At 37.1% G+C, this 57,671-nt stretch carries 55 protein-coding genes and 1 pseudogene (1 of these 56 only partly in view); 21 read left to right on the forward strand and 35 right to left on the reverse strand.

All coding sequences use genetic code 11. The features are described 5' to 3' along the window. A protein-coding gene (locus ACVWNY_RS14125) for a DUF1694 domain-containing protein (RefSeq protein WP_218327208.1) crosses the window boundary here: on the reverse strand, window positions 1-13 show its 5' end (the start). The gene continues 350 nt to the left of window position 1, outside the view; 13 of the gene's 363 nt are visible here — the first part of the coding sequence; its start codon is at window positions 11-13; the stop codon falls past the left edge of the window. A gap of 125 nt (window positions 14-138) precedes the next feature. Here ACVWNY_RS14125 and ACVWNY_RS14130 point away from each other — a divergent pair, with 125 nt between their 5' ends. From ACVWNY_RS14130 to ACVWNY_RS14150, 5 genes are all read left to right on the forward strand, one after another. After that, a complete protein-coding gene (locus ACVWNY_RS14130; RefSeq protein ID WP_454072208.1) occupies window positions 139-930 on the forward strand; it encodes a MerR family transcriptional regulator in 792 nt (263 codons plus the stop codon). Window positions 931-1,233: 303 nt separating this feature from the next. After that, complete coding sequence (locus ACVWNY_RS14135; RefSeq protein ID WP_461211742.1) at window positions 1,234-1,422, forward strand: hypothetical protein; 189 nt, start codon at window positions 1,234-1,236, stop codon at window positions 1,420-1,422. A 278-nt stretch (window positions 1,423-1,700) separates the two neighbouring features. Continuing rightward, entirely contained in the window at window positions 1,701-2,411 is a 711-nt protein-coding gene (locus ACVWNY_RS14140; RefSeq protein WP_454072210.1) for a hypothetical protein, read from the forward strand. Between the two features lie 155 nt (window positions 2,412-2,566). Next, complete coding sequence (locus tag ACVWNY_RS14145) at window positions 2,567-3,502, forward strand: Rossmann-fold NAD(P)-binding domain-containing protein (RefSeq protein WP_454072211.1); 936 nt, start codon at window positions 2,567-2,569, stop codon at window positions 3,500-3,502. Window positions 3,503-3,570: 68 nt separating this feature from the next. Next, window positions 3,571-3,816, forward strand: a complete 246-nt coding sequence (locus tag ACVWNY_RS14150; RefSeq protein ID WP_454072212.1) for a DUF3781 domain-containing protein — start codon at window positions 3,571-3,573, stop codon at window positions 3,814-3,816. Between the two features lie 60 nt (window positions 3,817-3,876). Here ACVWNY_RS14150 and ACVWNY_RS14155 read toward each other — a convergent pair whose 3' ends face one another. From ACVWNY_RS14155 to ACVWNY_RS14165, 3 genes are read right to left on the reverse strand one after another with little or no spacing between them, the layout of a single operon-like run. Next, window positions 3,877-4,518, reverse strand: coding sequence for a lactate utilization protein (locus ACVWNY_RS14155; RefSeq protein WP_454072213.1), 642 nt, complete (start codon window positions 4,516-4,518; stop codon window positions 3,877-3,879). Between the two features lie 54 nt (window positions 4,519-4,572). Then, on the reverse strand, window positions 4,573-5,424 hold the full coding sequence (locus tag ACVWNY_RS14160) for a GRP family sugar transporter (RefSeq protein ID WP_454072214.1): 852 nt from the start codon (window positions 5,422-5,424) through the stop codon (window positions 4,573-4,575). A 12-nt stretch (window positions 5,425-5,436) separates the two neighbouring features. After that, the gene (locus ACVWNY_RS14165) at window positions 5,437-6,222 is read right to left on the reverse strand and encodes a glucose-1-dehydrogenase (RefSeq protein ID WP_454072215.1); all 786 of its coding nucleotides are present in this window, start codon (window positions 6,220-6,222) and stop codon (window positions 5,437-5,439) included. Window positions 6,223-6,490: 268 nt separating this feature from the next. On the opposite strand from ACVWNY_RS14165, the gene ACVWNY_RS14170 reads away from it, so the two are divergent. Both ACVWNY_RS14170 and ACVWNY_RS14175 read left to right on the forward strand, forming a co-directional pair. Further along, window positions 6,491-7,039, forward strand: a complete 549-nt coding sequence (locus ACVWNY_RS14170; RefSeq protein WP_218327217.1) for a VanZ family protein — start codon at window positions 6,491-6,493, stop codon at window positions 7,037-7,039. Window positions 7,040-7,102: 63 nt separating this feature from the next. Next, window positions 7,103-7,402, forward strand: a complete 300-nt coding sequence (locus tag ACVWNY_RS14175; protein WP_461211743.1) for a hypothetical protein — start codon at window positions 7,103-7,105, stop codon at window positions 7,400-7,402. A gap of 43 nt (window positions 7,403-7,445) precedes the next feature. On the opposite strand, the gene ACVWNY_RS14180 is transcribed toward ACVWNY_RS14175, so the two are convergent. Continuing rightward, window positions 7,446-8,282, reverse strand: coding sequence for an HAD family hydrolase (locus ACVWNY_RS14180; RefSeq protein WP_454072217.1), 837 nt, complete (start codon window positions 8,280-8,282; stop codon window positions 7,446-7,448). Window positions 8,283-8,426: 144 nt separating this feature from the next. Here ACVWNY_RS14180 and ACVWNY_RS14185 point away from each other — a divergent pair, with 144 nt between their 5' ends. Then, window positions 8,427-8,855, forward strand: coding sequence for a hypothetical protein (locus ACVWNY_RS14185; RefSeq protein WP_438721124.1), 429 nt, complete (start codon window positions 8,427-8,429; stop codon window positions 8,853-8,855). Between the two features lie 32 nt (window positions 8,856-8,887). Here ACVWNY_RS14185 and ACVWNY_RS14190 read toward each other — a convergent pair whose 3' ends face one another. Continuing rightward, window positions 8,888-9,517 carry a FadR/GntR family transcriptional regulator gene (locus ACVWNY_RS14190; protein ID WP_218327221.1) on the reverse strand — a complete coding sequence of 210 codons (630 nt, stop codon included), beginning with the start codon at window positions 9,515-9,517 and terminating at the stop codon, window positions 8,888-8,890. Window positions 9,518-9,681: 164 nt separating this feature from the next. Between ACVWNY_RS14190 and ACVWNY_RS14195 the strand changes: the two genes are divergently transcribed. From ACVWNY_RS14195 to ACVWNY_RS14205, 3 genes are read left to right on the forward strand one after another with little or no spacing between them, the layout of a single operon-like run. After that, window positions 9,682-10,344 carry a type 1 glutamine amidotransferase gene (locus ACVWNY_RS14195; RefSeq protein ID WP_454072218.1) on the forward strand — a complete coding sequence of 221 codons (663 nt, stop codon included), beginning with the start codon at window positions 9,682-9,684 and terminating at the stop codon, window positions 10,342-10,344. Window positions 10,345-10,354: 10 nt separating this feature from the next. Continuing rightward, window positions 10,355-11,506 (forward strand): MFS transporter, encoded by a 1,152-nt coding sequence (locus tag ACVWNY_RS14200; protein WP_218327223.1) that lies wholly within the window; start codon window positions 10,355-10,357, stop codon window positions 11,504-11,506. A 42-nt stretch (window positions 11,507-11,548) separates the two neighbouring features. Beyond that, window positions 11,549-11,692, forward strand: a complete 144-nt coding sequence (locus ACVWNY_RS14205) for a hypothetical protein (RefSeq protein ID WP_218327224.1) — start codon at window positions 11,549-11,551, stop codon at window positions 11,690-11,692. 41 nt (window positions 11,693-11,733) lie between these two features. On the opposite strand, the gene ACVWNY_RS14210 is transcribed toward ACVWNY_RS14205, so the two are convergent. Together ACVWNY_RS14210 and ACVWNY_RS14215 are read right to left on the reverse strand one after the other, a co-directional pair. After that, window positions 11,734-12,555: a DNA-formamidopyrimidine glycosylase family protein gene (locus ACVWNY_RS14210; protein ID WP_218327225.1), complete on the reverse strand. Its 822-nt coding sequence runs from the start codon at window positions 12,553-12,555 to the stop codon at window positions 11,734-11,736. Between the two features lie 119 nt (window positions 12,556-12,674). After that, a complete protein-coding gene (locus ACVWNY_RS14215) occupies window positions 12,675-15,281 on the reverse strand; it encodes a cation-translocating P-type ATPase (protein WP_218327226.1) in 2,607 nt (868 codons plus the stop codon). Between the two features lie 302 nt (window positions 15,282-15,583). Between ACVWNY_RS14215 and ACVWNY_RS14220 the strand changes: the two genes are divergently transcribed. Next, the gene (locus tag ACVWNY_RS14220; RefSeq protein ID WP_218327227.1) at window positions 15,584-16,762 is read left to right on the forward strand and encodes a L,D-transpeptidase family protein; all 1,179 of its coding nucleotides are present in this window, start codon (window positions 15,584-15,586) and stop codon (window positions 16,760-16,762) included. Window positions 16,763-16,875: 113 nt separating this feature from the next. Here ACVWNY_RS14220 and ACVWNY_RS14225 read toward each other — a convergent pair whose 3' ends face one another. From ACVWNY_RS14225 to ACVWNY_RS14275, 11 genes and pseudogenes are all read right to left on the reverse strand, one after another. Beyond that, complete coding sequence (locus tag ACVWNY_RS14225) at window positions 16,876-17,847, reverse strand: aldo/keto reductase (RefSeq protein ID WP_281419048.1); 972 nt, start codon at window positions 17,845-17,847, stop codon at window positions 16,876-16,878. A 31-nt stretch (window positions 17,848-17,878) separates the two neighbouring features. Next, entirely contained in the window at window positions 17,879-18,829 is a 951-nt protein-coding gene (locus ACVWNY_RS14230; RefSeq protein ID WP_218327229.1) for a carbohydrate kinase family protein, read from the reverse strand. Window positions 18,830-18,845: 16 nt separating this feature from the next. Continuing rightward, complete coding sequence (locus ACVWNY_RS14235; RefSeq protein WP_218327230.1) at window positions 18,846-19,895, reverse strand: NAD(P)-dependent alcohol dehydrogenase; 1,050 nt, start codon at window positions 19,893-19,895, stop codon at window positions 18,846-18,848. Window positions 19,896-19,922: 27 nt separating this feature from the next. Further along, the gene (locus ACVWNY_RS14240) at window positions 19,923-21,323 is read right to left on the reverse strand and encodes an MFS transporter (protein ID WP_218327231.1); all 1,401 of its coding nucleotides are present in this window, start codon (window positions 21,321-21,323) and stop codon (window positions 19,923-19,925) included. Window positions 21,324-21,488: 165 nt separating this feature from the next. Further along, window positions 21,489-22,247, reverse strand: coding sequence for a DeoR/GlpR family DNA-binding transcription regulator (locus ACVWNY_RS14245; RefSeq protein ID WP_218327232.1), 759 nt, complete (start codon window positions 22,245-22,247; stop codon window positions 21,489-21,491). Window positions 22,248-22,396: 149 nt separating this feature from the next. Beyond that, entirely contained in the window at window positions 22,397-23,113 is a 717-nt protein-coding gene (locus tag ACVWNY_RS14250) for a B3/B4 domain-containing protein (protein ID WP_454072219.1), read from the reverse strand. Window positions 23,114-23,548: 435 nt separating this feature from the next. Beyond that, the gene (locus tag ACVWNY_RS14255) at window positions 23,549-24,001 is read right to left on the reverse strand and encodes a MarR family winged helix-turn-helix transcriptional regulator (protein WP_218327234.1); all 453 of its coding nucleotides are present in this window, start codon (window positions 23,999-24,001) and stop codon (window positions 23,549-23,551) included. Window positions 24,002-24,112: 111 nt separating this feature from the next. Beyond that, entirely contained in the window at window positions 24,113-25,186 is a 1,074-nt protein-coding gene (locus ACVWNY_RS14260) for an NADH:flavin oxidoreductase/NADH oxidase (RefSeq protein ID WP_218327235.1), read from the reverse strand. 12 nt (window positions 25,187-25,198) lie between these two features. After that, window positions 25,199-26,057: pseudogene (locus ACVWNY_RS14265) on the reverse strand (alcohol dehydrogenase catalytic domain-containing protein). Between the two features lie 123 nt (window positions 26,058-26,180). Further along, entirely contained in the window at window positions 26,181-26,546 is a 366-nt protein-coding gene (locus ACVWNY_RS14270; RefSeq protein ID WP_218327237.1) for a hypothetical protein, read from the reverse strand. Window position 26,547: 1 nt separating this feature from the next. Further along, window positions 26,548-26,679, reverse strand: a complete 132-nt coding sequence (locus ACVWNY_RS14275) for a hypothetical protein (protein ID WP_281419047.1) — start codon at window positions 26,677-26,679, stop codon at window positions 26,548-26,550. A 454-nt stretch (window positions 26,680-27,133) separates the two neighbouring features. On the opposite strand from ACVWNY_RS14275, the gene emtA reads away from it, so the two are divergent. Genes emtA through emtC form a run of 3 tightly spaced genes read left to right on the forward strand, consistent with a single transcriptional unit; the run spans window position 27,134 to window position 29,351 of the window. Next, window positions 27,134-27,856, forward strand: a complete 723-nt coding sequence (emtA, locus tag ACVWNY_RS14280) for a metal ABC transporter ATP-binding protein EmtA (RefSeq protein ID WP_454072221.1) — start codon at window positions 27,134-27,136, stop codon at window positions 27,854-27,856. Further along, on the forward strand, window positions 27,853-28,524 hold the full coding sequence (emtB, locus tag ACVWNY_RS14285; protein ID WP_218327239.1) for a metal ABC transporter permease EmtB: 672 nt from the start codon (window positions 27,853-27,855) through the stop codon (window positions 28,522-28,524). Before emtA ends, emtB begins: the two co-directional genes overlap by 4 nt. A gap of 8 nt (window positions 28,525-28,532) precedes the next feature. Continuing rightward, window positions 28,533-29,351: a metal family ABC transporter substrate-binding protein EmtC gene (gene emtC / locus ACVWNY_RS14290; protein WP_218327240.1), complete on the forward strand. Its 819-nt coding sequence runs from the start codon at window positions 28,533-28,535 to the stop codon at window positions 29,349-29,351. 137 nt (window positions 29,352-29,488) lie between these two features. Here the strand turns inward: emtC and ACVWNY_RS14295 are convergent, their stop codons facing one another. Genes ACVWNY_RS14295 through ACVWNY_RS14305 form a run of 3 tightly spaced genes read right to left on the reverse strand, consistent with a single transcriptional unit; the run spans window position 29,489 to window position 32,854 of the window. Beyond that, window positions 29,489-30,328, reverse strand: coding sequence for a class II fructose-bisphosphate aldolase (locus ACVWNY_RS14295; RefSeq protein ID WP_218327241.1), 840 nt, complete (start codon window positions 30,326-30,328; stop codon window positions 29,489-29,491). Between the two features lie 18 nt (window positions 30,329-30,346). Then, complete coding sequence (locus tag ACVWNY_RS14300; RefSeq protein WP_218327242.1) at window positions 30,347-31,429, reverse strand: zinc-binding dehydrogenase; 1,083 nt, start codon at window positions 31,427-31,429, stop codon at window positions 30,347-30,349. Window positions 31,430-31,462: 33 nt separating this feature from the next. Next, complete coding sequence (locus ACVWNY_RS14305; protein WP_438721099.1) at window positions 31,463-32,854, reverse strand: MFS transporter; 1,392 nt, start codon at window positions 32,852-32,854, stop codon at window positions 31,463-31,465. Window positions 32,855-33,170: 316 nt separating this feature from the next. Here ACVWNY_RS14305 and ACVWNY_RS14310 point away from each other — a divergent pair, with 316 nt between their 5' ends. Then, complete coding sequence (locus tag ACVWNY_RS14310) at window positions 33,171-33,800, forward strand: hypothetical protein (protein ID WP_454072222.1); 630 nt, start codon at window positions 33,171-33,173, stop codon at window positions 33,798-33,800. Between the two features lie 74 nt (window positions 33,801-33,874). Here the strand turns inward: ACVWNY_RS14310 and ACVWNY_RS14315 are convergent, their stop codons facing one another. From ACVWNY_RS14315 to kdpA, 7 genes are all read right to left on the reverse strand, one after another. Beyond that, on the reverse strand, window positions 33,875-34,204 hold the full coding sequence (locus tag ACVWNY_RS14315) for a hypothetical protein (RefSeq protein ID WP_454072223.1): 330 nt from the start codon (window positions 34,202-34,204) through the stop codon (window positions 33,875-33,877). A gap of 137 nt (window positions 34,205-34,341) precedes the next feature. Further along, entirely contained in the window at window positions 34,342-35,064 is a 723-nt protein-coding gene (locus tag ACVWNY_RS14320; protein WP_454072224.1) for a DUF5131 family protein, read from the reverse strand. Between the two features lie 64 nt (window positions 35,065-35,128). Further along, window positions 35,129-35,818, reverse strand: a complete 690-nt coding sequence (locus ACVWNY_RS14325) for a response regulator transcription factor (protein WP_454072225.1) — start codon at window positions 35,816-35,818, stop codon at window positions 35,129-35,131. Window positions 35,819-35,830: 12 nt separating this feature from the next. Further along, entirely contained in the window at window positions 35,831-38,398 is a 2,568-nt protein-coding gene (locus ACVWNY_RS14330) for a DUF4118 domain-containing protein (RefSeq protein ID WP_454072347.1), read from the reverse strand. A 29-nt stretch (window positions 38,399-38,427) separates the two neighbouring features. Continuing rightward, a complete protein-coding gene (locus tag ACVWNY_RS14335) occupies window positions 38,428-38,952 on the reverse strand; it encodes a potassium-transporting ATPase subunit C (RefSeq protein ID WP_454072226.1) in 525 nt (174 codons plus the stop codon). 17 nt (window positions 38,953-38,969) lie between these two features. Next, window positions 38,970-41,000 carry a potassium-transporting ATPase subunit KdpB gene (kdpB, locus tag ACVWNY_RS14340; RefSeq protein WP_454072227.1) on the reverse strand — a complete coding sequence of 677 codons (2,031 nt, stop codon included), beginning with the start codon at window positions 40,998-41,000 and terminating at the stop codon, window positions 38,970-38,972. 14 nt (window positions 41,001-41,014) lie between these two features. Then, entirely contained in the window at window positions 41,015-42,688 is a 1,674-nt protein-coding gene (gene kdpA / locus ACVWNY_RS14345; RefSeq protein ID WP_454072228.1) for a potassium-transporting ATPase subunit KdpA, read from the reverse strand. 229 nt (window positions 42,689-42,917) lie between these two features. Here kdpA and ACVWNY_RS14350 point away from each other — a divergent pair, with 229 nt between their 5' ends. Next, window positions 42,918-43,790, forward strand: a complete 873-nt coding sequence (locus ACVWNY_RS14350) for a MurR/RpiR family transcriptional regulator (protein WP_454072229.1) — start codon at window positions 42,918-42,920, stop codon at window positions 43,788-43,790. 114 nt (window positions 43,791-43,904) lie between these two features. Here the strand turns inward: ACVWNY_RS14350 and deoC are convergent, their stop codons facing one another. Further along, on the reverse strand, window positions 43,905-44,621 hold the full coding sequence (gene deoC, locus ACVWNY_RS14355; protein WP_454072230.1) for a deoxyribose-phosphate aldolase: 717 nt from the start codon (window positions 44,619-44,621) through the stop codon (window positions 43,905-43,907). 169 nt (window positions 44,622-44,790) lie between these two features. On the opposite strand from deoC, the gene ACVWNY_RS14360 reads away from it, so the two are divergent. The 4 genes from ACVWNY_RS14360 to ACVWNY_RS14375 are packed head-to-tail and all read left to right on the forward strand — an operon-like array spanning window position 44,791 to window position 46,119. Next, a complete protein-coding gene (locus ACVWNY_RS14360) occupies window positions 44,791-45,432 on the forward strand; it encodes a TetR/AcrR family transcriptional regulator (RefSeq protein WP_454072231.1) in 642 nt (213 codons plus the stop codon). A gap of 3 nt (window positions 45,433-45,435) precedes the next feature. Beyond that, window positions 45,436-45,621 carry a hypothetical protein gene (locus ACVWNY_RS14365; protein ID WP_454072232.1) on the forward strand — a complete coding sequence of 62 codons (186 nt, stop codon included), beginning with the start codon at window positions 45,436-45,438 and terminating at the stop codon, window positions 45,619-45,621. 18 nt (window positions 45,622-45,639) lie between these two features. Continuing rightward, a complete protein-coding gene (locus tag ACVWNY_RS14370) occupies window positions 45,640-45,828 on the forward strand; it encodes a hypothetical protein (RefSeq protein ID WP_218327255.1) in 189 nt (62 codons plus the stop codon). Between the two features lie 30 nt (window positions 45,829-45,858). Continuing rightward, the gene (locus ACVWNY_RS14375) at window positions 45,859-46,119 is read left to right on the forward strand and encodes a hypothetical protein (protein ID WP_218327256.1); all 261 of its coding nucleotides are present in this window, start codon (window positions 45,859-45,861) and stop codon (window positions 46,117-46,119) included. A gap of 106 nt (window positions 46,120-46,225) precedes the next feature. On the opposite strand, the gene ACVWNY_RS14380 is transcribed toward ACVWNY_RS14375, so the two are convergent. The 5 genes from ACVWNY_RS14380 to ACVWNY_RS14400 form a co-directional block, all read right to left on the reverse strand. Next, entirely contained in the window at window positions 46,226-48,091 is a 1,866-nt protein-coding gene (locus ACVWNY_RS14380) for a PTS sucrose transporter subunit IIABC (protein ID WP_218327257.1), read from the reverse strand. Beyond that, window positions 48,084-49,796: an alpha-glucosidase gene (locus tag ACVWNY_RS14385; protein WP_454072233.1), complete on the reverse strand. Its 1,713-nt coding sequence runs from the start codon at window positions 49,794-49,796 to the stop codon at window positions 48,084-48,086. Before ACVWNY_RS14385 ends, ACVWNY_RS14380 begins: the two co-directional genes overlap by 8 nt. Before the next feature lie 51 nt (window positions 49,797-49,847). Further along, window positions 49,848-50,846, reverse strand: coding sequence for a LacI family DNA-binding transcriptional regulator (locus ACVWNY_RS14390; RefSeq protein WP_454072234.1), 999 nt, complete (start codon window positions 50,844-50,846; stop codon window positions 49,848-49,850). Window positions 50,847-51,067: 221 nt separating this feature from the next. Next, the gene (locus ACVWNY_RS14395; RefSeq protein WP_454072235.1) at window positions 51,068-52,606 is read right to left on the reverse strand and encodes a hypothetical protein; all 1,539 of its coding nucleotides are present in this window, start codon (window positions 52,604-52,606) and stop codon (window positions 51,068-51,070) included. 434 nt (window positions 52,607-53,040) lie between these two features. Beyond that, window positions 53,041-57,522, reverse strand: a complete 4,482-nt coding sequence (locus ACVWNY_RS14400; protein ID WP_454072236.1) for an LPXTG cell wall anchor domain-containing protein — start codon at window positions 57,520-57,522, stop codon at window positions 53,041-53,043. Between the last annotated feature and the right edge of the window lie 149 nt (window positions 57,523-57,671).

Genomic DNA, 57,671 nt, shown 5'->3' on the forward strand with positions numbered 1-57,671 from the left:
TTTTCAAATTCATGATTTCACCTCTAACACTTATTTACGTTTTTATTTCACATCTCACGAAATTTTTTTATTGTTCCGCTGAAATATGCTACCATTAGTTATAAACTATCCCTTCAAGGGAAGGTCAAGGAGATTATGATGGTTGATAAGAAATTTCTCACAATCGGTAAACTATCCGAAGCTTCCGGGGTTCACGTCAAAGCTTTGCGCTATTATGATCGGATTGGTGTTTTGCCGCCAGCTTATGTAAATCCAGAAAATGGCTACCGCTATTATTCCGAATCTCATATTTATTTAGTAGAAATGATTCGTTTGTGTGCTGAATTGAGTATTCCTTTAAAAAAATTAAAAGACTTTATGACAGCTGACGGAGAAATTGTCGATGTCGAGCAAATTATTGATGAAGGTATTCGCATGGTCGAAACCAAAATTGAACTATATCAAAAGCATCGACTTTTTTTAGCGGATTTAAAAAATGAAATGCAGCGTGGCGAAACGCTGAAAAAAGGTCTGCAGGAATTAACCTTGACCCTGGAAGCAACCGATTATTGGCTGGAGCCTTTTGATGGGGCGCTTGGCTCGGAGGAATTTCACCGGGGTCTAACAAAATTAATTAAGAAAGTATTTTCATTGGGCTTAGATGTCATTTATGAAATGGGGACACTATATTTGTTTCGTGAAGGTGCCTACCAATCTTATTTATTTCTGACTTTGACTCCAAATGAAAAAAACGCCCAGCATCCAGAAGTGTTGCAACTACCTAAAACGACTTATCTAACAAAATTAACGAACCATGCTAAAATCGACGAGGCAGTTAAGGACTACCCTGCTCTTACCGAAAATGAGCCGCCAATTTTTTTCGAATTAGATATTTTAACAGGAAAAAGCGGATTAGGTGCTAACCTATTTGAATTAAGAAAATCCCTTTAAGTTATCGCGAATCAGCGATAGCTTTTTTTAATCTTTTCTTTATAAGTTCCTCTTCTATTCATCTTTTATCACTACCAAAAAATAATTTAATCACTTCGAATAACGAAACCCTTTCATTTTTTAAAGACTAAAAAAAATAGAATCAATGTTCGAAAATGAAAATACCGTCGATGTTACCGACAAGATTGCCTTATTCGCTGCACCAAATGCTGAGACTGTTAAAAAAGTCAGCGAAGAGGATGCCGCTTTGAAATAGATCCTGCTGATGATTTTGTGAAAACATCCGTTAAGATGAAAAACGTCATGTATGAAATCACGATTGAGAATACTTCTTCTGGCGATTTTGAAACACTATTTTCTTCTGGCGTCTGGGCTGTAACCGATATGGAAGAAAAAAGTTTTGACCATACTGCTTCAGAAGCCCTTTCTACTTTAGCAACTTCTGAAAAGAGAGCCGATCTTTACCACATGGTTGAAAAAGATATGGAATAGCCTCCTAAAACACAAGTGTCTATACTCCCAATCTGTGCTGTTTGTATTTTATTGAAAGATTCTTTACCCTTTCTTTATAACTGATATTCCATGGCAAATTTACTCAGCTAATTCATTTTTTATGGCAAAATTCGCACGATTCAGTCGAACAAATTAATAAAAACAAAACAATGACTATTGTTATTTTAATTGTGAAATTCAATTAATTGCCTAAACCATTTTTTCGGCATAAACTACAAAACGAATTGAAATATAAAAATTATCTAGGAGATGTTATTATGTTTAAAAAAGTATTAATCGGCGGTATTACATTAGCTGGGATGACTGTTTTACTTGCGGCTTGTGGCACAAACGATTCAAACTCTGGCTCGAGTGCAAGCAGTTCAGACAAAACCAGTCAATCAGCAAAATCTAGTTCTGAAAAATCTGATAAAGAAAAATATGGTCAAATCATTGGTAAAGATACTAGCGAAGACAAATCAGCGAAAGAAATCACTAAACCTGGTGATTCAGTAAGCTTTGAAGTTCCTGCATCAAGCAATGAAGAATATTTACACTTTGCCTTCATGCACGCAGCATCAGGTGCTATGGGTTGGTATTTTGCCCCAGCAGCGGAAAGTGGCGTAGCATTATCTAAATCAATGTTTGAAGACGATAAAACAGTTGATATCACGGACCAAATCGCTTTATTTGAAGCACCAAATCAAACTACTTCAATGGCAGTCACTGAAGACAACGGCTCATTAAAATATGGTGAAGCTAGTGACTTCATGAAAGCAACTGTTACTAAAGAAGATAATATGTACAAAATAACTATCGAAAACACTTCATCTGGCGATTTTGAAACACCATTCTCTTCAGGCGTATGGTCAGTTTCAGATTCTAAAGATAAAGCTTTTGATCACACTGCTTCACAAGAACTTTCAACTTTAGCAACTTCTGGTAAACGGGCAGACCTTTACAACGAAGTTAAAAATGAAATGAAATAAATTTATGAATAAAAAAAGCAATCGCTAAAATAATTTTTAGCGGTTGTTTTTTTTATTGAATTTAAACGGGTAATAAAGTAGTCCAGGCATGTTACACTTAATTTGAGACGACTTTGCTGGTTCCTATGTTTTTTAAACAGAAAAGAGGAAATAAAATGAAATTAGGTTTGATAAAATCAGATTTTCCCAATGAACGCCGTTTGCCTCTCCTACCAAAAGATATTCATAAATTTGAAAACGTTATCTTTATTGAATCAGGTTTTGGCAGTGATTTAGATATTGATGATGCAGCCTATCGGAATGCTGGTTGTACAATTTTGTCTCGACCAGAGATTTTTGCAGAATGCGATGCTATTTTTTCTTTAAAGATTATTCAACCGACTGATTATAAGTTGATTCGACCTAACCAAATTATTATCGGCTGGACCCATCCATTAGGTTCTGGCAAAGATTTTATGAAAACCCAGGCCATTCCGAAAAATTTATATGTTTTGGATTTAGACAATCGCCGACCGACGATGTTCTATCAAGGAAAATCTTATCCTAGTAAAATCATTCCCAGAAATTATATTTACCAAAATAGTTTTTATGCTGGCTATGCCGGCACCCTTCATGCCCTTTTGAATTATGGACTGCTACCTGATAATGACAATTCTGTTGCGATACTAGGTGCTGGCAATACAGCCCAAGGTGCATTTCATGCAGTTTCAAAAATGACCCCAACGGTGCGAATGTTTACTCGCAGAACCATGCCAGAATTTAAAGAACATTTACCAGAGTATTCGATTGTCATTAATGGGATTGAAGTTGGCGATGAGGCTGAGCCAATCATGACTTTAGCTGAACAGGCACAATTGAAAAAAGGTAGTTTGATTATTGACATTGCTGCCGATGCAGGTAACGCGATTGAAGGCAATCACTTTACTACAGTTGACCAACCGATATATCAGGAAAATGGACTTTATTATTATACCTTGCCTAATACACCAATTTTTGCCTATCGTAATATCAGCAAAGTTTTAAGTAAACAATTTAGCCACTATATTTTTAAAGAAGATCTTACTCGATTGATTGACGAAATAAACGAATAATGATGTATCATTAATGGCAATTACTATTTTTATACTATAAATTAGGCGTCTTAACAGAAAGGATACTTATGAAAACAAAAATTCTCTCCTCTCTTTGTTACACTGAATTGGTTTATCAACGAATCAATAAAAAGCTACAATTGCAGTTAACACCTCCTGAAATCGAAACTTTCATCTATCAAACAATTGCCAAACCAGATAGTATTATCGAGAAAAAAGGTAAAAATTTTTATATATCAAATCCGGCTTTGAAAGTCAGAGTGACAGTGAACTCACATAATTATCGGGTGATTACCGCAGATAAATTATTGTAGACTGCCCATCCTTCAATAGAGTATCAAAGCAAAAAAAAGAAAGCATCGCTGCTTACTTTTTTAAAGTCCAACTTCTTCTAAAATTAAATAAATAGTGATTCTACCCTTTTGCCATGAACGTCTAGTCACAGCAATCGTATTGCAAATGCATTCTTCTTGCAGACAGTCTCCGCAAATGCCTTTTTTAGCACAAGGCGTATTTTTCAAATCCCAACGATGGGCATTCATCGGCGAAGTTTGTCCTCTTACCATTTTAATCGTCGTTTCCAAATCGCCATAAAGTTTATTGATACCGACAAAAGCCAATACTTTATCTGGACCATAAGTAATGGCCGCCACGCGGTTGCCGACATTATCGACATTCACTAATTGACCATCTTCAGAGATACCATTGATACTGGTCAAAAAAACATCCGCCGTTAGCGCTTGTTTCATTATTTGATGCCGTTCAGTTAAATCCTTAGCTTTTTCACGATCAATCATTGTTTGTCCCCGTTGATAAAGTGCATCAAAAATACCTGATTGGACTAATGTTTGCGATCCACCAAAAGCAACAGTTTTATTTAATGGAATCATCTCTAAGGCTTTTTCTTTGGCCTCAGCTAATGTCTGACAAATTTCCACATCAAAATTTCTACGGGACAACTTCTTACTTAAATTTTCAGCAGCAACTTGGTAAAAATGAATTTTATATGGCTCCATTGATCTCGCTCCTTTTTAACTTTATTGTCCGTTAAAAATAAGCCTTTGACAAGCCTAAATAAAGCCCGTGATAATACTACCTACCACAATCAAAACTAGACCCGCAATAGTGAAACGAAATTCTCGCGGCGATTTTTTCTCCCTCAATATCAACATACCGCCTAAAGTTGCGACAATCACATTTAATTGTGTGAACACAAAAGCCGTCGCTACACCATTTTCTTGGGCAGAAAAGATATAAATTAAAGCTGAAATGGCAAAAACAATACCGACAATCGTCGTCAGCCAACTTTTTTTCTCAGTAATCACTTGACGGTCATGAGTCAGCACATAAATCAATGCCCCTAAAAAGACCCCCAACATTTGTGGAAAGAAAATTGATAAACCAGAAGCGTCTACCATTTTAGGTAACGCACTGTAGACCCAGTAACCGATACTAGTTGGTAACAATACCATGATGCCTTTAATGACTTGACTGTTACCGGATTTATTATCATTAATCGAAGTTAAATAAGCACCAATAATTAACAAAATCAGTGCACCGACACCAATTAATTTATTGGTTGTTCCTGGCCATTCACCAAATGCTAAAACACCAATCACGGAAGTTCCGATTAGTTGAAAACCTGTCGTAATCGGCATCGTTTCAGATACGCCCATAATTTCAAAAGAACGATATTGTCCCGTTTGACCGATGACCCAAAAAGCGCCTGAGGCTAAACTAATCAAGAAAACTGGCCAAGAAATACTACTAGTTGAAAAAGCAAAATGAACTACCAACCCAACAATTAAAGAACCAATCCCTGTTCCTAAAATTTGATTGGTTCGTTCTCCGCCAATTTTCCCAATTAAGATTGGCATAATTCCCCAACCTAATGCAGGAAGTAACGCGATAAAAATTCCCATCATTATTTCCTCCTAACCTTTACCATCTTGGAAAGCCGGATATAAAGTCATGCCGCCATCTACAAATAAAGTAATGCCTGTCACATAACTTGATTCAGCTGACGCCAACCAAGCGGCTGCCGCGGCAACTTCTTCTGGCTCTCCGATTTTTTTCATTGGAACCATCGCAGTTGTCGCTGCTAGTTGTTTAGGATCAGCGAATTTTTCCGCATTAATCGGCGTATTGATTGCTCCTGGTCCGATATTATTCACTCGAATATTTTTTTCAGCATATTCCATGGCAATTGTTTCGGTAAATAATTTTACGCCACCTTTTGATGCCGCATAGTGGGCAAATGTTGGCCAAGGAATTTGTTGATGAACAGATGACATATTGATGATGTTGCCTTTTTTATTTTTTTCAACGAAGTAAGCTAAGGCTGTTTTCGCTCCTAAAAAGACCCCTGTCAAATTCACATTGATGACTTTGTTCCAATCTTCCAACGATAGTTCATGAGTTTCTTGACTGTTTTCCATGCCGGCATTATTGACCCATAAATCTAAATCGCCAAATTTTTCGATAGCTTGGTTCAATAATAATTGGTTCCCTTCTTCCGTTTCTACATCTGCTTGAACGGCAATCCCGTCCCCACCATTTTCTTTAATGATAGTAACGGTTTCTTGGGCACCTGTTTCATCTGAATGGTAATTAACCACGACATTCATTTTTTCTTTGCCGAAGCGTTCTGCAATCGCTGTTCCGATTCCTTTAGATGCTCCTGTAATCACGGCGACTTTATTTTCTAAATCTTGGTACATAATCATTTCCACCTTTTTTGAAAATTTCATTTTATTTCCAAATAAGTGTACCGCCTTTCACTTCTATTAGGAAAATAGAAGGTTTCATCATTTTTTTCTTAAATAGACAGTTTTTGATTGGTCTTAAACAAATCCTAGAGAAATTATTCTTTTCCTAAACATCTTCACAGCTTCTTCCTAATTATTCTGATAAAGGTCTCAGAATATTTCCGGTTACTAAAGATTCCTCACCTATACTGAGTTTAGTTAGAAAACAGGAGGTGAAATCATGGATGTTGCTATTTATATGGGCGTCTGGGGTACTTATTTAATTCTTGAAAGAAAACGAATCAATCTCCACTATTTTATTTGGAGCCTGTTGCTTATTTTTTATTTGATTGCAGCCATCGGTTATTTAGTCGGATTTCCAGATTTGACAGAATGGACCGAAATGTGGAAAATCAATCAGTCAATCTTTCACCCGAATTTTAATTTGATCCCGTTTCAAAAGATCATTGATGGTTCCACTCTACTGAATATTTTATTTTTTATACCATTAGGTGTTGCTTTACCAGTTATGTGGCCACAATTCAAACGTCTTCCTAATACTTTGCTATATGGTTTCCTTTTTTCATTAACGATTGAGATAAGTCAGATGTTTACTTTCAGCCGAATTACTGATGTCAATGACTTGATGATGAATACCCTAGGAACATTAATTGGTTGGTTAATTGTACATTATTTATTCCATTGGCAAGCTTATGCTGATGGTCAACGAATGAATCGAGACTATATTATTTATCCAGCTATTGTCATGTTTTGTTGTTTCTTAATTTAGTTGGAAATTAAGCTTGAATAGTTTTTTATAAATATACTTTGAATGATAGAAAGGATGATTATTATGATGGAACAAAGAAAATCACTTTATTTTATTGAAGAAACAGAAAGAATCGAAGGCGCTTATGTGGAGATTAACACTCTTTATGTGATAGATAATGAATCAAAAGCCAAAGAAATTTATCAAAAATTATTGACTCAAGAGAAGAAATTTCTCGGTTTACTCTTAAGTGAATACGTTGTTGAAGCCGACGATCATTTTTTTAATCGTATTTTAAAAGCTTGGCGTGATTTGCCGGCAGAATTTTATCGCCGTATGAAAGTCATTACTTATCAGGCCGTTTTAGAGTATCAACCGATTTAAAAATAAAAAATGCCCAATCTGACAATTCAGATTGGGCATTTATTTATGCTAATTGTAGTTTCTCAAAAGCCTGTGCAACACCATGTTCATCATTTGAAACTGTCAAATGACTAGCTTTTGCTAAAATTGTTGGATGACTATTAGCCATGGCAAAGCTCATATCAGCAGCTTCGATCATTTCTAAATCATTCAAGCTATCACCAATTGCGACCGTCATAGGATTATGAAATTGATAATGTTGCGTAATTTTTGTAAAGGCCAAGGCTTTTGAAACGTCCCCAGCAATAATTTCAATATTGTCCTCTGCTGATTCTGTTGCATTGATGCCTTCAATTTGATTCAATTTTTCCATCGCGTCTTGTTTTAAAGAAATACTTGGTAAATAAACGAAAAATTTATAAACTTTCATTTGTTTATTTTGGTAAATTTCATTAATACTTTCAAAAATGGTTCCTTTGCTAGTATTTTCATATTTCAATAAGTATTTTAAGCTGTTTTCAGGGAAATCAGCTGCATTCTCCTGATACAATTCGGTTGCCTTTTTTACATAATCAGCGCATTCATACTTTTTCTCATTGGTATAAACTTTTAGCGGAAAATCAGCAATCACTTGATGAATCGCTTGTACGTCTGCTTGCGAAATTTCGCGATCGTACAATAGTTCTCCTTTATCATAAGCAACGGCTCCATTTAAAGCCACCATCGGCATCTCTAAATTAACGGTTTGCAATAATCTTTGAATATCACCTAGTTCTCTTCCCGAACAAATAAACGGAAATACATCTTCTGACACTTGGCTAATCGCGGCAGCATTTTCCTGACTAATCTTTTGTGACGAGTTCAACAACGTTCCATCTAAATCAATTCCAACAATTTTCAAGCAAATTTCTCCTTTGTTTTCATAATTGTTACCCATAGTGTAGCATAAATCCACGAAAATTAAATGTAAATTGACTGATATCAGCCTTTAGTCGGAAGATTTCTCGATTTAGTCTGTTATACTTTTACAAAGGAGGCTAACAAAATGAAAAAGAATATGTTATTAGGGCTATTTTTTACCGTTGGTTTATTTCTGACAGGCTGTTCGGCAACAATCGTCAATGAGACAGTCGATTCAGATACGCAAAAAAATCTTGCTATTGCTACTAAACAAGACACTGGTGTGGGGAATTTTCAATTGTTGACAGATACCATTACAACTGAAGATAATCAGCTGACTTTTCGTAGCCAAGACATTGATGAGCAAAAAACAACTTATGTTTATGTCGCCAATCACCAAGTCTTTTCGCAAAAAATTAAGAATAATAAAATTTATGCTTTAGATATTGAAGGCTTAAAAGAAGCTCATCAAATCAACTATTCACCTAAAGTCCAATTTGTACAGTACAAAGAAGACAAAGAAAATGACGATATCAGTATGTTTAAACAAGCTCGTTACAAAGTGAAAGAATAAAAAATCGCGACCTACTTCAAGGTCGCGATTTTTTAATTTGCCTGACTAATTTCAATCAACGCTGCTCGTGCTTTTTCCGGATTTTTTTCGATAATTCCTTCATATACTTGATTATGCAAAACAATCGTATCCTGAAAAGCATCAATTTTTAAGATTTGACTACTTAATAACGTGATCAAATCTGGATATATTTCGTTATACCATTTAAGTAAAAAAGGATTCCCTGACAATTCCACCATTTGCAAATGAAAAGCCAAATCACTCAAAATATATTTTGAGAACTCCCCTTCCTCTAAATGTTTATTCCGTTCAAATAATTTTTCCTTCAAAATAATCAACCGTTCAGCCGGTAAATCTGCGGCTGCTGCTAATTCGGCGGCTTGAATCTCTAACATGGTTTTCACTGTCATTAAATTTTCATCCGTATATTCAGTCGTTAACTGGCGGCTTTTTACATAAGTTCCTGAACCTTGTTTGACTTCCAGCACACCAGAATAAACTAAGATCTTGACCGCTTCCCGCAAAGTAGAACGACCGACTTTTAACATTTCAACGAGTTGGGGTTCAGTGGGCATCTTTGCTCCAATAGCTAAATCATTTTCTGCGATATAATTCAATAAAGCTTCAATCGTTTCGTTCACAAGATTTCTTTGATTTTTCATGGCGGCCTCCAATATTCATCAGATGTTTTCTATTTACATTTAGTTATAATACAAAATTCAGTAAAATACAACTAAATTATCGTGATTTCCCCCTTGACTTCCTCGAAAATAAATCATATGATGTTTTTAAATTCATCAGATGAATTAATCGGAGGAAATTATTAATGCGGATAAATGTTCTACAACACACCCCAAATGAAGGACCCGGATCAATCCAATCTTGGTCACAAAAACATCATCATCAAATGTTTGTTTATCATCCCTATCAATATAATATATTGCCAAGTGCTGCAGAAACCGATCTTTTAATTATTTTAGGCGGCCCCATGAGTCCCAACGATTCCACTGAATGGATTTTGCGAGAGCGAGAATTAATTGCTCAGCTATTAGAAAATGAAACTCCAATTTTTGGGGCTTGTTTCGGTGCTCAGCAAATTGCTAAAACCTTGGGATATCAAATTACTAAAGGGCCCAAAGAAGTTGGTTTTGCTCCAGTCTATTTAAAATCTAAAACGATTCCTCATTTACCAGCAGAATTGTTGGCCCTTCATTGGCATGAAGAAACTTTTGAAATTCCAGCAGGTGCTGATTTACTTTTTTCCAGTGACTTATTGGAAAATCAAGGTTTTGTTATGAATCATCGTGTGATTGGTTTACAATTTCACTTTGAACCACAGGCAGATGATTTAAGAGAGATTGTCATCAATGACGGCAACTATACGAAAGATAATCTTTTAAACCAAACAGCAGAAGATATTTTGAAAACTCCTGTTCCGATTGAAAATAAAGCAGTGATGTTTCAATTATTAGATTATATTACAGAGTGAGGCGAAGATTTTGAATTATAAAAAATATACTTATTTATTAGCTACCGGACACTTATTTGCAGACTTTACTCAAGGAGCGGTAGCGGCGCTTTTACCTTTTTTAATCGCGGAACATCATTATGCTTATGCAGTAGCAGCTGGTTTGATTTTTGCTATGAATTTAGTTTCTTCGATTATTCAGCCATTGTTTGGTTTTTTATCGGATAAATACCGGACGACCTGGATTTTGCCGGTTGCTGTTTTATTGGTGGGCATCGGTTTTAGTTTATTAGGGATTGCGAATTCCTATAATGCCTTAATTTTTTGGGTGACTATTTGTGGAATCGGGATTGCCGCTTATCATCCTGATGCAGCAAAATTAACAAACACTCTTTCCTTAACTAAAAAAGGACAAGGCATGAGTATTTTTACTTTTGGAGGAAATATTGGTTTTGCCATTGGTCCAATTACAGCGACAGCTTTAGTCAATCTTTGGGGCATTCGCGGTGTTTTAGTAGTATTAATTCCAACAGCAATTTTAACTCTTATCTTCACCTTAACTTTACCGAAATTAAATCGTATTGCCGAAGAATTTACTTTTTCAGGAAGTGTTAGTACAGAACCAAAAGAAAAAGATGATTGGAAAATGTTTGGTGTTTTGACAGTTGTTTTGATTGGGCGTTCGATTGCTTTTTATGGCTTAAATACTTTTCTAGCTTTATACTGGGTCAACACTTTACAACAAAGTACTTCTAGCGGTAGTTTTGCATTGAGTTTGATGTTCATTGTCGGCGCGACTGGCACATTAATCGGTGGACGCTTGGCTGATTATTACGGGCATAAAAAAATTATTGTCTGGAGTTTTTTAGCAGTTCCTCTACTACTGTTTGCTTTAGGCATGACTAGAAATGTCGCGCTGGCCTTTATTTTAGTTGTTCCCATCGGTTTATTACTATTTATTCCTTACAGTTCCATGGTCATTCTAGGACAAAAATACTTGCCAAATAAAATGGGCCTAGCTTCCGGTGTAACCTTAGGACTAGCTGTCAGTGTCGGTGGGATCACTTCACCAATACTTGGAAAAATTGCTGATGTTTCCAGTTTATCAATGGTTATTTTTGTCTTAGCAGCAGTGATGATCCCAGCAGTTATTTGTTCCTTCCTATTAAAAGATAAAAAATAATTTCAACAACTCATTGATTTGAGTTGTTTTTTTGGGTGACACATGAATAAACAATCATATATTTTAGAGGATACAAATGAAAATAAAGTTTTACTGGAAAACACAAAAAGCCAGCGCCAGTTTAAAAATGCTCATGGACTTTCTTGGTTACTTTCACTTAATCAACAAAGTTTCTTTTTGATGTAAAAAAAACCACTTTAGCAGATTTCTGACTAAAGTGGTTTTAATTATTTTTGACAGCCTTCACAATAGTAAACAGTTCCACCTAAAAAGCTGACTTTTTGAATCTCGTTACCACAACGGGGACACGGATTTTTCCAAGTTTTGCTGGAAAGAATTGTTTGGTAGCCACCAGGTTGTCCATAAAAATCTTTTTCCATATTCCGACCTCCCTGTGTCACCATTTTTGCCAAAACCGTTTTCATACTTTGATACAATTCAGTGATATCTTCAGGAGATAATGTATTCAGCTTCCGCTTAGGTAATAACTTTGCCGTAAAAAAGATATCATGGAGACTGCCATTGCCAAGTCCTGGAATCCGTTGTTCAGTTCCCATGAAACCTTTTAAACTAATAGTTAGCTTGGTTTCAGCTACTAATTTTTGAAAGTATGCCTGATTGAAATCTTCACTCAGTGGACTGGGTTTTTCTACCGCCACTTGAAAATATTCGTTTCCTGGCAGTGCCTCATTTTGCAACATCATAGCGCCATACATACTAACTGAGCAAGCTAAAATATAACCATCAGAAAAAGTGAGGGAAAATTGATACTTTTTCGGTAATTTTTCTCCTGCTGATAGCCAATAAAAATTCAAGCCTTCACTAAAAGACAAACGACAATCTGCTAATTCCAATAAAACATAATTGCCAACACTGGAAACTTGTTCAACCTTCTTACCCACAAGCCACAAATCATAAGTCTCTTCTTCTGTCGAAAAAAAAGCAAAACGATGGGGCGAGTTACCAAAGGATACCTGACTAATGGTTTTGCCCACTAGTTCTTTTTTCATTTGTTGCGACAAAACTTGTGCTTCTGCGATTTCAATCATTGCTTCACTTCCTTTTTCCTTTAATCATACCATCTTTATAAAACACAAAAAACCCGCGAATGATCTTCTCACCCCTTTAAACTTTTTAGGATGAAAAATCCTCATTCACGAGTTATCAATTAGCTTACTTTATAAGATTTTCCTAAATTCAGATTCTTTTCTTTTTGACCAAACAATCCTAAGCGTTTCTTCACTTCCACATATACCAGCGGCATAATTGAAAGTATAGCGACTAAAATCCAGCTTAATCCAGATATATTGGTTAATCCGAAAACACTGCCGACACTTGGCGTAATAACTACTAGCATCAGAATAATTGAACCGGCAATTGTGGTCGTTAACAACAGTTTATTACTTAAAATACCTAGTTTAAAAATGGATCGTTTACTTCGGCAATTATACATATGAACAATCGTTGTCAAACCAAGCACTAAGAAAATCATGCTATTATTTCCAGCAAACAAGTTGGTATATTTGGCTGCCACCACAGCAATCAAACTTAACACTGTAAAGACAATCGAAATATCGACAATATTTTTCAACAAGCCACCAGCAAAAATACTGGTGCCTTTTTTGATTGGTTGACGTGTCATAATATCATCATCAGCCGGTTCCACACACAAACTAAAACCAGGAATGCCGTCTGCCACCACTTTAATCAATAATAACTGGATCGCTGTTACCGGCGCTCCCCAACCAGCTAATAGAGAAATCAATACAATCGACAAGGCAGAAATATTACAACCCAGCATCGCATAAAGTGATTTACGTATATTACTATAGACCCGACGTCCTTCTTTAATCGCATCAACAATTGTCGCGAAGTTATCATCCAATAAAACCATATCGGCTGCTTCTTTCGCAACCTCTGTTCCGCCACCCATAGCGATACCAACATCAGCTGCTTTTAAAGCGGGCGCATCATTTACACCGTCGCCAGTCATTCCCACTACTTCATTATTTTGTTGTAAGGCTTTAACGATTCGAATTTTATCTTCTGGTGATGTTCGAGCAAAAACACTGTATTGATCAATTTGTTGATTTAGATCTTCGTCAGATAGCTTTGCCAAATCGGCCCCAGTCATGGCTTTTTGGCCATCGGTTAAAATATTGACTTGACGAGCGATTTTTTTAGCAGTAAGCAAATGGTCGCCGGTAATCATAATTGTCCGAATACCAGCTTTTTTAGCCATTGCAACTGCGGGGGCGCTTTCTGCTCTGGCAGGATCGATAATACCAATAAACCCACCAAAAGTTAGCTCATTTTCTAATTGATCAGTTGTGAAATCTTGTGGATTGGTTGACCAAAATTTATAGCCTAAAGCCAATACTCGGTAAGCATCAGCCGCTAATTCATCGTGGATAGCCACAGCTTCTTGCGGCTGATCTTGAAATTTCAGCCGGTCAAAAGCACCTTTGGTAATCGATAGGAAACCGTCATCGACTTGATAAACCACCGTCATTTGCTTCCGACTGGAATCAAAAGGAACTTCTTTAATTTTTTGGTAATCCGCCATAAAGGTTTCCACTTCGGAATAAGTAAATTGATTTTGCGTTAATTTGTTAATGGCTAATTCAGTCGGATTGCCAGTTTCTCGATCACTAGCTAAATAGAAATATTGGATTAATTTTTTTTCGTCAGCTGATAAAGTTTCGTCAACTTTTTTAAGTCCCCCATCTGGCAGCCAAACTTTTTTTACGGTCATTTTATTTTGTGTAATCGTACCGGTTTTATCTGAACAAATAACTGATAAGTTTCCGACAGTTTCAACTGCCATTGGTGTGCGAACGATAGTATTTTTCTTAGCCATATTGCTCATACCGTAAGATAAAGAAATCGTAACCACGACCGGTAAAACTTCCGGAATTGCCGCCACAGACATAGAAATAGCAATCATCAAAATTTCTGTCAAAGGATAACCACGCAACAAACCAATCACTATCGCTAATAAGCCGGCAAAAATAGCAACCGCACCTAAGATTTTTCCTAGCTTTTGCATTCTGACTTGTAATGGAGCTGGTTTTACTTCTTCTGTTTGTAGTAAATTAGAAATTTTTCCGATTTCCGTTTTATCAGCAGTTTCAGTAACAATCATTTCCGCCTTGCCGCTAGTTACCAGTGAGCCGGAAAACACGCGGTCCTTACGATCACCTAAAGACGCATCAGCTGCTGAAAATTGATTTGGATTTTTTTCGCTAGGCTCGCTTTCTCCAGTTAAGAAAGATTCATCAACTAAAAAGTCCGTAGCCGAAACTAAAACGCCATCGGCTGGTACGCGATCGCCGACTCCTAAAAGAACAATATCACCGGGAACAATTTTAGTACTGTCGATTGTTTCCGTTCCCTCTACTCGTTTGACTTTTGCTTGCGGAATACTGAATGATTTTAATTTATCCATCGATTTTTCGGCTTTTTTTTGTTGATTAATCGATAGATATAAGTTTAATAAGACAATCCCGAAAATAACAATCGGTTCGGTTAAATCATCAGGATGATTGGTGAGCGCCACGTAAGTCGATAGGGCTGTCGCAATCAGTAAAATGATAATCGTGATGTCTTTTAAAGCATCAATTAAATATTGCAGGAAGGACTTAGGCTGTTTTTCCGGCAGACGGTTTTCACCATATTCAGCGAGCCTATTTTCGACATCGGCTTGACTGAGTCCGTTAGCGACCTTCGTTTGATACTGACTTTCATAAGTCAGAATTTTTTTAGCAATTTCCATGTTAAAAAACTCCTGTAATAAATATTTACTAAATAAAAAAGGCCAGGGAAATCAACCTTAAAGCCTAGGGTTGATCTCTCTGACCGTAATTGAAACTCTTCCGGCGAACAGTTTCAAGTCATCTATTTAGTATGTGCCACTATTATTAGCACAGATTTTTGAGGGAGTCAAATTATTTCAAAAAAATCTCGACTCTCACAAATAGTGATTTACCCTCCGCTGATTTTGTGGTAACGTTTTTGTAGGTGTGTTTTAATTAGGATCAATAGTTACAATTAATATTTTAGGAAGGAATTGATGATTTGAAAAAAATATTATTGAGTGTTTTTGGTATCTTAGCAGCAATAAGTTGCTTTAGCTCTTCAGCATCAGCTGCCAACCAGGGCAGTCAAAAAATGTATCGGATGTATAATCCAAATTCAGGCGAACATTTTTATACAGCCAACTTAGGGGAACGAGATAATTTAGTGAATCTCGGCTGGAATTATGAAGGCATCGGTTGGGTTGCCCCACAAGCGAGTGATCAACCAGTTTATCGGATGTACAATGAAAATGCCAGCGATCATCATTATACTTTATCCCGCGGAGAAGCAGATTATTTAGTTGAACAAGGTTGGAAAGATGAAGGCATCGGTTGGTATTCTTCGGAAACAGAAGAATTAGCCATTTATCGTGCCTATAACCCAAATGCTGTATCTGGCTCCCACCATTATACTTATGATAAAAATGAAATTAATTCTTTAGTTGATGTTGGATGGAAGGATGAAGCAATTGGCTGGTATGGTATCAGTGAACCAACCTATGATGGAGAAAGCATCCATAGTATCAATCGTTTAACTAACCGACACGGTCGTGTGTCTAACACAGACATTTTAAATGCAGCTCAAACTGGCAATTCAAGTGTCGTTGGCAATACCGCAAATTATGCCAATTTAGTAGCTACTTTAAAAACAGAAGTAAAAACTAACTATGGCACCTATTACGAAATTGCTTTTCCTGATACAGCGATTGGTTGGGTCGAAGCTAGTGCAATTACTGAGGTAAAAGATTACTGGCGCTATACAACCGGCGGACCTTATCCTAGTTTAGCTGTGCCGAATTTGAATATTGAAGTCTCTTATAATAACAAACGGACATATATCAAATCAGGCGCTGACGTAATTTACACTATGCTTTCTCAAAATGTTAATTCAAAATATCAAGCCTTAACTGGCAATTATCAGATCAACGGTTATCGCGCAGATACTTTTTGGAGTCTTTGGGGCGGAGCAAACTATGCAGTTGGTTGGCAAGATGCCTTATATCTTTTCCATAGTGTGCCAATTACTTCAAAAAACGGTCCTTATGATGCGTCTTCAGGTGAACGATTAGGCGTCGTAGGTGACGGGGTTTCAGCTGGTTGTGTTATCTTATCTGTAGAAGATTCCAAATGGTTGTACGAAAATATTCCAACTGGAACACCAGTGAATATTCATTGGTAAAATAGACAATTTCAACAATAAAAAATAGATACAGATGTTTATAAAAAAGCGACCACTAAGTTAGACTTTTATGCTAACTTAAAGGGTCGCTTTATTTTATTCAACTTCTATTTTTATGAAATTTTCTCTGCTAATTCCCGCATATATGCCACATCTTCTTTTGATAATTGGATGTCTAATGCTTTACTATTTTCATCTAATTCTTCGGGTGTGGTAGATCCACTCAAAACATTAATATTATCCCCTTGGGCTAAAATCCAAGCAATTGCTAAATTAGCAATACTGCAATCATATTTTTCACACAACGGCTGCCAAAGTTCAATCATATCCACTACTTTAGCTAGGTTTTCTGGCTCAAACCATTTCTTTCCATATCGGGCAGTCCCTTTTGGTGCTACATAATCTTTATCAATAGCGCCTGTTAAAATACCCATTTCTAATGGAGAATAAGCTTGTACAGTTACGCCATGTTCTTTGCATAATGGCAGTAATTCCTCTTCAACTTGACGATCCAAAATACTATATTTCGCTTGGATAATATCCAATTGTCCCTGTTTTAAGTATTCTTTGACATGATCCACATCAACATTGGCCGCGCCGATTCCACGGATTTTGCCTTCAGCTTTCAATTCATTTAAAACTTCCATCGTTTCAGAAATTGGTGTAAAGAATGGCTCTACTGATTGCCAATGACTCATGTAAATATCAATATAATCTGTCTGTAAACGTTCTAAGCTCGACTCCACCTCTAAGCGAATCGATTCTTTTGAGAGATTTTTATATAATGATTGTTCACCAACCTTGTTGAAAAAAGCTCCCTCTCGTTCCCATGTAATCCCAAATTTAGTGATAACTGTGTATTTTTCACGGTTGCCTTTGATAGCTTCACCGACAATTTTTTCACTGTTGCCAAAATTATAGCCTGGTGCCGTATCTAAAAAGTTTAAACCTAAATCTAAGGCATGTTGGATGGTTTTAATTGACTGTTCCTTATTATCTTTGTTGCCAAAGGCCGGTCCGCCACCAATCGCCCAAGTTCCTAAACCAATTCGTGAAACTTCCATGTCTGTTTTGCCTAATGTCATATTTTTCAAGAGTTTTTCTCCACCTTCGTTTTTATTTATAGTTTTTAATCATTGTTTCTACTTGTTCACGATTTTTTACGCCAGCTGTTGCTCCGAGAGATTCGATTGACACAGCTGCGACAGCATTGCCAAAATATGCACATTCTTCAAAAGCTTTGTCTTGTAATAATTCAGCGATAAAACCAGAAACGAAATTATCTCCCGCTCCAATCGTATCAATCTTGACATCACTGTCTTTTCTAAAGGCTGGTACAATTTTTTCTATTTTTGCATTTTTTAAATAGCAGCCTCGTTTTCCGATTTTTATTACCACATTTTTAACGCCTAAATCTAAGAATGTGTCAGCAATTTCGGCCAATTCAGACTTGCCGGTTAATTCTTCCGCTTCTTCTAAGTTAGGAAAGAAATAATCGACATATGATAAAGCCTCAGAAATATCAGCTAGACTTTCCCCTAAACGACTTTTCACCATATCAGCACAAATAATCATTTTTTCAGCCTGAGCTTTTTTAAATATCTTGACTAAAGCGTCATTATTTAACAAAGGATTGTTGAAAATACTTGCCAATGACAAAACTTTGGCGTCTTTTATCGCAGTCAAATCAATATCATCAATACTCATTTTCCATAAACTACCATTGCGATTAGTTACAAAAGTTCGCTCACCATCTTCTCTCACCATGCCGATATTTAAAGATGTGGTCAATTTAGGATCGACCGTTAGATGATCGGTAATAATCTGATTTTCCTTGGCAAATTCTTGAATAAACATGCCGGCACCATCGTTGCCTACTGCACTCATCAAGGAAACCCGGTTGCCTAAACGGGTAATAATTGTTGCTTCATTAATTGCATCGCCGCCAATTTTCATGGAAATATCGTCTAACGGATAAGAAACTTCTTTAAAAATAAAATCTCCCACCGGATATAAAGGAATATCCACAATTGCGGCACCAATACAAATTACATCCACCTTACTCATTCAGTTCAACTCTTTTCTAATCTAATTTCGCCACACGAATAACACCCTTGATCAAATCACTCTTATTATTTACTGAGAATTCAAAAGCTTCTTGCGTATCTTGATAGTCAAAATATTTATCCGCCATCGACAATACATCAAATTTTCCACTAGCAATCATACTGATGGTTTTCGGATAATCGTTAGCATAACGGAATACTGTTTGAATCGAAACTTCTCGATTAATTTTCAAGAAATCAACAGGTGTATCTCCTGGAATTGTCCCAACGATCAAAATTTTACCGCGACGTTTGACTAATTCTAATGCCATTTTAGCCGTTGGAATCGCACCTGCTGTTTCGTAAACCACGTCGGCGCCATATTGCCCAACAACTTCTTTGACTTTTTCCACTAAATTATCTTCTCGACCATCAAAAATTGCCGTAGCGCCTAGTTCTTTAGCTTTATCTAGACGATTTTGTAAGACATCAATCACAACAATTTCCGCAGCACCCATTAATTTAGTTGCTTGCACCGTCATTAAACCAATACAACCGGAGCCTAAAATTACGACTTTTTTTCCTAATAAGTCTCCCGCCATTTCACCAGCGTGAATGCCGACAGCTGCTGGCTCTACTAAAGCACCTTCCACCATTGTCATCTTGTCTGGTAATAAATAAGTCATATCTTCTGGATGAGTTAAATAATTAGTCAAAGCGCCTTTATAATTTGGCTGTGTCGCCATAAAGTCAACAACTGGACAAACATTATAGTGACCTTCTAGACAAAATTCACACTTGTAACAAGGCACGCCAGGCTCGATACATACACGATCACCAACTTTAAATTTGGTAACATCGGCACCCACTTTTTCAACAACGCCTGCCATTTCATGACCTAAGCCAATCGTTTGATTGGGATCTTTTGGTGGAATGTAAGGACCATGCTGGAAGCCGTGGACATCTGAACCACAGATTCCGACATCACCAACTTTGATTAAAACCTCGTGGGCTTTTGGTTCGGGTGTTGCGGTTTCTTTGATAATCATTTTTCCTGGATGCTCTAAAATTGCTACTGTATTTTTCATGTTTGACTTGCTCCTTTATAGTTAAATTTATTTGATTGAACTAATGATGGGTGTGACTAGTTGCTCCTTTGGGTCATCGATACTAATTTCCTCCACTGATTTCTTACGGGTTTCAATCCCGAAAATTGCTAGAATCAAGGCACAAAATCCTAAAGCACAGCCTAAAACAATGAACACAGTGGTGACACTATAATTGGTTAAAATCCAAGCAATAATGTAAGGGATTACAATTGCAACAATTCGACCAATCGAATTGGAAATACCTGAACCGCGCATCTTAGCTTTTGTCGGCCAAATTTCTGGTGCGTAAACTGCCGATGAAAAACTATTGTAAATATATAAAATAAAAATTAATAAAACACCAATAGCAATAATCCCAACTTCGGTTGTTTGTAAAGAATAAACATAGCCGAGTATAGCGATCAATAAAATCAAGCTGACCCCAAACCATTTACGGGGAAATTTATCAACAATTAAAGTTGAAACAAACACGCCACAAGGTGCTCCCAGCATGATTAAGGTGGTCATCAATAAAGATTTCGAAATATTGATACCACTATTGACGAAAATTGTCGGAATCCAAACTGTAATCGTATAAAGGGAAATATTCATCGCTACTAAAACCGTCGTTGCTACAATTGTCCGGATGCCTAAAGCCCCTTTGAAGAATGATCCAAACGAAATTTTTTTCTCTACCCTGTTGGATGAAGTTCCATTACTGTCAGTTTCTAAATTCAGTGACGCTCCTTTTTCTTTTTCAATCCGAGTGACAACTTTGGTCACAATTTCTTCAGCTCGAGCTTCTTGATTATTTTCAGCACACCAGCGTGGTGATTCATCTAAAAATTTAGAAACTAAAATCAAAATAATAAAGGAGGCCGCTGAACCAACCACAAACATCGTTCGCCAACCTAGCGTCGGAATAATTAAGAAACTGGCTGATGCGGCAATCAATGGCGATAAATTTCCTAAAAATGAAATCCGCGCCGACCATTTACCACGGACATTTGCCGGAATAAATTCAGTGAAGGAAGCATAACCAATCACGATGCCAGATCCCATCCCAATGCCCATCCCACCACGACAAACAATCAAGAAATAAATATTCGGCGAAAAGCTTGCTAGTAAAGAGAAAATCGCAAAAAGTAAAATGCTCAATTGGTAAGCTTTTTTTCGACCAAATCGATCACCAAAATTTCCACCAAACAAAGATCCGATGAAAAATCCGATCATCATAGCTGAAGAAAATGCCGCATTTAAATAATTATTTGACCAACCGCTGGCTACCAAATCGGCTAAAATTGAACTGCCGGAAGAATTCAAGAAACCATTAATCTGTAATCCAAAGCCGATAAGCAAAAATACTTGCCAGTGCCATCTGGAGATCGGCAGCTGATCCAACTTTTTACCAATGTCTCTACTGTTCATGATTGACCCTCCTGTTTGTTTACGCTTTCATTTGATATCTATATATTACTTCAACAAAACCAAACTGTCAATATAAACCACAAAATTTTCTTTGAAACAAAGATTAAATTTTAAAAACAAAAAAAGAACCAGTTTTATAACTAGTTCTTTTCTCGTATTTATTCTTTAAAAATGAACTTCAATCCCTTGCTCTTTGAAAAAGTTGCGCCATTCTTGATTTGGTCTTTTGTCGGTAATCACATGTTGGATTTGAGGGAATTCCGAAAGGTGAACAAAGGCTTTTTTATCAAACTTAGATTGATCAACTAATAAAACTACTTGATTGGCTTGCTGAATCATCCGACGTTTGATCCGTGATTCCACTTCATTAGTATCAGTAACTCCGGTTTCCAAGTCAATGCCTTTACAACTAATTAAGGCAACATCAACATTGTAATGTTGAATGGCTTGCTCAGTTAAATCTCCCTGTAGCGACAAAGTACGCTTATTTAATTCTCCCCCGGTTGATAGCACATTCACATTTGAAACCAACAATTCTTTCAAGGCTTCTGATGAATTTGTCACAATCATTAAATCATCACGATCTTTTAATAGCTTCATTGTTTCCATCACTGTTGAACTTGAATCGGCGTACATTGTATTAGTCGTTGCCAGTAGTTCTCTTGCTGTGATAGCGATCGCTTGCTTAGCTTCCATATTTTTTTCTGCCCGTTTATAAAAGGGGATATTGGAGACAGTCTCTTCAACATTTAAGATTGCGCCGCCATAAGTCCTCGTCAATACACCTTCTGACTCCAGCTTATCTAAGTCACGACGAATCGTTTCCTCAGTAACAGAAAATTTTTGACTTAGATCAGCGACAGATACTTTTTTTTCATTTAGCAATAATTGTTTAATAATAATAATGCGGTCTCTTCCAGCCATATGACTCCCTCCTTTTTCTTTGTTTCATTTTAACATACAGTCAATAACAAAAAAAGGATAAAATCTTCGAAACAGACTTTTTATCTTTGTTTTATCAGAAAAACCCAAAAAAATGTTGTTTTAATATAATGATTTATACATTGTAAAGCCTATTCTATTAAGGTTGCTGACGGATTTCCGGCTGTCAAAGTAATGATTTGACTATCAATAGAAAAATACGAGTCAATCTTCTTTTTAAGCTCTTGAACCGCTTGATTAGCTCTTTCAGCTTGTTCTTGATTGATCGATTCCAAGACTAAAACGGCATCTGTTGTCTTTTCCAATAACATAGTTCTTTGGGCCTCTCGCCAATTTAAACAACGACAAACAGCACCTGTTTGATCATAATAAATGATTTCTTCTGGTAATGCCGGGGCATCTTTATCCGCGCCTAACGGAAAGAATGATTCGCCCCCTTGCGCTTTCCCTAAGATTAAATCACCATCAATTGCTTCAAGATCTTCACCGCCAGCTGGCACAGCAAATTCTAAAGATATACTATTGTAAATATCTACCAATGGATTAATCGGTTCAAACTCACGACCTTGACTTGCTCTCTTTAGCAAAGCTTCAATTGATGATCGAGCGCCTTTTTTAGTCTTAAATTGACTAAATGCTTCCCGCCACAGAGCAATTACTTCATTTTGACTAAAAACATCGGCTGTTAAAAATTTTTGACTTTCTTTAACTGCCTCTGCCAACATGTTCTTGAAGTCATCATATTTCTCATCTACAACCTGATTATTTAAACCTTTTGCAATTACTACTTGAATTTGTGCCGTTGGAAAAATCTCCCAAAAGTCTTTTGTAACAATGAATTTTTTCATATAATTTTTTCTCCTTGGTCTAATATTTGATATTTTTTGTAAATATGATTAGGCAGATCAATTGCCGTTGACAAGCTAATAATTGATATCTCCTGCTCTTCGACTATTTCTTCCACCTTTTCCCATAGCAACAAAACGAAATCAATTCTTCAAGAGTTCTCTGAAATAAATATTTCAGCAATTTCTAGACGATTATGGAGTCTTTTCTTTAGATCTTTATGATCATACTTAATTTTTAAATAACCTATAATTTGTCTATCAATTTTTATTAAATAAAATAGAGTGCCAGGACAATTCAGTTCTCTTTGCAAGTTTTGATATAGATATTGTTTTGTAAATCTGCTTAATTTAGTAAGTTTATCTTTTTCTTTTACATATGTTAACTGCATTTGATATATATTTAAAAAGGTTTCCTTCGTGGCTAATGATAGTTGTTTAATACGTTCGTTTGCCTCCTTTTTTGACATATTCCCAATCAGCTTCGACATTTTTTTTAACCATTGCCATTAGCCGAGCCAATTCGGCAATTTCTATTGCTGATAAATTTTGCAACGCCATTTGGTTGGAATAGTTGTTTTCTCTTAAAATGAAGGCTGCAGCTGCTTGTCCCTGATCAGTTACATATAAACGTTTGATCTTTTTATTTTCAGGATCATTCTTTTTTTCAATAAAATCATGATTCTCTAACTTTGAAATGGCCCGAGCCGCAGTCGTTCGATCGACTTTGATTAACTCAGCTAATTGGTCAGGAATAATCCCAGGTTGTTCAGCAATGCGCACCAGATATAAATATTGCCCACGGGTTAAATCAAATTGCTTAAATTCAATATTGGCAATGCCATCTAATGAACGGGCAATCACTCCTATTTCCCTTAAAATATCTGTCAAAATTTTACCTCCTGAATTGAATATTCACAGCTTATCTTATTTTTATTGCAAATGCAACAATTTCCATAATAAATAGAACCACTTGAAAACTTCTCTTCAAGTGGTCTAAATTTATTTAGCGTCACCAAATTGTTTACGCTCAGCAACATTTTTCATTTGCCCTCTTTGGTAAGAATGATTGTATACTTTAAAACCATGATCGTGTAAATCATTGGCTGCTTCGGCTAACCAATTAGGATTGCGAAGTAATTCTCGACCTAATACAACTAAATCGGCTTGTTGATTTTCCACAATATATTCACACATTCCAGGATCACTTAGCAAACCAACAGTGGCTACAGGAATAGTGACGGCTTCTTTCATCTTTGTCGCAAAAGGTGTTTGATAACCGGCGTGAATCGGGAAATTGGGTTGGCGATCTAATAATCCGCCAGTGGAAATATCTAAACAATTAATTCCTGCTTGTTCCAGCCATTGACCAATTTGTTGAAAATCTTCAATGCTATTTTGCTCTTTTGGGTCAGCATAATTTGTTAGTGATAAACGAATCCATAAAGGACCTTGATAAATCGCCCGAACCCTTTCTACCACTTCCTTGACAAAACGATAACGGTTTTCTAAGCTGCCGCCATACTGATCGGTTCTTTGATTCGTCAACGGTGATAAAAACTGATCCATTAAGTAACCGTGAGCCCCATGTAATTCGATCATATCCACTCCAGCAGAAACTGCTCGTTGGACCGCGTCAACAAAAGCCTGCTCCACTGATTGAATCTCATCAAGAGTCATTTCATTTGGTGTCGCAAATTCTTCGTTGTAAGCAATTGCACTAGGTGCCAACGGATAATCGGCATCTTCGGCTTTTCGCCCAGCGTGATTTAATTGTAAACTCACTTGGCTGCCTAAATAATGTAATTGATCAACTAATTTTTTTAATTCCATTTTTTGTTGATCGTTCCATAAACCTAAATCCTGGCTTGAGATTCGACCGTCTGGAGTCACGCCAGTCGCTTCAATAATTATTAAACCCACTTGACCAATCGCTCGCGCACCATAATGACCAAAATGAAAAGGAGTGACAACACCATCTTGTTTTTTGACTTCATACATACACATTGGCGACATCACTACTCGATTTTTTAAGTTCAGACCGGCAATTTCGACTGGAGATAATAATAAAGACATTTAGTTTTCCTCCTAATTTAAAATAATAGTTTTTCCAAAGCTTTTTTGACTTTCCAGATATTCATGGGCAAGACGCACTTCTGATAATTTAAAAACTTTTTCTGGTTGAATGGTTACTCGGAATTCTTCAATATAATCCAAGAGCTGATTTAATTTTGGGCTGGACACATCTCCAGAATAAAAACCCGTTAAATAACCACCATTTGTATCCATAATTGGATCAAACTCTTCTAAATACCATTTTCCACCTAGTAGGCCTGTATTACAAATAATACCTGCTAATAAAAGATGCTGAAAGCTATTTTTTATGGTAGCGGGGCTGTTCTTTTTTCGTCAAACTACGAGTTGTCCCACAAATCTCTATTTGCGGAAATTGTGCTTTAACCAAATTTAAAAAAGCAAGCCCAACACCACTAGTGGCACCTCGCACTAAAATCGAATCGGTTTCTTTAATATTTAATCTTTTCATTGAGCCAAAAGCTGTAAAATAAGTTTCAGGAATTGTTGCTAATATTTCCCAAGGCAACCTTGTATTCACTGGGTAAATTTGCTGGTTTGGCAGCAAAACATATTCTGCGTAACTGCCGTCAAAATCGCGACCCATTTCTCCCATAATCGAAATAACTGTTTGACCGATAGGTAATTTTGCTTCATCTGTTGTTTCAACGATCACACCCACTGCCTCAATGCCTAAAATTCTGGGGAAAGAGACACTAGGTGACAAACCTTGACGAGTAAAAATTTCTGAGTGATTGATGCCAAAACCTTTTACTTGAACCAAACTCCAGCCAGCTTTAACTTTAGGTTTTTCTACATCCGTATAAATCAATTTCTCCGGTCCACCAGCTTCATATACAACAATGGCTTTCATCTAAATTCCTCCAATTCAAACTTTTTTTCGATACTATTCAATAAAATCGTCACAAATACACATAACACAACCGTAGCTAAGGTACCCCAAATCATTTTAACTATACTCTGTGTCCGTAAACCATCAAACAAAATGGTTCCTAATCCACCAGCATTCATTTTGGATCTTTAAAGGATCAATTTCTTTTAAACCCGTAGTAAACGTCCGCGATAAAATGGATTCACTATATAAGGTTAACACAATGATGGCTGTGACTTTACCCAAACCGCTAATCGGAATCAGCAAAGCAAAAAAAAGCATAGCTTGGAATCGAGTACAATGCTGAAAAAAATAGTTTATACTTGCTAGTCCTTTAGGTCGTTGTAAAAATAATAAAATCAACACTATCGCCAATACTAAATCTAAAAATAGTGAACTTAAAACCAAATGAGTATGTTGCCAAAGAGCTAACAATAAATCTGAATGGAAATCATTCCAATAGTTAAGCATATTACATCCCCCGCCAAATTTCTGCTTCTTGATAAACCGTGTCCAATAATTTTTTTACAAAAGCATCATTGGGATGAGCAATTATTTCTGAAGGTGTAGCAAATTGACATATTTTCCCTTGATTCATGATCATGACTTTATTTCCTAGAAGAAAAGCTTCGTTGATGTCGCTCATAATGTAAAGGTTGATAAATTAATGCCGTCAAACTTGCATTACTTAGACTGATTTCATTTACCAATAATATCATCTTTAAACCAATTAAACTTTGAAAAATCCAAATCACACTTCTATATTTTAAAAACTTATTTCTATGTACTTTTGTATTCTGCAACCAACTTACTCACTTAATCTACGTCCTTAAAAAATAATTCACACTTCAAAATACTACAGTAAAAAAACAGATATTATATTTTCCCTCAGCAAAAAAATTGCTTTTTGTTTCATTTTAATAGATGATGTAAGGAGTTTCATGTTTAGTTTGCTAGTGTTTTACGTTTTATTTAAAAAACATGGAATTTAATCTATAAATTTCCATGCTGATATTTATTACACAGATTTTTATACTGTTATATTTTTAGGAGGCGCTATGATTGAATTAGTCAACGTATCAAAGAATTATCCAACCACATCCGCTTTGAAAAATATTAACCTCTCTTTGACGCCAGGAGAAATCGTCGGCATCGTTGGAAAAAGCGGCTCAGGAAAGTCGACTTTATTGCGTCTACTAAATCTGATGGAATCACCTAGTGAAGGAAGCATTCTAATCGATGGTATTGATAGCCGAACTTTTACAAAAAAGGACCTCCGCCATCAGCAGCAACAAATGGCACTCGTTTTTCAAAATTTTAATCTGTTAGAGAACTTGAACGCTTATGACAATGTCGCTTTACCTTTAAAATTATTGAAGAAAAAGCAGCCTGAAAAAGTCCGACAGCTCCTCACCTTTGTGGACATGAGTCACAAGGCTGCAGCCTATCCCGCCCAATTATCTGGTGGAGAAAAGCAGCGGGTTGGAATCGCACGAGCATTGAGTCGAACACCTAGTTGGTTATTTTGTGATGAAGCGACTAGTTCTTTAGATGAAGAAAATACCGCTAGTGTCGTCAGTTTATTGAAAAAAACGCATCTAGAATTTCGACCGACGATCGTCTTTGTTAGTCACGAGCTTCAGACTTTAAAAAGTCTTTGTCAACGGATTTTAGTCTTAGAAAATGGTCGTTTGATTGGAGATTTCCAAAACAATCCCCAACAATTTCCTGTTGAAACTCTAAGCTACCTTGAAAAAGTCGAAAGGAGTTTACTGCCATGAACTTCTTGGAAAAATTGGTGGCAAATTGGCCTGCTTTACTGACTGGGTTACAGGAGACTGGTTTGATGATGCTAATTTCACTATTTTTTTGCTTGATCATTGGTCTTCCGCTTGGTTTAGGGTTGTTTTTAGTCAATCCTAAAGTAAAAAGACAGCCTCCACTTTTTTATTGGCTGTTTAACTTTATCGTGACCATGATCCGCTCCTTTCCTTATTTATTACTTGTGATCGCTTTGATTCCAGTGACCCGCTCGATTTTGGGGAAAGCATTCGGTCCGATTCCTTCAGCAGTTCCATTAAGTATTGTTGCCATCGCAATTTTTGCTCGCTTAGTTGAACAAGTCTTATTGGATCTACCAGCAGAAATATCTGATTTGGCTAATTCTTTAGGCACCTCAAAATTACAATATATTTGGCATTTTCTATTAGTCGAAGCTCGTAGTGGGTTAGTTTTAGCCTTTACGACAACAACCGTTAGTCTGATTTCTTACTCAACAGTAATGGGGATTGTTGGCGGTGGTGGAATCGGTGATTTTGCGGTTCGAGTTGGTTATCAACGATACGAGTACGGCATTATGTATGTGGCGATTGTGATCATGATTACTTTAGTTTTTATTTTACAAATGCTTGGCAATACCCTTGCCCAAAAACTAGACAAAAGAAAGTAGGAGAAAAAATGAAAAAAATTTATTTTGTGTTGTTAGCTATTGTATCGGGAGTTATTTTAAGTGCTTGTGGGGAAAGTAAACAAACTGAACAAAAAGAGAATAAAGAAATCACGGTGGCTGTGCAATTAGAGTCAGCTAAGGATATTTTAGAAATCGCCAAAGAGACAGCGGAAAAACAAGGCTACCAGATTAATATTATGCAAGTCAATGATAATGTTGCTTATAATGACGCAGTGCAGCATGATGAAGCAGATGCGAACTTTGCCCAGCACGTTCCTTTCATGGAAATGTTTAATGAAGAAAAATCTGCCGATTTAGTTGCTGTCCAACCAATTTATTACTTTACTGGCGGCTTTTATTCAAAAGACTATCAAAAACTCGCTGATTTACCAGAAAATGCTAAAGTTGGCATTCCCAGCGATCCAACAAACGAAGGTCGAGCACTTGCTATTTTGAATGAAAATGGCCTAATCAAATTAAAGGCTGGAACTGGTTACAATGGCACTGTTGCTGATGTCGTTGAAAACCCCAAAAATATCACCTTTGAACAGATTGACTTATTAAATTTAGTACAGGCCTATGATGAAACTGATATTGCTATGGTTTTTTGTTATCCTTCTTATTTAGAACCTGCTGGCTTGACGACTAAAGATGCGATTTTACTTGAAGATGAGCCAGCAAGTGAACACTATGCTTTACAGCTCGTTACGCGAGAAGACGAAAAAGACAGTCAAAAAATCAAAGTCTTAAAAGAAGCAATGACTACAAAGGAAGTGGCTAATTATATCAAAGAACATTCTGGTGGTGCCAATGTGCCAGCCTTTTAACCTTAAATAATTATCGCGCGCAAGCTAAGAAATTCTCGAAATTTTGTTAGTTTGCGCTTTTTTATAAAAAAAACGCAGACAATATTCTGTCTGCGTCCTACATATAAAGTTTCACAAATTCTTTTTACTAAACTATTTTAATAATTCATCTTTCCATCTGTTCCAAACAGCAAGATTTTTTCTTTTGCCCGTTGCTTCACTGCACCACGGACAGCTCTTTCTAATTCCAAGAAAGATTTGTCAGAGCTTTCGCGAACTGCGTCCATCGCTGCTAAACATAATTCAGTATGGATGTTGATTTTTGAAACACCTAGTGAGATGGCTTTTTTAATGTCTTCGTCGCCAATACAAGAAGCACCATGTAAAACAATAGGCACATCAACTAATTCACGAACTTTTTTCAATACGTCAAAGGCAATTTTTGGATCAGAAGAATATTCACCATGAACATTTCCGATGGCAACAGCTAATGAATCACAACCAGTCCGGTTAACAAATTCTGCCGCTTCATCTGGATTTGTATATTGATAAGCCGATAATGCTTCTTCGTAAACTGTTTCGTTGCCGACATGTCCTAATTCTGCCTCCACAGGAATTCCTAATGGATGGAAATAGTCCACCACTTCTTTGGTTAAACGAATATTTTCTTCTAACGGTTCTGCCGATGCATCTCGCATCACAGAATTCATACCATAATTGTAAGCATTTTGAACAATCTCCAAGCTGCGACCATGATCCCAGTGAGTAATTACTGGTACGCTGGCATTTTTAGCCATAGAAACCATCATTGGTGCAAATTCTTCAAAAATTGTGTTGCCAATAAAGCCAGTTCCAAATGAGATAATAATTGGTGCTTTAGTTTCCTCAGCAGCTTCAATAACACCCATTAACATTTCTGCGTTCCAGACATTGAAATGTGGAATTGCAAAACCATTTTCCTGGGCAGTTTCTTCCCAATATTTAATATTTGCTAACATAATTTATTCGCTCCCTTTTTAGTCTTCGTCGTCAAAATCGTATGTGAAAATAACTTTAATGGCCTCTTTTTTAGCCATTAGTTCAAACCCTTTTTCCCATTCAGATAAACCTAAACGGTGAGTAATCATTGGTTGCACCCGGATATCGCCTTTAGCTAACAAACGAATCGCATTGCGCCAAGTCGTTGAATCATACGCCATATGTCCGATAATACTGATAGCCCAAGTGGTAATATCGTTGATTGGATAATTAAATGGTTGGAATCCCATGCCGACCCGCACCACTTCACCATTTGGTCGAAGCATATCTATCGCTTGTTTCAACGCAATATTGGCACCAGAACATTCGATTACTAAGCCTAAATTATCTTTGCCACAAATTTCTTGGCAACGAGCCACCACATCTTCAGTTGAACCATTCACCACATGAGTAGCACCTAATTCTTTAGCGACTGCAAAACGAGTTTTGGTATCTTCTTCTAAACCAACTACCACGATATTCACGGCACCCATAATGCGCGCCATTTGAACAGAGAACAAACCTAATGGTCCAGTTCCCGTTACAACAACATCTTGTCCCGGTAAGAAACTTGAACGTTGCGCGATTGCTTTATAAGCATTACTAATCGGATCTAATACACAAGCATCTTCGTAATCAAGATTTTCAGGAATTTCCCAAAGAGCATGTTTGTGAATCCGTAAAATTTCCCCTGGTACTAAACAATATTTAGAGAATCCGCCGCCCCAAGTGTTGTTATCTAAGCCTAAATTGACCTTTTCTTTACAGGTTAAGAAATCACCTTTTTCACAGGATGGACAAGTGCCACAAACGTGAGCCGAGTTATCAGATACTACTCGCTGACCGACTTTCCAATCAACTACTTTGTCACCAACTTTTACAATATCACCAGCAAACTCATGTCCGCGAATCGAGTTGAATTCATCGGAACCATTTTCTACATTGTAATGTTTCATATCGGCACCACAGATAGCTGCGGCACGAATTTTAATTAAAATATCTTCTTCTCCCACTTCAGGAACTGGGACATCGATCAAGCGGTATCCGCCAAATTCTTTTCCGTATCTTGCTAAAGCTTTCATTAGTTAGACCCTCCAATTTTTATAATTAAACAATTAGTGACTGTTTTCCGAAGCCGGTGTAACTGAACCGATTTCTTCCACTGAGGCACTTCTTGTTTCGATACCAAAAACCATAATCACTACTGCAGTGACGACTGATACGCCACCTAATAATAAGAATACACCAGTCACGCCGGTTGTATTTAAGAAATAAGCAACCGCATAAGGAGCCAAGATACCACTAATTCGACCGACGGCATTGGCTAAACCTGAACCGCGAAGTTTTGCTGCAGTTGGCCAAATTTCTGGCACATAAACGGCTGAAGCGTAACATACATACATATAAACAAAAGTAATTAAGAAAAATCCTAAGATCGAAATCGTCGTAATACTAGTTTGTAATGAATAAACGTAGCCTAAAACGGCAATCAAGATTAACAAACCTGACCCCATAATTTTACGAGGAATCTTATCAATAATAAAGGTTGCAATGAAAATTCCAATCGGTGCTCCAAACATACTCATCGTATTCAACACAACCGAATCTTTTAAATCAATCCCTTGGGTTAAGAAAATCGTCGGCAACCAATTGATCAGGGTATACTGCACCACATTCATAGCAATTAAAACGAATGAGCCTAAGATAACCCGTTTCAATAATTCCCCTTTAAATAATTGTGAATAAGAAATTTGAACTTCTTTTTTTGGTGCTGACTCAGCAATTTCAACCGGTGGTAGAGGTTCACCTGTAGCAGCTTCTACGCGGGTCTCGATATCAGACATAATTTTCTCTGCTTCGGCATATTTTCCTTGTGATTCCAACCAACGAGGTGATTCTGGAAAGCGCTTATATATGACTGCAAATAAAATTGTTGATAAGACTGCTGGAATCATAAATTGTACCCGCCAATTTAGTTCTGGTGCAATCGCTGGTGTAATGAACATCGCAATCGTCGAACAAATCGGATAAGACCAGTTCCCAATAAATGATGCTCGAGCTGACCATGTCCCGCGATTTCTTGAAGGCACATATTCAGTAAAGCCAGCGAATAATGTTACCAACAAAGCCCCTAAGCCAAATCCCATAATGACTCTGAAAACAATTAAGATCGTCATATTTGGTGATAATGCTCCAGCTACCATTGAAATAACATGAATCCCAACAAATAGTAAATAACTATTGCGGCGACCAATCTTGTCACCAATGATTCCGCCAATTAATGCTCCGAAAAACATGCCCGCTGTTGTTAGTGAAGAAAAAATTGCACTGATATTATTATTAGTCCAACCAATCTCCGCTAACTGAGCTAATACCAAGCCACCAATTGCGTTGCTCCAGCTGACTAACAAGCCAAAGGCCACCATCGCAAACAAACTCCACTGCACTTTACTTGTAGGCAAGCGATCAATTCGTGGCCCACAATTTGGTTTGATTTGATTATCCATAATTCCCTCCATTTTCTGTATTTAACAAACTGATGGTAAAAAGCGCTTCCAATGTTTTGACATCATGTTGTTTACAAGACAAAGTTTACGACATTCAAAGTTAGTTGTCAACATTTTTTTATTAAAACACAGAAATTAATGTGGTTTATAAAGAATTTAATTTAGGGAAACACAGGTTTTGGTTGGGAATTATTTTTTGAAAACAAAAAAATCAATCGCTTTTTCGCAATTGATTTTCGTCATTATTAATAAAAAAAATTATATTCAGAGATTTCCCCTTCTGCTATACTGAACAAAAAGAGCGGGAGTTATCTATATGAAGAAAATAAATAAAAACGTTTCAGCCATTGAATTTTTATGGCTAGCCCTTTATGCTTTTGCCGGCTTTAGTCTTGAACTGATTCAAGGTCTTTTAGGAAGCTTTTCTCAAGGAATCTCAAATTTGATAACCGCAATTTTGTGGACTGCTGTAAGTGTTGGCTTAATCTATCTAGCCAGAACCAAATTTTGTTTTTTTATATTGGATAATCAACCTACCTTAAAAAAACAAAATCACTGGGCAGCGCTATGTTGTGTCGGGATTGTGATTGTGCTGACTACTTTTGGTTTTGGTGGTTTTAAACCTTGGATAGAGTTCACATCAGTGGGAAGTTTGGCTAATTATTTGTTACGAATTTTATATTATTTAGCTGAATCACTTTTGATATTATTGGCAATTGTTTTTGCACAAAGGTTTGCTGACTTAAAATTTACTTTACCGGAATGGCTTCCTGCGGGAGGAGTTTTCTTGGCAATTACTTGGGGCTTGATTCATTTCTTTTTACAAGGATTTAGTGGTGGTCTATACGCGATTGCCTTTTCGTTACTTGCCGGCATGCTTTATCTTTTTCTGAAAAAAGATTTTCGTTGGAGTTATCTATACATTGCTTTGGCATTTATTCTATAGCTAATATTTGCTAAATAAAATAACTAATCACCAGTCAAAAATAATTTATATTTTTCTTTTAAGATGTATTGAGCTTATTCTCGTCTTCTTCGAGAATCTCCCACAATCGCAGCCAGCAAAACTATGCCTAAAACTAGCCAACCGCTTTTTTCAAAAAAGTGTAACTGAACAATTCTTTGTCCTGTTCGTGAGGATACTTGATCTAATCTTGGTTGGTCGGGAAAATTTACCGGATTACTTGTGATGGCCGGCTGTGATTGCGGTTCTTTTTTATGCAGAAAATTCCTAATAACTTCTTTTTCTTCTGCAAAAACAACCTGCTGCACACTACCAAACATCAAATAAAACAGACTCAACCCCAGAAACAAGCATTTTCCCCAACACAGCAATACCTTTTTATTCATTTTTATCTCCCCTTTAAAAACTGCAATAACCTGCTATTTCCCCACATTTTAAAACTTTTTTATCATTAATTCTATTTTATTTTCAGGAATCTTTTAGAGCAGAAAATCTTTTCTAGTTATTATTTATTTTAGATTTTTTAAAATAAAGGTGTTTCTCCTAATAAATTTAAATTCATTGATTTTGCCAAAGAACTTTGTTTATAGGGATTCACCTTCTGCAAAACGCCGTCACAACGGAAACGTGAACCAGTATTTTTAAACCAAAAAGTTTTCTCATGATCTAAACATTGCTGGCGCAGTGCCAAGATCCAATCCAAATTACATTCCCGCACTTCTTTTCCAGTTTCACCACCAACAGAGACATGATCGATTTGATCAATGTAAGCTGTTAAATCAATCGGTCCCAAAAGTGGTGTGCAAGCAACAAAACGACGTTTAATTGGAAACGACAAAAATTGTGGCAAACGCAAATCTGCAAGAGTTTGATTTTCAACGCTGACACCTAGATTGACATTGGCATAGCCCTCACCCCAATCTGCTGGCAACGAAACTTCAAAACGATCGATTCGCTTAGTCAAAATCAAAAAATCTAAATCTGGTCGTTGGCGAATCATTTCCCAGGCATCTTTGCGCCAAGGGTCGGCTTCTGGTAAGAAAAAATCGGTCCCAAAACAAGTGGCAACAATTTTCCCACTGGCAATTTTTGGTTGATTATTTTTTTGAAGAGCGACAGGTTTGTTAAAATCAGGTGTTTTTACAATCTGGTTTTGTCCATATCGCTTTGAATATTTCCCATAAAAATAGCAATACGTACAGCCTATACTTTGCGGATAACAACCAGTCCAAGGTTCCCAATTCATCTCTATTCCCACCTTTTTGATTTTATTATAGCAAAAAAGCAGTAGCGAAATGCTACTGCTTTGATCATTTATCTTGATAATCCTTCAATCGATACCCCACCCCAATTTCTGTCATCAGGTATTTAGGAGATAAAGTATTTTCTTCGATCTTTTTTCGTAGATTGGACATATTGACTCTTAAGGTTTGCGGATCACCTTGATAAGGCCCCCAGATCTCAGTCATTAAACTTTCGTAAGTCACAACTTTGCCTAATTCTCTAAAAAGTAAGGATAAAATGCGGAATTCATTTTTTGTCAGATGGACTTCTTGTTCGTCACGATAAAATAATTGTTTGTCTAAATCAATTTTCAATTCGCCATTTTCAATAATTGGTGAAGTTACTATTTGTTTATTTTTATGACGCAAGGCGGTTCGAATGCGAGCCATTAATTCATTGGTGCCGAAGGGTTTAGTGACATAATCATCTGCGCCCAGATCTAAGGCAGTTACTTTTTCAGTCTCGTTATTGCGAGCTGAAATGATAATTACTGGTAAGATCATCCGTTTGCGAATAATTTTTAATAATTCGATGCCATCGATGTCCGGTAAGCCCAAATCTAACAAAACCAAATCAAAATTTTCTGTTTGAAAAGCCGTCAAGGCGGTCATACCGTTTTCAGCGATGGTCATTTGATAGTCTGCTTTTTCTAGCACGACTGTCATGAAATCTGTGATATTTTCATCATCTTCAATCAATAATATTTTTGCTTTCAAAAGTCCACCTCCTTAGTCGGGTAAATAAATTTTAACAATGGTTTTATTATTTTGATTATCTAAGGCTAACCTACCACCATGAGCATGAACAATCGTTTTAACGATGCTTAGACCAATGCCCAAGCCATTTTTTGAATCTACCGGTACTTCAGCTTCCGTGGTTAAATTATTTTGAATTTTTTGAAATTGACTCAAAGGAATTTCTCCGTTGTTTTCGATTTCAAAGACGGTGTTTCCCTCTGTCTGATAAACCTTTAAATCAACTGGTTGTTTCGGTGTACCATGACGAAAAGCATTTTCTACTAAATTAAATAAAGCTTGCTCCATCAATATCGGATCAACCTCAATAAAAATTAAATCTGCTGGTAAATCGACGACTAGTTTTTCATCTGGGTAGACTTTTTGAACATGCTGATATACCGCTTCTACCACTTCTTCTAGCGGCTCGGCATTTTTTTTAACGGCCATCGTATCCATGTTGATGCGGGTAATTGATAATAGATTTTCCACCATTCGAATCAGCCATTGAGATTCTTCTTGAATATCTTGTAATAATTTTTGGCGGGTGCCAGTTTGTAAGTCACTGCCGTTTTCTTTTAAGGTTTCAGCAATACCAGAAATGGCGGTTAAGGGTGTCCGTAAATCGTGAGAGACTGCCCGCAATAAATTGCTGCGAACCTTTTCCCGCTCATTTTCTAGTTCGATCTGTTCTTTTTGATTTTTTAGTTGGGCTTGTTCTAAAACTACGGCTAATTGAGTCAAAATTAATTTCAAATAATTCAATTGGTTATTTTCCAACGGTAGACTAGCATTGCGCAAAATACCTAAGACTGCCAATGTTTGACCACTCGCCACAATCGATAAATAAAAACCTTTCGCACCGATCAATGTATCGGTACCATTGCCAGCTTCTTTTTGATTTTTAGCACTCCAAAAAGCAACCGCTGATTCATCTGAATTGGCTAAAAGCTGATTTTTTTCTCCACTGGCATGTTGTAATCTGCCTAATTCATCATAAATCGCTACTCCTCGTTTTAACCAACGAGCTAAGTATGTAGCGGTGATTTCAAAAATTTGCTGCTGATTATCAGCCACCACATATTGTTTATTCAACTCATACAAGATTTCCATCTGATGTTCTTTTTCTTTGGCACTATCGGCTTGTTTTTTCAAACGAACCATCAAATTACTAATCATCAAAGCAACAACAAACATAATCACCAAAGTAATCGGATAACCTTGTTTGTAAACTGTCAGAGAATATAATGGCTCCACGAAAAACCAGTTAAAAGACAAGACACTCAATATTGATGACAAACCGCTCCAAAAATAGCCGCTTGTTAGCCGAGCCACCAAAAGTACGAAGAATATATACACCAGCATCAAATTTTGATCGCCCACATGCAAATACTGCATAAATTCGGTGACTAAAGTGGCCAAAATCACACCAACAATCGCCACACCAAAATCTTTTCCGCCACCTTCAATGATCTTTTTAGGAATCTCCCAAAAAACACTGCGTTTTTCTTTATAAGGAATTAAATGCAGCTCGGTATCATCTAGGCGCTTTAGTAAACGATCTTCCCATTCGTCCGAGAACAGCTTATAATACCACGGTGTTCGTAAGTTTTTTCCCATAATAATATCGGTAATCCCCGCTAATTTGGCGTACTCCACCACCGTTTCAAAGCTGTCTTCTTCTTCAATGGTGACCACTTCTGCTCCTAGTTTTTCAGCTAAGGGTAGCTCACTGATACTATCGGCTTGATGGCGAATTTGAATGACAATCCATTCAGCACCCAGACCTTGCGCCAAGCGTGCCGTCCAACGGATACATTTTTCCGCCATTTTAGGATAATTATCAGACACAACTGCCAACAATTTGTTTTGCATGCCACTAGTTTTACCACGGACTCGATTGATATGATCAGATGCCCGCTGAATTGCCAGTCCCCTCAGCTGATCAAGTTTTTGGGGAATAAAGAAATTTTGTAGCGCCCGCTTGGCATTTTCATCGGCATAGATTTTACCTTGCTCCAAACGTTCGATTAATTCATCTGGCTCTACATCAATCACTCTCAAAGTCGCTTGCTGAAAAAAAGTATCCGGCACAGTTTCTTTTACCTCAATGCCTGTCACTTCCGAAACAATGTCATTCAAGCTTTCAATATGTTGCACATTGACGGTAGTAAAAACATCAATTCCTGCTTGCAACAATTCTTCGATGTCTTGATATCGTTTACGGTTCCGCGAGCCTTCCGCATTACTGTGAGCCAATTCATCAATCAAAACTACATCTGGCGCCGTTTGAATTAGATAATCGATATCAGGTTCTTTCAAAGTTAAGTCTTTGTATTGGTATTGTTTTAGCGGCGCTTGTTTTAATCCTTTTAATAAAGCATTAGTTTCTGGTCGATCGTGGGGTTCGATATAACCCACCACCACATCTTTTCCCAACAAGACTAATTCATGGGCTTCTAGCAACATGCTGTAAGTTTTACCAACTCCGGCCGCAAAGCCAAAGAAGACCCGCAATTTCCCACGATTGGCGTCGCCGCGTTTAAAATTTTCTTGTGTCATTTCTGCCATCTTCAGCAAACGCCTTTCTACTAAATTAATTCATCCAGCGCGAGATTTAACTGTAAAACATTGACAAATTCACGACTGGAGAACCAATCTTTTTCCGCTGTTTCATTTATTATAGCATGAATTTTTTGCGGATTAATTTGTCGGGCTTTCGCGATTCGTTCGACTTGAAAGTTAGCGGCAGCCAAGCTAATATCTGGATCAACACCACTTGCAGAAGCAGTAACTAAATCATTCGGAACTTGTGTTTCAGTTGGGTTTTCCGCCAATAATTTTTCTTTTCTTTGGCGAACATGATCTGCTTGCTCTTTAGAGATTGGTGATAGCTGGCTAACATCACTGCTACGTCCAGAAAAATATTTGGTCTCGGAGAAATCTTGCCCCACCAAACTTGAACCCACGACTTGTTCCTCACGAGTGACCGAACTACCATTGGCTTGATGGTTAAAAAATAACTGCCCGATACCAGTCACTAATAAGGTATAGAGACCGCCAAACAAAATGACGGCAAACAATAAAAAACGTAAGCTACTAAATATTTTGCTCATTTTATTTTTCCTTTCATTTATAAAATTATCAGCGAGAGCACTAGATCAATCATCTTAATGAAGATAAACGGTGCCACAATACCACCTAAACCGTAGACTAGTAAATTATGCCGTAGAATTTGACTGGCAGGTTTCTCTTGATATTTTACACCTTTTAAAGCTAACGGAATCAAGGCAACAATGATCACGGCATTATAAATGACCGCTGATAAAATAGCTGTTAATGGACTACCTAGTCCCATTATATTTAAAGCATTTAATTGCGGATAAATTCCGTAAAATAACACTGGGATGACCGCGAAATATTTGGCGATATCATTGGCAATACTAAAAGTCGTCAAAGCACCGCGAGTCATCAATAATTGTTTCCCAATTTGGACAACTTGCAACAATTTTGTCGGACTAGAATCTAAGTCAATCATATTTCCTGCTTCTTTTGCAGCTTGGGTACCAGTGTTCATCGCCATTGCTACGTCTGCTTGAGCTAAAGCTGGTGCGTCATTAGTACCATCACCAGTCATCGCAACTAAGTGACCTTTTTCTTGGTATTCACGGATTAAATCCATTTTATTTTCCGGTGTTGCTTCCGCCAAGAAATCATCCACACCAGCTTCTGCGGCAATTGCTGCTGCAGTCAACGGATTATCACCAGTGATCATGATAGTTTTGATCCCCATTTTACGCATATCGCCAAATTGTTCCTTAACACCATTTTTAACAATATCTTTCAAATAGACCACACCTAGAACTTGACCATTTTTCACCACTACTAAAGGCGTTCCGCCAGCACGAGCAATTTGATCAACAATTTCGTCACAGGCGGCTGGATAGGTTTTTCCTTGAGCCGTTACATATTGCTTCATGGTATCGGCTGCCCCTTTGCGGATTTCATCGCCACGATAATCAATACCACTCATACGGGTTTTGGCACTAAATTGAATCCAGTGAACTTCCGATTGCTGGAATTCTCGTCCGCGAATATCAAATTTTTCTTTTGCTAAAATTACAATGCTTCGTCCTTCCGCTGTTTCATCGGCTAAAGAAGACAATTGCGCAGCATCTGCCAATTCTTTCTCACTGACACCAGGAACCGGTAGAAATTCACTGGCCCGGCGATTCCCCAGTGTAATTGTTCCCGTTTTATCTAATAGCAATACGTCAACGTCACCAGCAGCTTCAATTGCTCGACCACTCATGGCAATGACGTTTTCTTTCGTTAATCGACTCATTCCGGCAATCCCAATCGAAGAGATCAAAGCCCCAATAGTTGTTGGTGCCAGACAAATCAATAAAGCAATCACAATGATACTAGATAAAGCTTGCCCATTTCCAGCTAACACGCTACTGAAATCAGTAAAAGGAATCAAGGTAATCGCAACAGTTAAGAATATTAAGGTTAAAGTAATCAGAAAAATTTGTAGCCCTAATTCATTAGGCGTTTTTTTTCGTTCGGTACCTTCTACCATTGCAATCATCTTATCTAAGAAAGATTGACCATTTTCAGAAGTCACACTAATCACCAAATAGTCAGAAACTACTGTTGTCCCACCAGTTACCGCGCTACGGTCACCACCAGATTCGCGAATAACCGGAGCTGATTCACCAGTAATGGCACTTTCATCAACTGAAGCGGCACCCTCAACAACATCACCATCCGCTGGAATTTGTTCACCTGCTTGGACATAAACTAAATCACCTTTTTTTAAATCAGATGATTTTATTTCCGTGAAATTTTGATTTTGTATATCAGTTAAGTCGCTAATTTTGTAGGTCATGACTTCTTTCTTGGCTTGTTTCAAGCTATCTGCTTGCGCTTTTCCGCGACCTTCTGCCACTGCTTCAGCAAAGTTAGCAAACAACAAAGTCAACCAAAGAAAGATAGTAATCGCGATACTAAACCACAAAGGAACGCCTGTCGGATAAAAACACAAAATTGTCGTTAAGATAGCACCCACATAGACGACAAACATCACTGGATTTTTAATTTGCTGGCGCGGATCTAGTTTTTTAAAGGCCTGACCAATCGCCCATTGATAAATTTTTTTCATCTCATTCACTCCATTTATAATGCAAAGTATTCAGCCAATGGACCGAGCGCCATCACTGGTAAAAAGCTCAAGGCACCAATCACCAAAATCACGATGACTAACATGCTGATAAAAGTCGGGCTAGTAGTAGACAAGGTCCCTTCACTTAAAGCCGATTGTTTTTTGACACTCATATTTGCTGCTAAAAATAAAATTGCCGCCATTGGTAAATAGCGAGTCACTAACATCATAAGACTGCCTAACAAATTAACAAAAGTAGTGTCTGCTAAAAATCCACCGAAGGCACTTCCGTTATTATTGGCTAAAGAAGTTGCGCCATATAATAATTCTGTAAATCCGTGGGGTCCAGCATTTGTTAACCAAGACAAGACGTCTGGATGTAAAACAAAAGCCATCGCACCAAACAGCGTCAGCATCAATGGGGTTAAAATCACCAAACTCGCCATTTTTATATCAAAGACATTGATTTTTTTCCCTAAATATTCTGGTGTGCGCCCGACTAATAAACCAGCAATAAATACGGCTAATAATAAGAAAGCCAGCATGCCATAAAGACCACTACCGACACCACCAAAAATAATTTCTCCAAGCTGCATTAAGAACATCGGAATCGCACCCGCTAAAGGTGTAAAACTATCCATCATCGCATTTACCGAGCCATTAGAAGCCGCGGTAGTTACGACTGCCCACAAACTAGACCAACCAACACCAAAACGAACTTCTTTTCCTTCCAAGTTCATTTGACCGACAACATCGGCAAATTGAGGACCGTAATATTCATTGATCAACACACCAATAAAGGCTAATCCTACGAAAATCATCGCCGTAATTAAAATTGTCCGTCCCTGTTTCCAATCCTTCACCCAAAAGCCAAAAGCAAAAATTAATGCCGCTGGAATCAATAAAATCGCCATATTTTCAACAAAGTTACTTAAAATTGTTGGATTTTCAAAAGGATGAGCTGCGTTGGCCGCAAAAAAACCACCGCCATTAGTCCCTAATTGCTTGATCGCTACTTGGCTAGCGACCGGACCTAAAGTTAGAAATAAATCCTGTCCTGATAAACCAGTAAAACTCGTTCCGTCACTAAAACTTTGCACCACGCCTTGAGACATCAAGACAATCGCAAAAATAACTGACAAAGGTAAAAATAAATAAACTAAGCTACGAGTTAAATCTTGCCAAAAATTACCGATGAATTTTTTCTTTCGTTGAGTAATTCCACGAATCAATGCTGCCAAAACAGCTACCCCGACACCTGCCGAAATAAAGTTTTGCACCGTTAAACCAAACATCTGACTAAAATGAGAGAGATCGGTCTCACCTGCATACGCTTGCCAGTTAGTATTGGTTACAAAGCTAGTAGCCGTATTGATAGCTAAATCCCACGGCATATTTTTGACATTTTCACCGCCAGGAAGCCAATGTTGCGTTACCAATAAGCCAAATAATAATAGTAAAGAGAAAAAACTCAAGCTTAACAGGTTAAATAAGTAACCTTTCGCCGACATTTCTTTTTGACTAACTGGTCCGATTATTTTATACGTTAAATTTTCTAAAGGTCGCAAAAATCTAGCGAAGCGAGGGATTTTCCCTTGTAGTATTTCCTTAATGTACCAACCTAATGGCACCGCCAGAATCAATAATATAAAAAAGAAGAAAATTCCTTGAAAAATCAAGCCGCTCATAATTTTTCCCCCTTAAATAAAAACCAAAATAAATAGATCATTAATAATAAACTAACGACTGCTAAAAACAGCATCATTTTTCTTCCACTCCTTTACTTCTTCAGAATATAAAAAAAGAAATAAAGATAGTGTGAATCTTGCTGCAATTTCTTTATACTATCTTTATACCGTGATTGACGATGGAAAATGTATCCATTAAAATGTAGTAAAAATACAAAAGGAGTAACTCTTGGAAAATAATCTATCTTATGCTGAACGAATTAAATTAAAATATCATATCCTCAGTAAAACAGAGAAAAAAATTGCCGATTACGTCTTAGCAGTTGGCTTTAAAGTATCAGAAATGACTTTGGCTGAGCTGGCTCAAGCAATTGAAGTGAGTGAACCATCGATTGTTCGCTTTACAAAAGCGTTAAACTTTAAAGGTTTTAGTGATTTTAAAGCACAGGTTTTGAAAGATTGGGGGAAAGAAGAACAAACTGGCGAAAAACCAGAGAAATTTGTCGATTTAAATTTTTCTCAGGAAGACACCATCGACAGTATTCCCCATAAAATCATTCAGTCTACGATTAAAGGCTTAGAGGATACTTTGAAAATATTTGATTATCAAGCTTTTAATATCGCTATCGAAGCAATTTTAGTCGCTGATCGAATTGAAGTTTTTGGCTTAGGAACTTCTGGCAGTATCGCCTTAGATTTTGTCAGTAAATTGATTCGGATTGGTTTAAATGCCAATTATTTTGCTGATAACCATTTGGGACAATTAAGTGCCCGTTCCCTGAAAAAAACTGATGTAGCCATAGCGATCACTCATTCCGGTAGTACGATTGATGCCGTCAACACACTAGAGATCGCCCAAAAAACTGGTGCCAAAACAATTGCCTTAACCAACTATAAAGCCACGCATATTTCAAAATTTGCCGATATAGAATTACTGACTGGTGATCACGAAACAACATTTTATAGTGAAACTATGATTTCTCGGACTTCCCTCTTATCATTAGTTGACATGCTATACATGGGGATTTTGCTGAGTGATTATGAACGCTTTACAACTGAGCTTCATCAAGTTAATTCATTAGTAGAAGGAAAAAATTATTAAAGCCAAAAAAAGAGTCGATGCTCACATAAAATGTGATAATCGACTCTTTCTTTGACTAGTTCATTTTATTTTTCAACAAAAAAGATGATGCGCAAACTGCCCATCATCCTAACTCTACTTATCCAATCCCAAAACAGTTGGCGTTGACCGATAGCCAATCCCCATGCGGTCGATGCCCATATCAATCAGTTGTAAAAAATGTTCGCGGGTGCGAATTGCTCCGCTACCTTTAATCTTGGCTTTACCAGCGACTTGATCCATCATAATTTGGATGATTTCGACTGTCGCACCGTTGCCTTCATGACCAGTTAAAAATCCGGTACTGGTTTTTACAAAATCTCCGCCAGCAGCAACCACGCAGTCACAACCTTTTCTGACTTGCTCTACCGTTAAAGCATCGGTTTCCAAAATCACTTTGACGACAACATCATATTGATGACAAATATCTGCTACTGCTTTCAAATCTTGCGTCACTTCTTCATAACGCCCACTGCGTAACCAACCATAATTGGCCACAATGTCTAATTCCGCAATATCTTTTGCATAGTCTTTTAAGATAATTTCCGCTTGAGCAACTTTTGACGCTGTCGAACTTTGACCAAAAGGAAAATCACAGACCGGACAAACTTTAGTTTCTGTACCAGCACACATTTCAGCGGCTAATGGAACGGCCCAAGGATTGACACAGACTGTTTTACATTTAAAATCAATACCTTCTTGAATGTACTTTTTCGTTTCTTCAATCGTAAATTCTGGCTTCAAAACAGATTGATCAATGTAACGGGCCAATTCGATTGGCGTCATATCTTGGGCTTTTTTCGTTGGTTTCATCTTATTCCCTCGCTTCGTATTTGATAGTTTCATCATAATGTATTTTTGCTACAATTGTCAATTATTTTTGTATTTTTATTTCTTTTAAAAAATTTCAAATTCTTCTTGCAATTCGACCGTCGGTCTAGTATATTATAGATATAGACCAACAGTCGAGAAAGGAGTCACCATGACACATACAAAAGATTTTGATCAAAAACGTAGCGAGATTCTAGATTGTGCACAACAATTATTTATTTCAAAGAGCTATGAACTTACCTCTGTCAATATGATTTTAAAAGAAGTTGGCATCGCTAAAGGAACTTTTTATTATTATTTTAACTCTAAAGAAGAAGTAATGGACGCCGTGATCATGCGGATTGTTCTTAAGGATTTAGCATACACCAAAGAAATTTTAGCTCGTAAAGATTTGTCGGCCTTAGAAAAATTATTAGCTGCCCTATTTACCAAACCTGAGACTGACGAGAAAAAAACCATTGTCAAAGAACTTCATCAAGCCAACAATGCCTTAATGAAGCAACGAGCATTACAACGAACGATTGAACTAATTTGCCCGATTTATGCTGAAATAATCGCCGAAGGAAATGCACAAAATGAATTTTCTTCAAGTCAACCGTTAGCCGATAGCCAATTTTTAGTTGCTGGTGTCCAGTCTTTGCTGGACTTGAGTAATTTAAAAGATTCTAAGATTGAAATAAAGATCGAAAATATCGTGAACATATTATTTACTGTATTAAATATTAATCAGAACAACGTGGATCAGCAAACAATATTGAATAAAATTCAAGGAGGAAATAACAATGAAAACTAAAAAATGGTAGTAATCGCAGGTATTGTATTAGGTTTAGGAGCGGCTTCTCAGATTGTCGAACATTCTGTCGATAAGACTGCTGTAAAAAATTATGTGGAGACTAACTTCACTGAACAAGACGATAACGAGACAAACTTTAATTTCAAAGACGAAGAAGAAAATACTTTTTTTGAATGGATTGGCTTTTAATTTAAGGAGGAAATAACAATGAAAATTAAAAAAATAGTAGTAATCACAGGTATTGTATTAGGTTTAGGAGCGGCTTCTCAGATTGTCGAACATTCTGTCGATAAAACGGCTGTAAAAAATTATGTGGAGACTAACTTCACCGAACAAGACGATAATGAGACAAACTTTAATTTCAAAGACGAAGAAGAAAATACTTTTTTTGAATAGATTAGCTTTTAATTTAAGGAGGCAAAAACAATGAAATATCAAGAAATGGTCGAAAAAGTACACCAAATAACTGGTGAAAGTGCAGCTATCTGCAGCGAAATCATGGATAGCTATGAAAAATATTGCGCCCAAGAATTAAAACGTCCCTTTGCAAAAAAAATTACCCCGGAAATGATTGCTTGGATTGGTGCCAATACTGGTTGTGAAGCACGAACAGTCGAAAAAGTCATCACGGCTTTAATCAATACGCTTCGGGCTGGTGTGAAAGACAAGTTATTATTTAGAGCTTAAAAAACAACTGACCGTTGGAATGATCATTCCATCAGTCAGTTGTTTTTTTAGTTAATTCTTTTCTTCTTAGACACAATTAACCACTCTAAATTAAAACAATTTCGTTTTAAGATCCCAAAATCGGCAACACATAGTCTTGATTAAATTCTAAGCCCGAAATGGTCTCCTTAGTATCGGTAATAATCACCATAACTGTCGCGTCTTTTCCACTAGCTTCAAGCATTTTTAAATCAATGGTTCCAATTTCTTGACCTTGCTGAATCTTTTGACCTATTTCGATGTTTAACTTAAAAGGGGCGCCGTTTAATTCCACCGTATCAATGCCTAAATGAAGCAATAATTCCAAACCATCCGCTGTCACAATACCGATTGCATGTTTAGTCGGTGCAATCATGGTGATTGTTCCAGAAACGGGAGATTTGATGGTTTCTTCACTGGGAATAACCGCAAAACCTTCCCCCATCATTTTACTGGCAAAAACTTGATCATTCACCTCAGTAATGGGAATGATTTCGCCTTCAATTGGTGAATAAATTTTTTCGTTTTGAGATTTTGTTTGTGTTTTAGCGACATTTTCTACTTTACTACTTTTTTTGATTACCAATAGATTGGTTAGGATAAAAGCTAAAATAAAGGTACCAATTCCCACTAAAACATAAGTAATAACTTGATAAGGATCGTAAATATACATCAAAGGCGATAATAAAACAGCTAATCCATAGCTATTGGCTTGGATGCCCAATAACGAAAGAACCATCCCACCAACCGCTGAGCTGGCTAACATAACTACGATCGCTTTCATCCCTGTCCGCATCACGACACCAAATAAAGCTGGTTCACTAACCCCTAACATTTGCGTGATTGTCGCGGAAATACCTGCTGTTTTGACTGAAGCACTTTTTGTGCGTAAAGCAATTGCTAAACAGACTGCCGCATTCGCAAAACCATACATAGCGCAAACCGTAATCAAAGGATTAAATCCAGTAGTCGCGATTAATGACGTTTCTATCATGATAAACATATGATGCATCCCCGTCATTACCGCAATCGGATATAAGAAACCGATAATCAAACCACCAATTCCTAAAGGTAAATGCAAGAACATTTCAATGACTTTTACTGCTTGTCCTTCAAAAGCATGGACGATTGGACCCAAGACAAACAATGCAACAAATACAGAAACTAAAATGACTACAAAAGGAGTGAAAATCAAATCCATTGCATTCGGCATAATTTTACGTAATTTTTTCTCCAATGTTGCACCAATCATACCAGTAATTAAGGCTGTCAAAATCGATCCCTGATAACCCACTAAAGGAATCATGCCAAACGCCATGATAGGTTCGGCTGTTCCACCAGCTACTGCATACGCATTCGGCAACGCTGGAGAAACTAGCATCAAACCAATTAAAAAGCCGATAATCGGTAAACCGCCTAATTTTTTAAAAGCTGACCAACAAATAAAAGCTGTTAAAAAACCAAAAGCCGTATCTGTTAAAACGGTCACGGTCGCATTCAACCATTCAGGAATACTATCAGCTGTCAGTCCCATCACTTTAAGAACGGTTTCATTAAACAGAACACCCTTCAACCCTAAAAATAGTCCAGTGGCACCTAAAATTGGGATGATTGGCACAAAGATATCGGCAATATTGCGCACGGCACGTTGTAAAAAGGAAGAATCATCTTTAGCCATTTGATCTTTGGAGCTCTCATTAAAGTTGTAAATGGATTGCATCGCTGCATAAACTTTATTGACAATCCCAGTACCTAAGATAATCTGGTATTGCCCGGCATTATAGAAGACGCCCTTAACTTCTTCGACTTCCTCAACTTGGCTGTCGTCAATTGCTTTACGATCTTTAACTTGTAACCGCAAGCGGGTGGCACAGTGAGTAGAGGAGACAATATTGTCTTCTCCAATCACCGCAACTAACTTTTCTGCAATCTCTTGATAGTTTGTTTTAGTCATGAGTAGTATCCTTTCTGATTACAACGGCTTGGTAAGGTTGTAGTAAGTATCTGCCAGCTCTTTCTTGCAACTGTGAATAATTGTTCAGCAAAATTTCACCTGACGTTTCAATTGCTTCGATTTGATTACTTAGATTTACAAAAACTTGAATGGTTTGATCTCCAATGCGTTCATAAGCAATCACAGCATCACTTGCCTCTATTGGTGCAAATTGACCATAAATCAGTGTCTCACAAGCACTAGAATGGTTTCTTAATTGAATCATTTTTTTGTAAAAAGCGAAAACAGAATCAGCTTGATTAACTTGCTGAGCAGCATTGATTTCTGTCTGGTCACCAGATAATTTCAACCAAGCTTGGTCAGAATGGTTAAAGCCGGCATTATCGGAAGCATCCCATTGAAAAGGCGTCCGACCATTGTCTCTTGAACGTTGATTAACAAAATTCATGGCCTCTCCTTCAGAAAAACCTTCCATTAATGAACGATGATAATTATCAATACTGGATACATCATTGAAATCTTCAATTGTTTCTCTTTGGAAATTCTTCATGCCGATTTCTTGTCCTTGGTAGATAAATGGGGTCCCTCTCAAAAAGAAGAACAACGCCCCTAATGCTTTGGCACCAATTTCATTTTGATAATTTTTATCGGTAATATATTTTGATAATGAACGGGGTTGGTCATGATTTTCTAAGAAATTAGCCCCCCACCCACTAGCTTGAATCGCCATTTGACTTTTGAATAACAATTCTTTCAGATCCTGTGGTTGCCAATTGGTCTGGCGGAACCATTCACTGCCATTTTCCACATCGATATCAGCATAATGAAAATCAAAGATCATATTGAAATAGCCATCTTCGCCAATATATTGGTCAAACTCCTCATAAGTCACTCCAGGTGCTTCCCCAACGCTAACGCATTCAAGTTTTTTAAAAGTTTCGGCATTTAATTCAGTTAAAAACTGTTCAATTCCAGGTCGGTTACGGGTTTTGTGCTTCACACTGCCAAGACCATCGCTGCCATCAATCGGTGCATCCCCATAATCCTGATCTTTTTTGATAAAGGTGATGGAATCAATCCGAAAACCAGCGATCCCTTTTTCCAACCACCAGTTAATCATCTCATAAATCTCGGCACGCAAGGCAGGATTTTCCCAATTTAAATCCGGTTGTCGCTTATCAAAGGTATGAAAATAAAACATATTTTCCTCATTTGGGACCGGCTCCCAGACACTACCACCAAAAATCGAACGCCAATTATTCGGCGGATTACCTTCCTTGCCTGCTTTAAAAATGTAATAGTCGCGGTAAGGACTGTCAGCGTCTGCTAAAGCAGTTTGAAACCAAGCATGTTCATCAGAAGAATGATTGACGACTAAATCTAAAATGATTTTGATATTTTTAGCTTTCGCTGCGGCAATCAGTTCCTCTAAATCTGCCATGCTGCCAAATTCGGTTTGAATACCTTTATAATCAGCGATATCATAGCCATTATCAACCATTGGCGAGGTAAAAATGGGACAAATCCACAACATTGTCACACCTAAATCAACTAAATAATCTAATTTTTGCGTAATCCCTTTAATATCACCAATTCCGTCATTATCACTATCATAAAAACTTTTCGGATAAATTTGATAAACGACTTCCTCTTTCCAAAAATTCTGTGCTTCACTTACTCGCTGCTCTTTTAATTTAATCGTCATTTTTTTCTCCTTCTTTGTGGTATCGATACCACATTTGCTAAAAAAATCTGGCTAAGCAGATTTTCGGGTAATTAAATTTAAAACTAATTCAGACTTGTTTAACTGATAAACTTTTCCTTCCATTTGGGCAATTAACCAATTAGTGGACTCTCTTCCTAAAGCATCCACCGGCTGTTGAATCGTGGTTAGAGGAACTGCCAACATACTAGTAAAAGGCTGATTATCAAAACCCATAATGGCTAAATCCTCCGGCACTGACTGACCTTTGGCTAAATATCTCTCTAAAATACCACTAGCCACTTCATCACTGCTAGTAAATACTGCATCAGGACGCCGGTCTTTCGGCAAAGCTAAAAGTTTATCCGCGACTTTTTTACCATCTTCAATCGTATGGACTTGCTTAAAAATCCACTCAATCTTCATTGGCAAATTGCTTTCTTGTAAAGCTTTTTCAAAACCTTCTGTCCGAGAATTTCCATGTCCGCCTCGAGTCAAACTCCCACCAGTACAATAAGCAATTTTTTTATAACCCTTTTGGATTAAATAGTTGGTTGCTTCAAAAGAGGCAGTCGCTTGGTTTGTATAAACTTGTGGCAACTTTGAGCCGGGAATTTGTTCATTGCATAAAACGATTGGACCATATTCGCGGTAAGCTTCGATGACTTTCGGATCACCTTCGATAGAGCACATAATTAAACCGGCAATGACCTGCTGCTTCAGCATTTCCAACATATTGGTCTCAGCCTTTTTATCATCATAAGTCTGCATTACCAACACATTGTAACCATGTTTTCTGGCATTTTTTTCAATCGAATCAACCAAATGAGCAAAAAATGGATTTACAATCCGAGAAACAAGAATCCCAATCATCGTCCCCTTTTTTGAACGTAATTGCGTCGCTACTGAGCTAGGGGTATAATCCAACGCTTCCATCGCTGCCTGAATTCGTTTACGTTTATCTTCGGAAATATACGGATGATTATTTAAAAATCTTGAAACTGTCGAAACAGATAATCCTGCTTTCTTTGCAACATCTTTTATCGTTGCCAATATCTCACCGCCTTATGGTATCGATTTCATAAATATCATACTAAGATAAAAGTCGTTTGTCAACTTAAAAATATAAAAAATTGCTCGTCTCATTCTGTATCGACCATCATTCATCGGCAAGATTCCCTAATTTCTAATCTCTCGACAAAAAAATAACTCCTTAAAATAGATTTTCATCTACTTTAGGGAGCTGTCAATTTGAATCATTTGAAAAAATTAAATTATTCTGCAGCCCAATTAATAGTTGGCACAGTGATTTGTGGCACTACTGCTGTTAGTTCATCATCGGTTGAGATAGTTAAAACTTTTCCAATAATATTGGCTTGATTTTTATCATACTCAATATTTAAGTTTGAAATCAAGGTTTCTTTGATTTGGCTAATCATGTCATCAATATTTACTTGAGTCACTATATCAGCCGCATCAGCAGTAGGTGTGCGACCATCTGCTTCAAATAATTGTTCGTAATTTCCTTTTAATCCCATTTGATAGTAATCTAAGGCTGCCATCGTTTGACTGTCGTAGACTATTTCTGCCTTCATTTCATCAGTCACGATCGACTGATAAACTGATAAAGTCATCGTGTATTGATATAAATCACTCAAATTTCTCACAAAAACTAGATTGTCGAAGCTTTCTTGCAAAGTGGTATTGGCAGTATCAATTTTTGCTTGGGTGACTGTCGGATCAGTTCCCGCTGCAGCTAAAATCGTGACTGCATCTTGATAAGCCGCATTATAAGTATCCCATGTGTTGGTTGCATAGTTTTCTGCGACTAGATTATTTCCAGAAGCAGTGTTTGCTGCTGCCAATTTGTTGATGGAATTTTGTAAGGCTATCGGATCTACTGACACTCTTAATGCCGAAATCGTATCTTCTAGGTTTTTTAATTGTGCATCTACTTGTGCTTGGGTCGCTGCAGCATCATTAAAAACTTTTTGTGCTTCAGTGATGGCTGTCGCTAAAGCTGCAGCCGTATCTGATGTGTAGATTGATTCATCATAATTTTGAGCTTCAGTTATTTTTGCTGATAAAGCTGTTTTATCTACTGTTCCTGGCGCTAAACTATTTAATGCCGTCTTGATTGCTTCAGTCGCTGCATCTACTTCGGCTTGGGTTGCTTTTTGATCAGCCGCCACTTTTTTACCAGCGGCAAGAGCTGTTGCTAAGTTTTGATATGTTGCCTCAGTGTAGTCATCTTTAGAGATGTTTTCCCCATTTGCGATTTCTGCATTCAATTCGTCTTTATCTACCACTTCGGTATTATTTCCAGGATTCGCTGCATAAAATGATACTTCTTCATTGGTCCAACCGATACTAATCAACGAATTGTGTTCAATAATAGAAGTCGTATACATATGGGCGCCAGCTTTAGCATTTTTATTATAGCTACGATAAACTGGATTGGTTTTATCAGTGTCGCTATAAAAAGCTTCTCCCTCTTGAATCCAGCCTTGTGTTTTCAACCAATCATATTCCGTTACGCTTTTCGTGTAAAAATGATCTCCAGTATGTTGATTGTATAGGCGATAAACTGCCTCTCCTTGGTCAGGTGTTGCCCAAGCGACTTCTTCGTATTTCCATCCTTGTGCCACAAGCCAATTTCTTTCACTTGTACTTTCAGTAAAAAAATGCTCACCGCTGTTTGGATTATAGACTCTAAATAAGTCATTGGTTGCTGCATCTGCTGCAGTACCGCCATAAATGACTAATCCCATTCCTACTATTGCACTAAAACCTAATAATTTTACATTTTTCATATTGGCTCACCTTTCAAAAATCGAAATAATTTTTAATGAAATTAGAATATCATAAAAGATTTTTTAACGGAATTTAATAGCTTGAAATTACAATCAAAAATTTTTTTTAAAAAATAATAGATTGGTCATTTTTGTTGCAAAAAAATAACACTTTAGTACTTCGGAATTGCACTATTTAAAAATAAGTCTAGTGATTAGGAATCGATTCATTTAACCATGAAACCTCGACCTTTTTACCAAAGTCATCTGTATAAATAATACTATTTTTAAAATATAAATTTAGCTAATATAAAAAAAGCCTAAACAGCTTATGACTAAAACTGCTTAGGCTTCCAAAGAAAGAAAAATATATATAGTTCCATTGGTTTGGTTCTTCACAGATTGTCAGCTAACGGGGAGGTATAGCTGACAACTGTCCTCCCCAATGTAGCTAACTAATCTTTATCGGCTTTGGCTTTTTTACGTTTTTTCCATCCGCTAAAGCCAAGAGCGCCGATGATGCTGGCACCTAGTGCTTGATACCATGGATTACTGATATCGTTGGTTTGTGGCAAGGTCCCTTTGTTACTAGTTGATGGTAAATTATTGTTGGTTACTTGCACACCTGAGATGCGATTATCTCTCGGATCTTTGTTTGGATCCTTCACTGGTTTAATTACTGGTGGATCAATTTGTGGTATCGATGTTGGTTCACTTGGTTTGATCATAGTAATTTTCACCGGCTCAGCTGACGAAGTGATTTCATAATCTTTCTTCCCTTCTAACACAACACCTTCACCGGGATCTTTAAGTTGATTAATTGGTGTTGGATCAAATAGATCTGGTTTTTTCACATCATCAAAAGCTGTCGACTCATCAAAGGTTGGCGGTAAAACTGGCTCAGGGATCTCGTTAATCGTACCATCAGCATTTTTTGGATCCTCATTAGTTCCAGGGTCACCAACGTCCAATTCTGTTTTGCCAACATCAGTCATTGTTTCTAGTTCTGGTAGTGTTACGTCAATTGGTGTCACTTCTTCATTAGTAATATCGATGTTCTCAACTGGTTTAACCGATAAGTCTTCAACTGTCGGCAAAATAGGAAGTGCTTCTGGTTTAAGGTCGGTTACGCTAGGTACACTAAGAGCAGTATCTAAATCTTCCATCTCGACTGAGCCTAACTCAGCAGGTAGACTTAGTGGGCTTAGCGCATCCGGTTCAGGAATCGCCAAAGTCGGTTGCTCCACGCTCATCGGTGTTAATTTCAATTGCGGGTTCAGGCGCAGTGCAGGTTCCCCTTCCAGCGCTTTTGTTATCTGGGGATCTGCTGATGGAAAGTTATCGTTTAGTAGAAAATAGGTATAGGGAGATTCTTCATCCCATGAATAATTAGTTTCCCAATATCCAAAAGGGTCCTCACGAATTTCCTCTTTCTCAGCCTCAGACAAGCCGCTAGTAGCCCGTATAAGTCCATTCGCCAGACAAGTATTAAACGAGTCAAGAGTAGCTTGAGTGTTATCTTCAAACGCTGTTTTATATAAACCAGGAAATATATAGGCGCTGGCATTATTTTCATTGTTAGGCAAACTGCTTTTAAGAAATTTAACCCCTGTTCCTTCAATAATATTGTCAAGGTCAGCTCTGAAATCTATTTTAACCGCCATGAATGCATCACCATCAATACTCATCTGATCTTGCCAACCTTCTAGGTCAGCTGAAATTTCAGCTCGGGTACTTGCATACTTGGCTAACATGTTGTTCCAATCGTCCTCGGTCTTAACTTCACCCAGACCCTCTATTCCTAAACCAGTAAAATCAAAGTAATCTTTACCAGCAATAGGCTGTCCATTTTCCGTAAGTGCGGTAGCGTTAATGAAAGCTTTTGCTTTTTTATATGGCTCATAGTCGTCTGTAATTAGTGCCTCAGCCTTATCATGATAAATCTTAAACTCCACTAAATATTCTTTCAGCCTGGCTACTACTTTAAGATACGCCTGCAGATCCGTCAAGTTAGTATCACTTGTGTCAGTAGTAACAAACAACTTTTCAGCATCAGTAATGAAATCAGTTAGATCGAACGGATCTTTGTCTTCAGGTAGGACGGCATTATAGTCAGTTTGATATTTCTTGATGATTTTTATTTGTTCATCAAATACTTCTTTACTTGATACTAATACCTTTTGATACTCTGGCCACCACGTTTTTAATTCTGAAACTAAATCTTCATATGCAGCTAGTTGGGCGTCATCATCAACAGTATCCTGATTAATCGTTTGGTTTATTAGAATCTCAGTGTTAATCGGATAAGTATCAATAAACTCCATCAAAGGTTTGAAAGTTGTTTCATTAATTACTCCCATAGCTGCGACAGCGGCTTCATAAGCTCGCGTAATATCTCCGGTAGCACTCTCGATGTCTTCATTGTATTGTTGAATAGCCAAGATAGCAGCTGGTTGTAGATCCATCATATTCTTATGAGCTGCTTCAGCTGCTTTATAAGCTTGTTTCATGTCAGCCGCGTTAGCATCATTATTGAAGCTTTCGATTTCGGTTAAAGCTGTTTGATAGAGATCATTTGCTTTTTCAAGCTCATCGTTTAAATCATTTTCATAATAATTATTTGCAGCATCCAATTTGTCTTTCAGACCATCCGGGTCATTAATTTTATTGCCTAAATCTGTTAGAAGTTCCTCTAATTGCTCCTTTTGAGCCTCAATTGGGCCATAAAGTGATAATGCCTTGTTGTATTTTGCCTGAGCATCATTATATTGTTCCGTTAATTTTCCGTGTGCTATTTTTAGATCTTCGTATTGGTCCTCAATTATTGGTAATTCATCTTCTGCAATTTTTACCTGATCAAGCACAGCATCTCGTGCCCTTGTTGCCTCTTTAAACAAGTTGTCAACTTCAGTAAACTGTCCATGAACTATTAAATATTCATCTGAATGATCTTCTAACTGCTCTTCAAGTTCAGTTTTCGCCTTTTTTACCTCTCCCATTTCTGTATTTAATAGACCTAACTCTGTAGTCAATTCACCAAGGACTGTATTTAAAACCAGTATGTCTGCTTCCAAATTGGTTTTCGTGCCGGTCAAACTCTTAACTTTTTCTTTGGCGATAGCGTATTCTGCCATTGCTGCTCCATGATCACTTTTTGCTTTTTCGTAGGCTGCCTTAACTTCTGGGTAGTTTGTAGGAATTTTAGCGTTTATTTCATTATAAGAATTTACTAAAGCATCATATAGACCAGAGACTCGATTTTTCTCAGTTGTCAGCTCATTAAGCAGTTTTTGAATTCGGGCATGTTCATTTTTAACCTTAGAATATTGATCAGAAGCCGTTTGATAGTTTGATTTTAGTGTTTCATAGCTTGATTCAGCAGATTGTTTTTGCGCATTTAGATTATCATATTCTCTTTTAAGACTTACATATTGATTTTCTAAGGCGGTGAAGCTTTCAGTAGCTTTATCATAGTTCGTTTGGGTAGTCGTAAATTCAGCTACTAATTGATCATACGCTGCTTTAACCGGTTTATGCTTTTCAACAGTCTGATCATATAATTTAACATTTTCAATATAGACTGCATAAGCGCTTTCATATTCGGCATCGCCTTTAGCGTACTGGTCTAAAATTTTTTGCGCTGCATCTCGATTAGCCGCATAAATAGCCGCATCAGTCTCGAAAGCGCTTAACTGTTTCTCATAAGCAAGCTTGTTTTCATCATAAGACCTTTTATCTGAATTATAAGCTTCTGCTTCTTTTTGATAAGCAGCCTGAGCCTGATTATAGTCAGCTGTATTCTTTTCATAAACTGGTAATAATGCTTCGATTTTTCCAGTGGTTGATTGATAAGTAGCAACGATATCTTCATATGCTTGTTTAGTCTTTAAATAGCCGTCCCTCAACTGATTGTATCCGGCAATTTGGCGATTATACTCACCAATTTGACCTTCTAAACCAGATAGTTCTCTATCATAATTCTCCATTTGAACCTGATAAGAATCCTTAAGGTTCGCTAGGTCATCGTATTCCCCCTCATAACCCTCTTTTATGGAATTATAAGCCGCTAAGCTGCTTTGATAAGTCTGATTGAGCTCAGCCACTTTAGCATTGAGTTCAGCTTGTTCCCCTAAAGCTTGATTATATTCTGCTAATGCTTTTTCGTACAGCCCTTTTTTTCCATTATAGTCAGAAAGGTTCGATTGATAACGTCCTTGACTTATCTGGTATTCGCCTAATAGTTTATTATAATCAGTCACTAAACCTTTATAATCACTTTGCTTCTTTTCATAAGCTTTTTTAGCATCCTTATAATCACTTAATTTTATTTTATAGATAGCTTCGGCTGTCTGAAAAGCGTTTTGCAAATCGCTTCCTTCTGCTACACTAGCTTTTAAATTATTATATTTCTGTAAAGCCGCTAAATATTGACCTTCTTGCGTTTGCAAGGTTGATTTTGCATCTTCAAATGGCGCTATTAAACCTTCATAAGCATCTTTGGCAGCCTTATATTCAGGAGTCATTTCCGTATATTGTTTGTTAAGCAAATTAAATTGTTCTTCAATATCATCATAATTTCCCCTAGCTTCCTCATAGGCTCCCTTTAGACCAAGATATTCGTCTTCTGCCTCCTTAAGTTTAGTCAATTGCTCCTCATAAATCTTTTTGGCTTCAGCAGCTTTTGCATATAAGGAATTTTCTTCAGTAGTGTAGCTTTCGTAAGTCTCTTTTTTCGTTTTATAATCATTATAAGCATTAACATAATCAGTGTAAGCTTGCGGAAGTTCACCACTTTCACTTTGATCATTTGCTAGCTTCTCTGATTGAATATTTTGAGTCACAGCTGCAAGGGCACTGACAGGCGTTCCTAACATGGCAATCAATGTCGTTGAATAAAGCATCCCTTTCCAATATTTTCTCTTTCTTTGCGTGTTCATTCTAATCCCCCCCGTTTTTAAAAAGCATCTCCCATCTTAGGAAAGATGTTCAAAAAAAACAATGTAATTTTTATATTATAATTATAACATCCATTTATTAATTATTCAAAATAAATAAAATATTTTGTAATATATAACGACATAAAATA

The sequence above is a fragment of the Enterococcus sp. JNUCC 77 genome (assembly GCF_054819945.1).

What these genes read in the sequence shown, in the direction of transcription:
- ACVWNY_RS14130 (WP_454072208.1), top strand. Translation starts at nt 139, where the DNA reads ATGGTTGATAAGAAATTTCTCACAATCGGTAAACTATCCGAAGCTTCC.
- ACVWNY_RS14135 (WP_461211742.1), top strand. Translation starts at nt 1,234, where the DNA reads ATGTATGAAATCACGATTGAGAATACTTCTTCTGGCGATTTTGAAACA.
- ACVWNY_RS14140 (WP_454072210.1), top strand. Translation starts at nt 1,701, where the DNA reads ATGTTTAAAAAAGTATTAATCGGCGGTATTACATTAGCTGGGATGACT.
- ACVWNY_RS14145 (WP_454072211.1), top strand. Translation starts at nt 2,567, where the DNA reads ATGAAATTAGGTTTGATAAAATCAGATTTTCCCAATGAACGCCGTTTG.
- ACVWNY_RS14150 (WP_454072212.1), top strand. Translation starts at nt 3,571, where the DNA reads ATGAAAACAAAAATTCTCTCCTCTCTTTGTTACACTGAATTGGTTTAT.
- ACVWNY_RS14155 (WP_454072213.1), bottom strand. Translation starts at nt 4,518, where the DNA reads ATGGAGCCATATAAAATTCATTTTTACCAAGTTGCTGCTGAAAATTTA.
- ACVWNY_RS14160 (WP_454072214.1), bottom strand. Translation starts at nt 5,424, where the DNA reads ATGGGAATTTTTATCGCGTTACTTCCTGCATTAGGTTGGGGAATTATG.
- ACVWNY_RS14165 (WP_454072215.1), bottom strand. Translation starts at nt 6,222, where the DNA reads ATGTACCAAGATTTAGAAAATAAAGTCGCCGTGATTACAGGAGCATCT.
- ACVWNY_RS14170 (WP_218327217.1), top strand. Translation starts at nt 6,491, where the DNA reads ATGGATGTTGCTATTTATATGGGCGTCTGGGGTACTTATTTAATTCTT.
- ACVWNY_RS14175 (WP_461211743.1), top strand. Translation starts at nt 7,103, where the DNA reads ATGATGGAACAAAGAAAATCACTTTATTTTATTGAAGAAACAGAAAGA.
- ACVWNY_RS14185 (WP_438721124.1), top strand. Translation starts at nt 8,427, where the DNA reads ATGAAAAAGAATATGTTATTAGGGCTATTTTTTACCGTTGGTTTATTT.
- ACVWNY_RS14190 (WP_218327221.1), bottom strand. Translation starts at nt 9,517, where the DNA reads ATGAAAAATCAAAGAAATCTTGTGAACGAAACGATTGAAGCTTTATTG.
- ACVWNY_RS14195 (WP_454072218.1), top strand. Translation starts at nt 9,682, where the DNA reads ATGCGGATAAATGTTCTACAACACACCCCAAATGAAGGACCCGGATCA.
- ACVWNY_RS14205 (WP_218327224.1), top strand. Translation starts at nt 11,549, where the DNA reads ATGAATAAACAATCATATATTTTAGAGGATACAAATGAAAATAAAGTT.
- ACVWNY_RS14210 (WP_218327225.1), bottom strand. Translation starts at nt 12,555, where the DNA reads ATGATTGAAATCGCAGAAGCACAAGTTTTGTCGCAACAAATGAAAAAA.
- ACVWNY_RS14215 (WP_218327226.1), bottom strand. Translation starts at nt 15,281, where the DNA reads ATGGAAATTGCTAAAAAAATTCTGACTTATGAAAGTCAGTATCAAACG.
- ACVWNY_RS14225 (WP_281419048.1), bottom strand. Translation starts at nt 17,847, where the DNA reads ATGACATTAGGCAAAACAGACATGGAAGTTTCACGAATTGGTTTAGGA.
- ACVWNY_RS14230 (WP_218327229.1), bottom strand. Translation starts at nt 18,829, where the DNA reads ATGAGTAAGGTGGATGTAATTTGTATTGGTGCCGCAATTGTGGATATT.
- ACVWNY_RS14235 (WP_218327230.1), bottom strand. Translation starts at nt 19,895, where the DNA reads ATGAAAAATACAGTAGCAATTTTAGAGCATCCAGGAAAAATGATTATC.
- ACVWNY_RS14240 (WP_218327231.1), bottom strand. Translation starts at nt 21,323, where the DNA reads ATGAACAGTAGAGACATTGGTAAAAAGTTGGATCAGCTGCCGATCTCC.
- ACVWNY_RS14245 (WP_218327232.1), bottom strand. Translation starts at nt 22,247, where the DNA reads ATGGCTGGAAGAGACCGCATTATTATTATTAAACAATTATTGCTAAAT.
- ACVWNY_RS14250 (WP_454072219.1), bottom strand. Translation starts at nt 23,113, where the DNA reads ATGAAAAAATTCATTGTTACAAAAGACTTTTGGGAGATTTTTCCAACG.
- ACVWNY_RS14260 (WP_218327235.1), bottom strand. Translation starts at nt 25,186, where the DNA reads ATGTCTTTATTATTATCTCCAGTCGAAATTGCCGGTCTGAACTTAAAA.
- ACVWNY_RS14270 (WP_218327237.1), bottom strand. Translation starts at nt 26,546, where the DNA reads ATGCTTAACTATTGGAATGATTTCCATTCAGATTTATTGTTAGCTCTT.
- ACVWNY_RS14275 (WP_281419047.1), bottom strand. Translation starts at nt 26,679, where the DNA reads ATGATCATGAATCAAGGGAAAATATGTCAATTTGCTACACCTTCAGAA.
- emtA (WP_454072221.1), top strand. Translation starts at nt 27,134, where the DNA reads ATGATTGAATTAGTCAACGTATCAAAGAATTATCCAACCACATCCGCT.
- emtB (WP_218327239.1), top strand. Translation starts at nt 27,853, where the DNA reads ATGAACTTCTTGGAAAAATTGGTGGCAAATTGGCCTGCTTTACTGACT.
- emtC (WP_218327240.1), top strand. Translation starts at nt 28,533, where the DNA reads ATGAAAAAAATTTATTTTGTGTTGTTAGCTATTGTATCGGGAGTTATT.
- ACVWNY_RS14295 (WP_218327241.1), bottom strand. Translation starts at nt 30,328, where the DNA reads ATGTTAGCAAATATTAAATATTGGGAAGAAACTGCCCAGGAAAATGGT.
- ACVWNY_RS14300 (WP_218327242.1), bottom strand. Translation starts at nt 31,429, where the DNA reads ATGAAAGCTTTAGCAAGATACGGAAAAGAATTTGGCGGATACCGCTTG.
- ACVWNY_RS14305 (WP_438721099.1), bottom strand. Translation starts at nt 32,854, where the DNA reads ATGGATAATCAAATCAAACCAAATTGTGGGCCACGAATTGATCGCTTG.
- ACVWNY_RS14310 (WP_454072222.1), top strand. Translation starts at nt 33,171, where the DNA reads ATGAAGAAAATAAATAAAAACGTTTCAGCCATTGAATTTTTATGGCTA.
- ACVWNY_RS14315 (WP_454072223.1), bottom strand. Translation starts at nt 34,204, where the DNA reads ATGAATAAAAAGGTATTGCTGTGTTGGGGAAAATGCTTGTTTCTGGGG.
- ACVWNY_RS14320 (WP_454072224.1), bottom strand. Translation starts at nt 35,064, where the DNA reads ATGAATTGGGAACCTTGGACTGGTTGTTATCCGCAAAGTATAGGCTGT.
- ACVWNY_RS14330 (WP_454072347.1), bottom strand. Translation starts at nt 38,398, where the DNA reads ATGACACAAGAAAATTTTAAACGCGGCGACGCCAATCGTGGGAAATTG.
- ACVWNY_RS14335 (WP_454072226.1), bottom strand. Translation starts at nt 38,952, where the DNA reads ATGAGCAAAATATTTAGTAGCTTACGTTTTTTATTGTTTGCCGTCATT.
- kdpB (WP_454072227.1), bottom strand. Translation starts at nt 41,000, where the DNA reads ATGAAAAAAATTTATCAATGGGCGATTGGTCAGGCCTTTAAAAAACTA.
- kdpA (WP_454072228.1), bottom strand. Translation starts at nt 42,688, where the DNA reads ATGAGCGGCTTGATTTTTCAAGGAATTTTCTTCTTTTTTATATTATTG.
- deoC (WP_454072230.1), bottom strand. Translation starts at nt 44,621, where the DNA reads ATGAAACCAACGAAAAAAGCCCAAGATATGACGCCAATCGAATTGGCC.
- ACVWNY_RS14360 (WP_454072231.1), top strand. Translation starts at nt 44,791, where the DNA reads ATGACACATACAAAAGATTTTGATCAAAAACGTAGCGAGATTCTAGAT.
- ACVWNY_RS14365 (WP_454072232.1), top strand. Translation starts at nt 45,436, where the DNA reads ATGGTAGTAATCGCAGGTATTGTATTAGGTTTAGGAGCGGCTTCTCAG.
- ACVWNY_RS14370 (WP_218327255.1), top strand. Translation starts at nt 45,640, where the DNA reads ATGAAAATTAAAAAAATAGTAGTAATCACAGGTATTGTATTAGGTTTA.
- ACVWNY_RS14375 (WP_218327256.1), top strand. Translation starts at nt 45,859, where the DNA reads ATGAAATATCAAGAAATGGTCGAAAAAGTACACCAAATAACTGGTGAA.
- ACVWNY_RS14380 (WP_218327257.1), bottom strand. Translation starts at nt 48,091, where the DNA reads ATGACTAAAACAAACTATCAAGAGATTGCAGAAAAGTTAGTTGCGGTG.
- ACVWNY_RS14385 (WP_454072233.1), bottom strand. Translation starts at nt 49,796, where the DNA reads ATGACGATTAAATTAAAAGAGCAGCGAGTAAGTGAAGCACAGAATTTT.
- ACVWNY_RS14395 (WP_454072235.1), bottom strand. Translation starts at nt 52,606, where the DNA reads ATGAAAAATGTAAAATTATTAGGTTTTAGTGCAATAGTAGGAATGGGA.
- ACVWNY_RS14400 (WP_454072236.1), bottom strand. Translation starts at nt 57,522, where the DNA reads ATGAACACGCAAAGAAAGAGAAAATATTGGAAAGGGATGCTTTATTCA.